This is a genomic window from Streptomyces sp. NPDC029139, from assembly GCF_055564335.1.
The window spans coordinates 634,781-675,186 of record NZ_JBVHWN010000002.1; the positions used below are offsets into that span (position 1 = coordinate 634,781).

40 protein-coding genes, 1 tRNA gene and 3 pseudogenes are annotated in these 40,406 nt (G+C 69.2%); 23 read left to right on the forward strand and 21 right to left on the reverse strand.

Annotated elements, in window-relative coordinates:
* Positions 1 to 292 precede the first annotated feature (292 nt).
* Positions 293 to 880, reverse strand: a complete 588-nt coding sequence (locus ACZ4VW_RS07015; RefSeq protein ID WP_467959238.1) for a hypothetical protein — start codon at positions 878 to 880, stop codon at positions 293 to 295.
* A gap of 418 nt (positions 881 to 1,298) precedes the next feature.
* Here ACZ4VW_RS07015 and ACZ4VW_RS07020 point away from each other — a divergent pair, with 418 nt between their 5' ends.
* Both ACZ4VW_RS07020 and ACZ4VW_RS07025 read left to right on the forward strand, forming a co-directional pair.
* Positions 1,299 to 1,937, forward strand: coding sequence for a DUF485 domain-containing protein (locus ACZ4VW_RS07020; protein WP_467959240.1), 639 nt, complete (start codon positions 1,299 to 1,301; stop codon positions 1,935 to 1,937).
* Positions 1,934 to 3,553 (forward strand): sodium/solute symporter, encoded by a 1,620-nt coding sequence (locus ACZ4VW_RS07025; RefSeq protein WP_467959242.1) that lies wholly within the window; start codon positions 1,934 to 1,936, stop codon positions 3,551 to 3,553. The genes ACZ4VW_RS07020 and ACZ4VW_RS07025 overlap by 4 nt, the downstream gene beginning before the upstream one ends.
* Positions 3,554 to 3,647: 94 nt before the next feature.
* On the opposite strand, the gene ACZ4VW_RS07030 is transcribed toward ACZ4VW_RS07025, so the two are convergent.
* The gene (locus ACZ4VW_RS07030; protein WP_467959244.1) at positions 3,648 to 3,920 is read right to left on the reverse strand and encodes a hypothetical protein; all 273 of its coding nucleotides are present in this window, start codon (positions 3,918 to 3,920) and stop codon (positions 3,648 to 3,650) included.
* 339 nt (positions 3,921 to 4,259) lie between these two features.
* Positions 4,260 to 4,682: a hypothetical protein gene (locus ACZ4VW_RS07035; protein ID WP_467959246.1), complete on the reverse strand. Its 423-nt coding sequence runs from the start codon at positions 4,680 to 4,682 to the stop codon at positions 4,260 to 4,262.
* Positions 4,683 to 5,371: 689 nt separating this feature from the next.
* On the opposite strand from ACZ4VW_RS07035, the gene ACZ4VW_RS07040 reads away from it, so the two are divergent.
* The 3 genes from ACZ4VW_RS07040 (at position 5,372) to ACZ4VW_RS07050 (ending at position 8,033) form a co-directional block, all read left to right on the forward strand.
* Positions 5,372 to 5,965 (forward strand): DUF6221 family protein, encoded by a 594-nt coding sequence (locus tag ACZ4VW_RS07040; protein WP_467959248.1) that lies wholly within the window; start codon positions 5,372 to 5,374, stop codon positions 5,963 to 5,965.
* A 244-nt stretch (positions 5,966 to 6,209) separates the two neighbouring features.
* Positions 6,210 to 6,506, forward strand: a complete 297-nt coding sequence (locus ACZ4VW_RS07045; RefSeq protein WP_467959250.1) for a hypothetical protein — start codon at positions 6,210 to 6,212, stop codon at positions 6,504 to 6,506.
* 969 nt (positions 6,507 to 7,475) lie between these two features.
* Positions 7,476 to 8,033, forward strand: coding sequence for a hypothetical protein (locus ACZ4VW_RS07050; protein ID WP_467959252.1), 558 nt, complete (start codon positions 7,476 to 7,478; stop codon positions 8,031 to 8,033).
* Positions 8,034 to 8,091: 58 nt separating this feature from the next.
* Here ACZ4VW_RS07050 and ACZ4VW_RS07055 read toward each other — a convergent pair.
* The 6 genes and pseudogenes from ACZ4VW_RS07055 to ACZ4VW_RS07080 all read right to left on the reverse strand — a co-directional run.
* Positions 8,092 to 8,244 (reverse strand): annotated as a pseudogene (locus tag ACZ4VW_RS07055) (GntR family transcriptional regulator); the annotation flags it as partial.
* 218 nt (positions 8,245 to 8,462) lie between these two features.
* A complete protein-coding gene (locus tag ACZ4VW_RS07060; protein WP_467959254.1) occupies positions 8,463 to 9,665 on the reverse strand; it encodes a hypothetical protein in 1,203 nt (400 codons plus the stop codon).
* 756 nt (positions 9,666 to 10,421) lie between these two features.
* Positions 10,422 to 11,432, reverse strand: a complete 1,011-nt coding sequence (locus tag ACZ4VW_RS07065) for a hypothetical protein (RefSeq protein ID WP_467959256.1) — start codon at positions 11,430 to 11,432, stop codon at positions 10,422 to 10,424.
* A 111-nt stretch (positions 11,433 to 11,543) separates the two neighbouring features.
* A complete protein-coding gene (locus tag ACZ4VW_RS07070) occupies positions 11,544 to 11,939 on the reverse strand; it encodes a hypothetical protein (RefSeq protein ID WP_467959258.1) in 396 nt (131 codons plus the stop codon).
* Between the two features lie 523 nt (positions 11,940 to 12,462).
* Entirely contained in the window at positions 12,463 to 13,275 is an 813-nt protein-coding gene (locus tag ACZ4VW_RS07075) for a protein phosphatase 2C domain-containing protein (RefSeq protein ID WP_467959260.1), read from the reverse strand.
* 1 nt (position 13,276) lies between these two features.
* Positions 13,277 to 14,113: a sigma-70 family RNA polymerase sigma factor gene (locus ACZ4VW_RS07080; RefSeq protein ID WP_467959262.1), complete on the reverse strand. Its 837-nt coding sequence runs from the start codon at positions 14,111 to 14,113 to the stop codon at positions 13,277 to 13,279.
* 166 nt (positions 14,114 to 14,279) lie between these two features.
* Here ACZ4VW_RS07080 and ACZ4VW_RS07085 point away from each other — a divergent pair, with 166 nt between their 5' ends.
* The 12 genes from ACZ4VW_RS07085 to ACZ4VW_RS07140 all read left to right on the forward strand — a co-directional run bounded on the left by ACZ4VW_RS07085 (position 14,280) and on the right by ACZ4VW_RS07140 (position 21,268).
* Entirely contained in the window at positions 14,280 to 14,612 is a 333-nt protein-coding gene (locus ACZ4VW_RS07085; RefSeq protein WP_389169722.1) for an SCO3933 family regulatory protein, read from the forward strand.
* 2 nt (positions 14,613 to 14,614) lie between these two features.
* Positions 14,615 to 15,964, forward strand: a complete 1,350-nt coding sequence (locus tag ACZ4VW_RS07090; protein ID WP_467959264.1) for an FtsK/SpoIIIE domain-containing protein — start codon at positions 14,615 to 14,617, stop codon at positions 15,962 to 15,964.
* An 84-nt stretch (positions 15,965 to 16,048) separates the two neighbouring features.
* Positions 16,049 to 16,228: a hypothetical protein gene (locus tag ACZ4VW_RS07095; protein WP_467959266.1), complete on the forward strand. Its 180-nt coding sequence runs from the start codon at positions 16,049 to 16,051 to the stop codon at positions 16,226 to 16,228.
* 22 nt (positions 16,229 to 16,250) lie between these two features.
* Complete coding sequence (locus tag ACZ4VW_RS07100) at positions 16,251 to 16,928, forward strand: DUF2637 domain-containing protein (protein WP_467959268.1); 678 nt, start codon at positions 16,251 to 16,253, stop codon at positions 16,926 to 16,928.
* A 19-nt stretch (positions 16,929 to 16,947) separates the two neighbouring features.
* Positions 16,948 to 17,133, forward strand: a complete 186-nt coding sequence (locus tag ACZ4VW_RS07105) for a mobile element transfer protein (RefSeq protein ID WP_467959270.1) — start codon at positions 16,948 to 16,950, stop codon at positions 17,131 to 17,133.
* Between the two features lie 14 nt (positions 17,134 to 17,147).
* Positions 17,148 to 17,453 carry a SpdD protein gene (locus ACZ4VW_RS07110; RefSeq protein WP_467959272.1) on the forward strand — a complete coding sequence of 102 codons (306 nt, stop codon included), beginning with the start codon at positions 17,148 to 17,150 and terminating at the stop codon, positions 17,451 to 17,453.
* Position 17,454: 1 nt separating this feature from the next.
* Positions 17,455 to 17,694, forward strand: coding sequence for a hypothetical protein (locus ACZ4VW_RS07115; RefSeq protein ID WP_467959273.1), 240 nt, complete (start codon positions 17,455 to 17,457; stop codon positions 17,692 to 17,694).
* Positions 17,695 to 17,699: 5 nt separating this feature from the next.
* Positions 17,700 to 18,248: a GGDEF domain-containing protein gene (locus ACZ4VW_RS07120; RefSeq protein ID WP_467959275.1), complete on the forward strand. Its 549-nt coding sequence runs from the start codon at positions 17,700 to 17,702 to the stop codon at positions 18,246 to 18,248.
* Between the two features lie 91 nt (positions 18,249 to 18,339).
* Positions 18,340 to 18,522, forward strand: a complete 183-nt coding sequence (locus ACZ4VW_RS07125) for a hypothetical protein (protein WP_467959277.1) — start codon at positions 18,340 to 18,342, stop codon at positions 18,520 to 18,522.
* A gap of 6 nt (positions 18,523 to 18,528) precedes the next feature.
* Positions 18,529 to 19,932, forward strand: coding sequence for a replication initiator protein RepSA (gene repSA, locus ACZ4VW_RS07130; RefSeq protein ID WP_467959279.1), 1,404 nt, complete (start codon positions 18,529 to 18,531; stop codon positions 19,930 to 19,932).
* The gene (locus tag ACZ4VW_RS07135) at positions 19,929 to 20,117 is read left to right on the forward strand and encodes a helix-turn-helix domain-containing protein (RefSeq protein WP_391932842.1); all 189 of its coding nucleotides are present in this window, start codon (positions 19,929 to 19,931) and stop codon (positions 20,115 to 20,117) included. The genes repSA and ACZ4VW_RS07135 overlap by 4 nt, the downstream gene beginning before the upstream one ends.
* On the forward strand, positions 20,117 to 21,268 hold the full coding sequence (locus ACZ4VW_RS07140; RefSeq protein ID WP_467959284.1) for a site-specific integrase: 1,152 nt from the start codon (positions 20,117 to 20,119) through the stop codon (positions 21,266 to 21,268). The genes ACZ4VW_RS07135 and ACZ4VW_RS07140 overlap by 1 nt, the downstream gene beginning before the upstream one ends.
* 72 nt (positions 21,269 to 21,340) lie before the next feature.
* Here the strand turns inward: ACZ4VW_RS07140 and ACZ4VW_RS07145 are convergent.
* Positions 21,341 to 21,415, reverse strand: a tRNA-Val gene (locus ACZ4VW_RS07145).
* A gap of 182 nt (positions 21,416 to 21,597) precedes the next feature.
* Between ACZ4VW_RS07145 and ACZ4VW_RS07150 the strand changes: the two genes are divergently transcribed.
* From ACZ4VW_RS07150 to ACZ4VW_RS07160, 3 genes are all read left to right on the forward strand, one after another.
* Positions 21,598 to 22,353, forward strand: a complete 756-nt coding sequence (locus ACZ4VW_RS07150; protein ID WP_467959286.1) for a DUF4097 family beta strand repeat-containing protein — start codon at positions 21,598 to 21,600, stop codon at positions 22,351 to 22,353.
* A 200-nt stretch (positions 22,354 to 22,553) separates the two neighbouring features.
* The gene (locus tag ACZ4VW_RS07155; protein WP_467959288.1) at positions 22,554 to 23,855 is read left to right on the forward strand and encodes a hypothetical protein; all 1,302 of its coding nucleotides are present in this window, start codon (positions 22,554 to 22,556) and stop codon (positions 23,853 to 23,855) included.
* A 9-nt stretch (positions 23,856 to 23,864) separates the two neighbouring features.
* Entirely contained in the window at positions 23,865 to 24,083 is a 219-nt protein-coding gene (locus ACZ4VW_RS07160; RefSeq protein ID WP_467959290.1) for an FmdB family zinc ribbon protein, read from the forward strand.
* A gap of 115 nt (positions 24,084 to 24,198) precedes the next feature.
* Here ACZ4VW_RS07160 and ACZ4VW_RS07165 read toward each other — a convergent pair whose 3' ends face one another.
* Both ACZ4VW_RS07165 and ACZ4VW_RS07170 read right to left on the reverse strand, forming a co-directional pair.
* Positions 24,199 to 24,846: a response regulator transcription factor gene (locus tag ACZ4VW_RS07165; RefSeq protein ID WP_467959292.1), complete on the reverse strand. Its 648-nt coding sequence runs from the start codon at positions 24,844 to 24,846 to the stop codon at positions 24,199 to 24,201.
* Positions 24,837 to 26,042: a sensor histidine kinase gene (locus ACZ4VW_RS07170; RefSeq protein WP_467959294.1), complete on the reverse strand. Its 1,206-nt coding sequence runs from the start codon at positions 26,040 to 26,042 to the stop codon at positions 24,837 to 24,839. The genes ACZ4VW_RS07165 and ACZ4VW_RS07170 overlap by 10 nt, the downstream gene beginning before the upstream one ends.
* A gap of 111 nt (positions 26,043 to 26,153) precedes the next feature.
* Here ACZ4VW_RS07170 and ACZ4VW_RS07175 point away from each other — a divergent pair.
* Positions 26,154 to 26,806: pseudogene (locus tag ACZ4VW_RS07175) on the forward strand (DedA family protein).
* A gap of 226 nt (positions 26,807 to 27,032) precedes the next feature.
* Here ACZ4VW_RS07175 and ACZ4VW_RS07180 read toward each other — a convergent pair.
* The 3 genes and pseudogenes from ACZ4VW_RS07180 to ACZ4VW_RS07190 all read right to left on the reverse strand — a co-directional run.
* Positions 27,033 to 27,815: pseudogene (locus ACZ4VW_RS07180) on the reverse strand (HAD family hydrolase); the annotation flags it as partial.
* Positions 27,816 to 27,835: 20 nt separating this feature from the next.
* Positions 27,836 to 30,424, reverse strand: a complete 2,589-nt coding sequence (locus ACZ4VW_RS07185) for a phosphoribosyltransferase (protein ID WP_467959296.1) — start codon at positions 30,422 to 30,424, stop codon at positions 27,836 to 27,838.
* An 18-nt stretch (positions 30,425 to 30,442) separates the two neighbouring features.
* Entirely contained in the window at positions 30,443 to 31,618 is a 1,176-nt protein-coding gene (locus ACZ4VW_RS07190) for an HpcH/HpaI aldolase/citrate lyase family protein (protein ID WP_467959298.1), read from the reverse strand.
* 177 nt (positions 31,619 to 31,795) lie between these two features.
* Between ACZ4VW_RS07190 and ACZ4VW_RS07195 the strand changes: the two genes are divergently transcribed.
* Positions 31,796 to 32,710, forward strand: coding sequence for a TerD family protein (locus tag ACZ4VW_RS07195; RefSeq protein ID WP_467959300.1), 915 nt, complete (start codon positions 31,796 to 31,798; stop codon positions 32,708 to 32,710).
* An 81-nt stretch (positions 32,711 to 32,791) separates the two neighbouring features.
* Here ACZ4VW_RS07195 and ACZ4VW_RS07200 read toward each other — a convergent pair whose 3' ends face one another.
* The 6 genes from ACZ4VW_RS07200 to ACZ4VW_RS07225 all read right to left on the reverse strand — a co-directional run bounded on the left by ACZ4VW_RS07200 (position 32,792) and on the right by ACZ4VW_RS07225 (position 37,205).
* Positions 32,792 to 33,529, reverse strand: a complete 738-nt coding sequence (locus ACZ4VW_RS07200; protein ID WP_467959302.1) for a TerD family protein — start codon at positions 33,527 to 33,529, stop codon at positions 32,792 to 32,794.
* Positions 33,530 to 33,625: 96 nt separating this feature from the next.
* Positions 33,626 to 34,771, reverse strand: a complete 1,146-nt coding sequence (locus tag ACZ4VW_RS07205; protein ID WP_467959303.1) for a DUF475 domain-containing protein — start codon at positions 34,769 to 34,771, stop codon at positions 33,626 to 33,628.
* Between the two features lie 29 nt (positions 34,772 to 34,800).
* Positions 34,801 to 35,376, reverse strand: coding sequence for a TerD family protein (locus tag ACZ4VW_RS07210; protein WP_467959304.1), 576 nt, complete (start codon positions 35,374 to 35,376; stop codon positions 34,801 to 34,803).
* Positions 35,377 to 35,509: 133 nt separating this feature from the next.
* Entirely contained in the window at positions 35,510 to 36,085 is a 576-nt protein-coding gene (locus ACZ4VW_RS07215) for a TerD family protein (protein WP_467959306.1), read from the reverse strand.
* A 113-nt stretch (positions 36,086 to 36,198) separates the two neighbouring features.
* Entirely contained in the window at positions 36,199 to 36,657 is a 459-nt protein-coding gene (locus ACZ4VW_RS07220) for a peroxiredoxin (RefSeq protein ID WP_467959308.1), read from the reverse strand.
* Positions 36,658 to 36,782: 125 nt separating this feature from the next.
* Complete coding sequence (locus ACZ4VW_RS07225; protein WP_355108585.1) at positions 36,783 to 37,205, reverse strand: DUF3052 domain-containing protein; 423 nt, start codon at positions 37,203 to 37,205, stop codon at positions 36,783 to 36,785.
* 410 nt (positions 37,206 to 37,615) lie between these two features.
* Between ACZ4VW_RS07225 and aceE the strand changes: the two genes are divergently transcribed.
* Positions 37,616 to 40,348 (forward strand): pyruvate dehydrogenase (acetyl-transferring), homodimeric type, encoded by a 2,733-nt coding sequence (gene aceE, locus ACZ4VW_RS07230; protein ID WP_467959310.1) that lies wholly within the window; start codon positions 37,616 to 37,618, stop codon positions 40,346 to 40,348.
* The last annotated feature ends 58 nt before the right edge of the window (positions 40,349 to 40,406 follow it).

Consider the following 40,406-nt stretch of genomic DNA (forward strand, 5'->3'; position numbering starts at 1 on the left):
GTTCCTGATGTGACGTCACGGGCCGAGCGTATCGGCACGCCGCACCGACGCGGGCCCGCGGACGACGGCTGCTCCGCACGTGGGCCGACCATCCGCCGGGCAGCAGTTCCGCGACCGGCCGTCCCCGTCGTCGTCGCCGGCCCGCTGGATCGGCGGAGCAGCCGCTGTCGACTCCCGGCCCGTCATGAGCCACCGTGAACGGACGATGGGCCGCACGCGCCGCGCGGGCGCGGCGGGTTCCTTGGTGAGGTGGAGACAAGCGGTCCCGGTGGGGTCCGGGCCTGCCCGCTCGTCACCATCCGATCTGCGGCTCGCCCAGGACCTCACTGCCGATGTGTGCTGCGAGTTTCCGGGCCCGGGCCAGGTCACCGAACTTGCCCACGTGCACGAAGACGGTGTGATGTTCGGTCCAGTCGCCCCACTGGGCGTCTTCGGCGTGGAACACGATCTGGACTCCGTCGTAGTTCGCCGACGCGTAGTGATCCGATTCCGGCTCATCCGGCCACATGCCAGGCCAGGCGATGGCGGCCATTCCCTGGCCGAGAGCCTTCACGAAGCGCTCCTCCACGTCCCCTCTCGGGACGTCCACCAAGATGTACAGGGGGAGGTGCTGCTCCAGTGTCGCGTCGTCCGTCGCCGCAACGTCGAGGTCGAACCACACGGACTCCCCCGCCGAATCAGTGCGCCTCTCCGCACAGTCGAAGTTCGCCTCAGGCAGGATCGACGCCATCTGCCGAAGCTCTGCGACCGTCCCTAGTTCGGCGAAGAGCCCTACCTCGTTGTCCTGGTCCGCCAGGAGCATGCGCAAGCGCATGGCCTGCGTGTACGCCGTTGCCGCGTCGACGGTCCGGAGAACGGGATATGCCGTGGAATCACCCATGGCCGCACCGTCACATGTGCCCACAAGCCTCCGCCACCGTATTACCGCGCTGCCCGACTGCTTGCGCCCGTGAGCGTCCTGCCCGTCCAGAGCGCCGGCCGGGCGGCGCTGTCACGGGTCGTGTCGTAGACGCTCGTCACCTCATTCACCGGCCTCGGAAGCCCATGCATGTATGGGCTCTCTTCGGTGCCGCTGTCAGGCGGTCGGTCCGGTGCGCGGGGTTCGAGACTCACCTGTGACCTGCGGAAAGATCCCCGACGGGGTTACCGCGGGTTCTGTCGCCGCACACACAGGATCGTCACCGAACCGACATACCGAACGGTCGGAAACCCTCTTACGCGGGAGGCATACCCATGAGTAACGTACGCGGACCACCAGCGCCATCCGCCCGTCCCCGGGGCGGCAAGGAGCATGATCGATGTCGTACCACCGGCCTTTCCCCGGCCCACCGCCCGTACCGCAGAACCGGAATGCCGGGCGGCACCGCCAAGAGGCGGCGTCGCAGTCCTGGGAGGGTGGATCGCCGTCCTGGGACACCGATCCACAGGCAGCCCGCGACTCGTCCCCGCGAGCGTGGGACTCCTCGCCGCAGGGCTGGGACTCCGCGCAGCAGGGCTGGGACTCCTCGCCGCAGGGCTGGGACTCCGCGCAGCAGCCCTGGGACGCGTCCCCGCAGCCGCCCGCCGCCAATGACGATCGTGACGATCTGCACCGGCTCGGATCGGCCTACCGCAGGCTCCGCCGCGTCGCCACCTTCACCGCGCTCGGCTACTTCGTCATCTTCCTTTTCCTGTCCGGCTACGCCCCCTCGATGATGACCAGCAACGTCACCGGTGGTCTCACCACCGGTCTGGTGCTGGGCCTCCTCCAGCTGCCCGTGGCGCTGGCCGCGATCGCGCTGTACGAGCGGATCGCACGCAAGCGCGTCGACCCGCTCGCCGCGGCGATCCGCGAACGCGCCGAGCGGGCGGCCGCGGCGGCCGCGCCCCGTACGGAACGCCAGAGCCGCTCCGGACGTCCCACGTGGCAGCAGCCCACCGGAGGTGCGCGCGCATGACCAGCTTCAGCTCCGGGGCCCAGACCATGTCGCTGATGGCGTTCATCGCGGTCATCACCGTCACGCTGCTGCTGTGCGTGATGACCGGCCCCGACCGTGACGACCTGGGCGAGTTCTACACCGGCTACCGCTCGCTCTCCCCCGTGCAGAGCGGCCTCGCGATCGCCGGCGACTACGTCTCCGCCGGCACCGTGCTCGGCACCATCGGCATCATCGCGCTCGTCGGCTACGACGGCGTCACGCTCGCCCTGAGCACCGTGCTGTCACTGGTCCTGATGATGTTCCTGCTCGCCGAACCGCTGCGTAACGCCGGCCGGTTCACGATCGGCGACGTCTTCACCCGGCGTCTCCCCGGCCCCGCCGTGCGGATCACCACGGCCGCGGTCACCCTGACCGCACTGCTGCCGCTGGTGATCTTCCAGCTCGCGGGCGCCGGCGATCTCCTCTCCGTCGTCCTCGGCTTCGACGCCGACGGCTTCAAGACCGGCGCGATCGTGTTCCTGGGCCTGCTGATGATCGCGTACGCGGCGATCGGCGGCATGAAGGGCACCGCCTTCATCCAGATCGTCAAGACCGTCGTCCTGCTCGGCGCGTCCCTCGCGATCGCCGCGCTCATCCTCAACCGCTTCGACTTCAGCCTGCCCTCCCTGCTGGACGCCGCCAAGCGCGGCAGCGGGGCGGGAGACGCCTATCTCGCCTCCGGCCTGCAGTTCGGCGGCAACGAACTCGACATGATCAGCACTCAGTTGACCGTCGTGCTCGGCGCCGCGGTGCTGCCGCAGATCACCATGCGCATGTTCACCGCGCGCAGCGCGGCAGCGGTGCGGCGCTCGATGTCCTGGGCCGTGTCGACCGTCGTCGTGACCTGTCTGCTGATCGCCGTCATCGGCTTCGGCGCGGCGGCGATCGTCGGCCACAAGGGGATCGTCGCCGGCGACCCGCAGGGCAAGACTGCGTTCCTCATGGTCAGCCAGGCCGTCATGGGCACGGACCAGACGACCGTCGAGACACTGCTGTTCACGGCCGTGGCGACAGCCATCTTCCTCACCCTGCTGGCCTCGGTCGCCGGGATCACCCTCGCCTGCGCCAACACCCTGGCGCACGACCTCATCACGCACGGGCTGCGCCGCAAGGCGCGACTGAAGGGCTCCGCGGAGATGGCCATCGCCCGGACCGCCGCGGCGGTCGTCGGGCTCGTGGCGATCGCGATCGCCGCCGGCGCACGGCATCTGAACCTTCAGGCACTGCTCACCCTGTCGTTCTGCATCGGCGCGTCCGCGGTCGCACCGGCCCTCATCTACAGCCTCTTCTGGCGCCGCTACTCCCGTACGGGACTGCTCTGCACCCTCATCGTGGGCAGCGCCTCCGCGTTCATCCTCATGACCGGCAGCAACCTGGTGTCCGGATCGCCTCAGGCGATCTTCCCGGACAAGGACTTCAACTGGTTCCCGTTCACCACGTCGGGCATCCTCTCGGCCCCCCTGGGCTTCCTCGCGGGCTGGCTCGGCACGGTGCTCCGCGAAGGCGACCCGACCGACCAGCGCATGCGGTACGAAGCGGTGGAGGAGACGATCCTGGCCGGCACACCCGCGGCGAACAGCGCCTCCGCGTCCTGACGCGCACGCCTCGACGAAAGGGCGCCCGACCCGATGTTCCAGGCCGGGCGCCCTTTCGGCTGTCCGGAGGTGTTCAGGGCCTCCCCTTCGGTGCCTAGTCGGCGGCGTCCCACGCCGCCCGCACCCAGGCCAGCTGCACGTCGCTCATCAAGGGGTCGAACCCTTCCGGGAACATCAGCATCTGCGGCTGCGGCCACATGTTCTCGGGCCCGTGCTCGGCGCAGTGCAGGGCGATCAGATGCGCCCCTTCCCCGCAGGACCCGTACAGGTAGGGGCGGTCATGCGCCTGGCAGAAGTACCCGAACGTCCAGCAGTCATCTTCTTCGGCCCGCTCGTAGAAGCTGGGATCGCGAACGATCGTGGTCACCGGCTCCTGCCGGTTGAGCCGGGGGATGGGCCGGGGATCGCACCACAGCAGTCGGGGAGGTATCACGCGCCCATCCTGCCCCAGGCCGACCTGCTCGCATGGTTCGCCCGATGACCCCAACGGAAGCACCCGGCAGGCCCTTCCGAGCCTCTTCGGTCCACGAAAAGGCCATAGTCCATCAGTGAGTCAGCCGGCATGCCGACGCCGAAACGGGCATGTCATGCGCTGAACAGATCCGGATAAGGGCAGGGCTCCAAGGGGTCGCTGGGGCGGTCGGCCCACTTCCACCAGACGTGCTGTCCGGAACAGGCCCAGACCACACGGCAGGTGCGTCTGTCGTCATCGTCCCGTCGACACAGAACGAACGCGCCGGACTTCAGCGGCTTGTCGCGCAGGGGGCAGGTGGGAACTGTTTCGTCTGGCATCACGCGTGCCCGGTGCCGAACGCGCACCAGACGTCACCCCCTCCTCGAGCTTCACCCTCACCTGATGATTGTCGTCGACGTACGCGATGACCTCGCCCTGGATGCGAGCCCCAAGAGCCGGCAGCTCCATCCCGCGAGGCATCGTAATGATCTCGGCCAGTGCCATGGCCTCCGGGAAGCCGTCGAGGAGGACGAAGACCCCGAAACGCTGGCGCCCGCAGACTTCCCCGGTGACTCGGGAGCCGACGGGCAGAGCCTCAACGGTTGCCGCCCAGCTCCGCCGAATTGCATGCGGTGCTGGCACGTCGGTGCCCGTGGGCCACACGTACTCGTCCATGTGCCGATCCTTGCAGCGAGAGAAGCCCGTGACCACTGCCTTGAAAGCCTGGCGCCCTGGGCGACCTCATCTTTACTGGTCACCCGCCACACGGGACACCGAGGCTCACTACGGACATCGGCGCTGTTGGGCACCGTGCTTCCCCGCGGCTGACCGCTCGATCTGGCACGACAGTGGCACGAGCCCTCTTCGTCCCGAAGCAACTTGGGTGGGGACTCCGCCTTGGACCGGTGTGTCTCTCAGCTGCGCCGATGGTCCGCAGACGTTCGCCCTCGTCCGCCGCTGTTCGTCGGCGTTGTCACACAGTTAGACACTCACCGCTAAACGGCCAAACGCGTACAGGGGCCGTTGTCAGTGCCGGCCTTTAGAGTCTCAAGCGCGCGGTCGGCTTCCGGGGGTTCCAGCTCTGAAGCGAATGGTTGCATCCCCGGCCTGTCTGGGGGCGGCCCGGAGAATCGTCCGGGACCTAACCGACGGTCGGGCTTCGTCGATGGCCAGCAGATGACCTGCCAGAGCCGACCGCGCACCATCCCCTCGCGTGGGCATCATCTGACCCGTAGCTCTAGCGCGATCGGTCAGCGGGGGTCATACCGGCCGCTGGGCGGTCCCGGAGGGAGGCTACCGTGCGGGGGCGGTTACTAGGGTTGCGGTACCTGGCTGCTGTACCGCACGATCCAAACGGGGTGACCATGGAACGGCATGTGCTGGAATCGCTGTTGTCCGGTGATGACGAGGCGTCCGTGATAGCTCTGGCCACCCTCCGCAGCGGCGCCACCTACTGGGTGGGAGACCGGGCACAACCCGCAGGCCAGCATGCCGGAGTCTTCAAGCACCGACTTCAGCGCATGCGGATGCACGGACTCGAACCTCGCGGGCTGGAACACGCAGTGCAGCTCGTCCGCGAACATGGCCGGCCCGTGCGCACAGGGATGATCGATTCTGCCGATCGGACATGGACGACCCTGCTCTTCCTCACCGAGGACGGCAGCGCACTAGTGGCCTGCGCCGGCTGGCAGCTGCCGCTGGTTGTCAGGATGCTGAAGTTCATTCACTCCCAGTACGAGGCGGACAACCACGCCTATGTCGAGGTGAGCTACCGCTTCGGCGGCGATGCCCTGCTCGACAGTCACCTGCCGATGCTCGACCTTGTCGACATGCTGGCGAGGGACTACGCGGCTATGGATCCCACGGACCCACGCTTCGCCGGCCTCACGTACGCCCTTCGCGTACTCGCACAGTCCTATGCTGAGCACCCCGACTACCGTGAGCAGTGGCGTCCATAGAGTTTTATCAAGGAGACCCTTGTAGACGTGGAGTCTGCAGCTCGGCAAAGGGTCGGAGTACAGGGCGCTTGAGCACCTGTTCGGAAGATCTCGTATGCGGACGCGTGCTGAGCTGCGGAGGCGCTGACCTGCGGCGCAGCGGTGCTCTGACTCGTGTTCCCCGTGGTTCCCCATCGTCCCCGCCCAATCGGGCACGCAAGGGGCACGGCTACCGGTCGACCGGGCGGGCGATACAGTGCGCGCCGTGGACATACCCACTTGGTTGGTCTGGATCGTTCTCGGTTCGGCCGTCTTCCAGGCACTCGCCCTCGTCCCTGTCATCCGCAGACTGCGCGGACCCGACTCCGCGGTGCGCTCCAAGGCGCGTCTCGACCTGCTGGAGACCATCGGCAGCGTGCTGCTACTCAGCGGCCTGCTGCTGAGTCTCGTGGTGGCGGAATCCTGGTTCTGGCTCACCCTCGCCGGCTTCGCGCTCATGACCGCCGTCTACGCCGTGAAGGGCATTCACCTGCTCCGTGACCGCCGCCGCCCCACGGCCTGATCCGGAAAACAGCCCTAGCCCACCACTCACCCCAACTCCCATCCCGTCTGCCGTCGGCCCCCACGTATGTGGAGCGGGCGTGGTGCTGGGCGTTGAGGTGGAGCGCGCCACTGTACGAACGACCTGGACGCCCGGTGCCGTGTCTGCTCGGCTTGTCCTGGATCGATGGCGGACGGGATGGGGGCTCCCCGCCCAAGCCCCCCACTGGCCGGCACCCGCGTGCGGCGCCCCCGCCATCCCGGAGTCGGAGCGCCCCCGCCGGAGGCATGTCGGTGGCGGAGAGGAACCGCGGGCCGTTGGGGCTCGGCTCATGCCCCTGGGCCTATCCCGTCTTGCAGGGGCGGGCGTCGGCGCAGCGCGCGCGGAGCGGGCCGGAGGCAGGAGCGTCGCGCGGAGCGCAGCCGGGTGCTTGATGAGGTAGAGAAACCTGCAACAGCTCGCCTTGGAGCGGGGCCATCGCACAAGATCGATGTCGCGCAGCGGATGGGGCACTCGTCATGTGTGGGCCGCGCTGATCTATCGGCACCTGGTGAACGGTCGTGACTAGGCGATCGCCGACCACGTCGACGAGCTGATCAGGAAGGTCCGGCCGGCCGAGCCCGACGGGGAATGTGGCACGTAAGTGGCACGACCCCTCTCCCCCGTCGTCCTGGCAGAGGAACGAACAAGGCCCAGGCTCCCGGTTCAGAACCGGTGACCTGGGCCTTTGTCTATCTACTCACTGGTGGGCGCGGACGGTTTCGAACCGCCGACATCTGCTTTGTAAGTTCGCTCGGGTGGGCCCGGCGGTCCTCTCTGCTCGGTACTGCCGTGCCGTTGGTGGCCGTTGGGCACCGTCCGCGTCCAGGCTCGTTGATGTCAGCTGTAGATGTCAGGCTTCTCCCCGACGAAAACCCTGCTGCCGTACAACTCGCTGCTGAACAGACCAATCAGCTGCGCTTGTCGCGCTGAGTTTGGTGAGATCTGACCGTGAGCGAAGCGCTGATAACTGCTGCCTTTACTGCTGCTGCTGCCTTCTCCGCAGCAGGGCTCGCCTCCTGGCTCGCGTTGCGGGGCGTGCGCCACCAGACCAGGACTCAACGCGAGCTGGCTGCAGCCGACCGCGTGGACCGCCGGGAGACCGAGGCTCGCGCGGTCAGGCGGGACGCCTATACGCAGTTCATAGCTGCCGCCATCCGATGTGCTGGCTTGATCCGCGAGGCGAAGGAGGCCCACATCGATGATGAGGAGTATCGAGAGCGCTACTCGGCCGTTCAGCGTGCTCTGTCCGACCTGATCCTCGCTCAGGCCATCGTGAGTGTGGAAGGCCCCGACGAGGTCTCCGCCGCAGCCGCTCATGCACGTCGAAGCCTTGATCGAGAGCTAGAAGCCACGCATGCCCACCGCTCAGGTAGTGGGCCTGCCCAAAGCGTCGTTGATGCTGGGCGCGTGAGGCTTCGGGCGGTGGGCAGTATGTCGAATGCTGCCCGAAGAGCCTTGAACGGCGAAACCGAGCCACCAGCAGCAGCACCCTGCGTGGCCCATTGAGGCGCGCCCGACGTCGTTAAGCCGGGTTATCGGTCTCACCGTCCAGACGGGTCCCCACTAAGACGCCGGCTCCGGCGTGGGGCCCGCCCTCGGGAAGGACCACGAGGGTCCCTCCCGTGAGGTCGTACGGCTCCCAGCTCGTAGACAGTTGTACGGGTCGTCCGTCGGCGAGGAACTCATACACAGCCCGGACGCACAGGTCCCCTTCTGCATACGGCTCCGGAGGCCCCTTGAGTCTCGGGCAACGCAGCAGGTAGAAGCTTTGTCAGACGCGGATCTGGTGAACTGAGTCCACGGGTAGTCCACAGCTTCACCGAGCACCGCCCTTAGAGCTTCATACGGTTCCCCGCATCTGGCACGCCGGACGCTAGGCTCCGCACGGCTTGTGCGCTCAAGAGACGGGCCTGGGATGACGATTGCCGACGATGCTCATGGAGAGGCGTTTGACCGACGTTTTCTCCTCTTATATTTCGCCAACTCCGCTTCATAGGCTACGACCACATCGAGGTTATTTTCAATCCATACGCTTGGTTTGGTTATCTTGCCGTGGTCGAACCAAAGTGGAACTCGCTGTTCGCGAACCCTATCTGCCGGAAATCTCCCGTTCGTTGAAATTCCTGTCATGAATGAGTAGCGACGGTCACTTAGAACAACCAGATCGAATTTAGTTCGGAGGCTCAGTATCCGCTGTACGCGCTCTGCGATATTCCCCCACTCGTCACTGCTGCGCTTGTGGGCTGGAGCGTTCATAGCGACCAAGAGGGTGACCTTGGTTCCGTAGTGAGATGCGGCATCTAGTGCGACGTTGCTGCCATGGCTGTGCGCAAAGACTTTGTCCAATCTGGTCTGACGGTGGCCGCGGCACCACGTTGCCAGGTCCTCGCCAGCAGCCATTCGATCACTGCTTGTATAATTGCCCGTCCAGTGGAAGTGGTCCCAGGCCGTGTACAAATTGCTCCCCACCGGATGTAGTCCCGGTTTAGATGCCTGGACGGGTGGGTTGTGTCTCAGGTACTGAAACAATTCTCCATTGGGACGCCACCACTTACTCTTTGGCTTCAATCGGGCGAAAGTACCGTGAATTGTTATCGAATACTGTTCGCGCTCCGACGATGGCGAACCTTCTTCGCCTGAAAGCACCTCTTTTTCTTCAGCCGAACGCAGTGCTTCGTGCTCCGGGTTGACGTGCCGCAGCGCATCTGCCGCCAGGGCGCTCAGGGTCGAATCAGTTGACGCGCACCCCTCCGCCAGGGCATTCACGATTTCATTGCATACTTGGAATTCTTCTATCCAGGCCAACTGTGCAGCTGCAGTGGCTCGGATAATGAGATGATGAGAGTTCAATCCGACCTGCAAAAGGACGTATGCGGCCGCTCCGCTTCTTTCTTTTGAGCAGATTCTCCACAACTCAATTAGCACCTTCTGGCGCCCAATGGGCACTCTTCTCTGCAGGGTTCGTGCAGCCAATTTTGCTGCCATCATGGACCATTGCGGAAAACTGGCTGGAGAGCGTTCCACGAGGTCGGGGCGTCGAATCCCTAGGAATTTAGATGTGCTTTGCCTGGTGCTCCACATGGTGGAGAGCGGTATCAGACGTGGACCGCGAGTGAGAATGTCGATTACGTCGCTCATCTCGCGACCACGGGCGAATTCTAGGATCTCTCTAGGCGTCAGGGGAACCGGGATCGGGTCAATCTCGGGGATCTGTAGCTCACGGGCCTCGTCTCCGTGGGATCTGAGGACTCCTGAGTGTCCACTCAGCTGGAGTCCTAGTCCGATCATCTGTGCAGCTTGTGCCCACAAGGCATTTTCTGATTGGCTCTCAAAAGCCGCCTGTCCTGTCCTGGGCCTCCGAATCAGAAAACGTGGCATGGTGCGCTCCCGGGTGACGGATAAACTGGCCCAGTTTGATCGTAAGGCTGCGCTGTTGCGTGTGCCACTGCGCCAAACAGCCCGGCCGCTGCCATCAGTGGGTCAGCTCTCGATGAAGCTTGAACATTCGTGGAGCGAGCCGCTTCACCCCCCACGCCAGTGCGTCCGCTGGCGCATGCCTCCCGTCCGGCGTTGCTGACGTCAGCCGTGGGTGCGATCGCAGCTGTCGATCGTGGATGGGTCTTCACGCTTCCTCACCGAAGCCGGCAGCGCACTGCTGGCCTTTGCTGGCTTACGGCAGACGCCGAGCAAGCACCGCTTTAGGAGAGCGGGAGGAAACGCGTGCACCTGACCTGGGCCGATGCTCGCAGGTCTGATCCACGGCCCAGGCCCGCCAACGCCCTCGTTCCCCGTGACTCCCCGCTGAATCTGGCACGGATGTGGCACGGCTTGGGATCGCCGACGACGTGCGCGCGGCCGGACATGAGGCCGTATAGCCAGCCGACTTCATGAGGGCTAACCTGCCACTCGCGCAATGGCCCTGACCAGGACGTCGTCGTCTGCGGAGCCGCGCCACTGAACGACTTCCATACGAGGGCGGGAGTCGCCGCTCGATGCGTTGAAGTCTCTTACCTCTTGCGATAGTGGAGCATTCGTCACCACCAGTACGCCCATGTCAAGTTGCGGCAGGCGCTCCGCCACCCTCTTGACATCCACCATGGTCAGTCTCTTGTTTCGGCGATGCAACACCTCGACAGCAAAGCTCCCGCCTGCCTCAGTTTCCCCGTAAGCGTCAAAACCCGAGTCGCCGTCATTCCTTTTCACGTAGGAGCTGTTAATTCCCAGGGAGCGAATTACCTGCTCTTCGTATTCGCGATATTGGAGTGCCGGGTTAACAGCAAGAGCAAGGGCCTCCACGATTCTCTTCGCAGCGGTGACATAGGACCGCGCGCCGCTGACTGTGGGGATAACGTCGCCTTCATGGATGACCCTGTTCCGGAGCTCAGATAGATCCTTCACGGAGCGTGACAGTTCGGCAGAGAGGATCTCCTCCGGAGACAGGGCTCGTGGCTGAGGACGGAAGAGGCCGCGTTCGACAGTGGCTTTGCGGATTGCGGTGTCCACCTCACGCCAGGCGCCCAAGACGGCAGCCGTCGGCTCCGTCTCGGCGAGTTCCAGCAGGTCAGAGAAAGTGTCGGCCGTGCCGGGACCGATCCTGTAGTGCCCCCTCACGGCGGGGGAATCTGTAGGTGTGGCGGGCAAATCGGGGGAATCCTGGTCCGTGAGAGCTCGCTTCTCTCGCTCGGCGCTGGCAACTTCCCCTTCGATGCTGTTTGCAATCTCGTCGGTCTCTTCAGCAATGGCGGCGGCCTGTGTATCAAATGCCACCGTACCGAGTGGGGTTTCCAGCGATTCGACCCGATTGAAGAGCCCGGCGAGTTGCCTTCGCAGCGTGATCCCGAGAGTCAGGACCACCCCAGGCCATATGAGTGCTCTGATGTAATCAAGAGCCATTTGCCACGACATGGGGGAATGCTCCCACAGCGGATGTGCGCGTGACTGTGGAACCTGCAGATTGCCCATAGTTGGCATCGGTCGCCTGTGGCAACCGGCCCAAGGCCAGCCCAGTCCAGGTACTCAGCCGGTCATGCCCCAAGCGGACTTCTCTGCTGTGTGGTCTTGCCAGAGCTGGACGAGTTGATCAGCCTGCGCCTTCGTGATGACACCCGCCTCCACCGCTAGCGCAGATGCCTCGCGTACGGGCACTCGCTGGATCTCCAGCATCGTCTCAGCCATCTTGTCGGCGTTCCTCGGTGTCCCTTCGTGGCCGTACTTGAGATCACGCGGGAGAAACGTCTCAACCCGGCCGTCGCTGCTCTCGAACGCAGCTCGGGTTAGCTCGACCTTCACTCGCTTGCTTCCCAAGCTCACTACCAAGCCATGGGAACCCTGCAAGTGGAACGGCCGGTCGGTCGTGGAGTAGACAGTCACTGGATCTCCAGAGCCAAGCTGCCTGCCGTCGCGGTCGTACATCGCGGCCCCTCCTGAAGACACATACTGATCAAGCAGTCAGGCTAGCGGCGGCACCACTACGCGCACCCACCACTTACCCCAACTCCCATCCCGTCTGCCGTCGACCCACACACCGTGGAGCGGGCGCGGTGCCGGGCGTCCAGGTGGAGCGCGCCACTGTACGAACGACCTGGACGCCCGGTGCCGTGTCTGCTCGGCTTGTCCTGGGTCGATGGCGGACGGGATGGGAGTTCCCCGCCTCAGCCTCCACCGGCCGGCACCCGCGTGCGGCGCCCCCGCCATCCCGGAGCCGGAGCGCCCCCGCCGGAGGCATGTCGGTGACGGAGAGGAACCGCGGCGCCGGTTGGGGCTCGCCCTCATGCCCTTGGGCCTATCCCACTCGCAGGGGCGGGCGTCGGCGCAGCGCGCGCGGAGCGGGCCGAAGGCAGGAGCGTCGCGCGGAGCGGAGCCGGGAAGCCCGCCCGGCGGAGCGGAACGCGGAGCCGGGTGCTTGATGAGGTAGAGAAACCTGTAACAGCTCGCCTTAGAAGCGGGCGAAGATCACCGTTGCATCGTCGTGCGTCTTGGAGCGGGGCCATCGCTCAAGGTCGATGTCGCTGCGCTCGGCGTCGCGGACCTGGCCGATGAGGTTGGCTGTGCCGTGGTGCTCCAACACGTCGAGACACGTGGGCCATGTGCCAAGGGCGAAGGTGTCCACGAATCGGGCGGCGCCGTCGGTGAGGAGGGCTGCCCGCGCCAACTGCCCTATGGGCATCCGGCCTGTGAGGGCTTCGTCGGCCGCCTCGGGCTCCGCAGCAGCCACCCAATACCCGCCCGGCCGGTTCCGTATCGCCCTCTCGGCCTCCACCAACGCGGTGTGCGCCGCCAGCTCCCCCCTTACCCCTCGCCCCGCCGTACGCAGGGCGGCCCGCTCCTCGCTCGCCACCTGTGCCAAGCGCTGATCCGTGACGACCTCGGGGTCTCGACCGTCATCGAGGACGAGAACGGCGTCCCCCAGCACCAGCCACTCCACGTCTTGCCCGCGGCTTCGGAGCGCGGCCACCGTCGCTGACGGGGAGAACGGACTTCCCACATCACAGGTCGCCTGGTGCAGCTTCGCCGTGCCCTCGATGGCTTTGGCGAGACAGCGGGCCAAGTCCCGGCCGCTCTCGACGGCTTCGCGGTGCAGCATGGCTCCGAGCCTCTGGGCGAACCAGGCCACGCCGTGGACGCACCCGGTGGGCAGTCCGTTCGGGGTGCCGGCGCCGTCCAGCACCACTGCGCACTCGGGGCTGGCGATCGCGAAGTCCTCGTTGCGCCCGCCGGGGCGGGGAAGGCTGGTGAGGGAGACGTGCACGTCAGATCACCTCGTGCGACAGCACCTCGCTGGCCGCACGGCTGGCCGTGATCGCCTTGGTTCCCTGCTCGTAGTCGCACTCGATGACCATCGAGAACTCGGCCGTTCCGGTTCGGCCGTAGAGGTCGGCGAGATTCTCTGCCAGGAAGTGCGCCACCCCGAGTGAGCCGACCGCGTGGACGCCGGCGATCAGCAGGAAGGTGCCCTGGCCGTCGGGCCTCGGGAGCCTGCCGAGGTAGGCAACATCCGAGAGGGCGGGGTCGTCCGGGTCGTCGCTTGGTGAGGTGTACGTCTTGCCGCTGTCCCGCTCGATGAGGGCCCACCGGCCGTCCAGCAGCATCTCGTACGAGAGGCGTGGGTCGGCCTGGAGTGCTGCCGCCGTCACGGGGGAGGTCTTGGGGCCGCAGACGACGATGAGGTCGTCACGGTCGAGGTCGACCTCGCCCGACGTCGGGATATACCCCAGGTCGCCCTCCAGCTGGAGGTGATGCGCGAGAGCCAACAGCTTCTGGCCCGTCGAGCTGTCCTCGAGGGCCACGTAGTCCCGCTCTCCCGGCCGCATCGGTACGAGCACCTGCGCATGCTGGGTCCCGAGAAACGCGCGCTCCGGCGGCGGGCCGGCGTCTCGGAGCTGGGCAACGCGCGCTCTGCTCACACCCATGAGCTTTGCCACGTCGGCCATCGAGTGTCCGTGGTCACGGAGCCACGCAATGCTCTCCTTGCGCATGCGTGAGGTCTCGACAACGGCTGCTTGCAGCTCCGTCATCAGCTCCACCGCAGCCTTCGCGCGGAGCGCGTGATCTTGCATGGCGGCGACGCGCCGCACTTCTTCAATCACGGCGAACACCTCGCGGAACCGGACGGGGATCTGACTTCATACCCAACATGCTAAGGGGGGCTTGACACCTCGCACCAGTCGCGTGCATCTTGGGTGGTAACCCCCCCTTAACGGAGTGGGGGAACGACGCTCGGGCTGTTAAGCCCCCCTTACCGGGAGAGTGGACATGCCGTCCTTCAAGATCGATCTTTCGACTGCTGTGGTGTTCGTTGCGACCGCTCCGACGCCCAAGCTGGTCAGCAAGCAGACCGGTGAGCGCGCGATGGACCGGGAGACCGGTGCGGGTCTTTCGACTGTGGGTCTGCTGATCTCGGATGAGGGTGAGGGCAACCTCTACCAGGTGACCGTCCCGGAGACCGGCCTCCCCGACAACCTGACGCCAGGGACCCCGGTCTCGGTGATCGGGCTCAAGGCCCGGGACTGGGAGAACACGTTCAACGGTCAGACCCGGCACGGCATCTCGTTCCGGGCCGTCGCGGTCACGCCGATGGGGGCCTGATCATGACGGACCTGTCGCCCTTATGGGAGGTCGGCCTCCCGCTCGCCGGAACGGCCGGCGGTCTCGGCTACGCGAAGGTGCGGGCGCCGCGGGTGTTCTGGTCGCTGGTCGGACTGCCCGTGACGCAGGTGCGGTTGGCTATGACGTACCGCTCGACGATGGACGTGTGCGGGCTGACCGTTCAGCCCTCCCGCTTCCGCGCCTTCCTCGTCCGCAGCGTGTCCCGTCGCAGCGACGTCCAGCCCGTTCCGCCGAAGATCCGCCGGGTGCGGGGCACCTCGACCGGGATACGAGTCACACTCCGCCTCCCCGCTGGTCTGGAACCCGCCGACGTGATGGCCGCCTCCGAACGGCTCCGGCACGCCTGGGGCGTCCACTCGGTCAACGTGATCGAGACCAAGCCCGGGTTTGTCGAGCTGCGGATGACCGGCTACGACGTCCTGCGGCGGGTGAAGATGCCGCGCCGGTCGCGCTCCGGGCCGATGGCGGTCCCGGTGGCCCTGCGGGAGGACGGAACCGCGTTCGTCCGGGACTACCTGAAGGTCCCGCACGCGCTGACGCTCGGCGCGAACCAGTCGGGCAAGTCCATGTATCAGCGCAACCTCATCGCCGGGCTCGCCCGCCTGGACGTGGCCCTGGTGGGGATCGACTGCAAGCGCGGTGTCGAGCAGCGCGGCTACGCGCCCCGCTTGTCGGCGCTGGCCGTGACGCCAGAGGAAGCCTGCGGGCTTCTGGACGCGCTGGTGGAGGAGATGGAAGGCCGCTTCGACCTGCTGAGCGAACACGGCGCGGCTGATGTGTGGGCGCTGCCGGAGAAGGTGCGGCCGGTGCCGGTCGTGGTCCTGGTGGACGAGGTCGCGGAGCTGTTCCTCGTGGCGGGGAAGAAGGACGAGGAACGGCGGGACCGGATGGTCATGCAGATGATCCGCCTGGGGCAGATGGCCCGCGCGGCCGGCATCTTCCTGGAGGTCTGCGGACAGCGGTTCGGCTCCGACCTCGGCAAGGGCGCCACCACCCTTCGCGCGCAGCTCACCGGCCGCGTGGTTCATCGGGTCAACGACAAGCAGACCGCCGACATGGGATTGGGCGACATCGCCCCGGACGCGGTGGTCGCGGTGACGACGATTCCGCCCGACCGGCCCGGTGTCGCGGTGGCCGGCGACTCCTCCGGCGGCTGGTCCCGCATCCGCACCCCCGAGCTCACCGCGGCCAGGGCCGCTGAGATCTGCGCCGAGTACGCGCATCTGACCCCGGCCCTTCGGCGCCTGGCCGCCTACCGGCCGGTGCAGCTCATCGCGGGCAAGCCCGTCCCGCCGATGCCGCTGTTCAAGCCGCTCCCGGCAACCGACTGACCTCCCCTTCCCGCAGGTTGGCGTGACCGTCTCGCGCCAGGTCCCTACCCGCCCCATGTCTGAAACCGGAAAGGAGCACGCCCCATGCAACGCGCCAATCAGGTGGCCATCCGCAAGGTCCAGCGAGCAATGGCTGCTCGTGACTTCACGACGGCGCTCAGCATCGCTCGCGCCGCCTACCGCGCAGCACCGGATGACGCCGCACGTGCGGAGCTTCTGCTCTTCCTCGGCCCCCGTGCCGCCAGCACGCCCGATGACCAATGACCGCCCAAAGGAGGTGACGAGCATGGCGCGCTCTATCCGCCTCGACGCCGTTCTCGTCCAGGCCGTCATCGCCGGTGCCCTGTCCTTCGCCCACCTGCACGACCTGGCCGCAGCCGCAGGGCAGGACGGCTGGAAAGCGTGGGCCTACCCGGTCAGCGTCGACCTGCTGATGGTCGCCGCCTGGCGCCGAATGCGTAACGACGCGTCCAACCGTGACGCCTGGCTCTGGTTCGCCATCGCCCTCACCGCATCGCTCGGCGCCAACGTCGCCACCGCCGGAATGCTCGACATGAACCATGTCCCGGCCTGGCTGCGGATCCTCGTCGCCGGATGGCCCGCACTCGCCTTCCTCGGCGGCACACTCCTCGCCCACACACCGGCGCCGAAGCAGGAACCGGTGCCCATGGAACAGGCCGACCACGAACCAGTGCCGGATCTGACCGTGGAGCGCGCCCCGGAACCGGCTCCCGAACTCCCGCCGGCCGATCCCGACCCCGCTCCCGCTCCCGAGGAAGCCCAGCCGGAACCTGCTCCCTCGGCGCCTGCCGTCGCTGTGCCGCCCGCGCTGCTTGATCACGCCCGGAAGATCGCGGACGCCCATCACGCCCAGACCGGCGCCCCGATCGATGCCGAGACCCTGCGCAGCCGTCTCGGTGTCCCGCCCGCGCTGGCGGACTCGATCGCCCTGCAACTCGCCTGAGCTGAAAGGAGAGAGACCCGTGCGTCCGAACCGCTTCTACAACGTCGCCCGCTTCGGCCCGGTCCGCGTCGGCACCCATCACGACGGCCGTGGCCGTACCAGGCACACCGCCGTGTGCTCCGGACCCGGCTGCGACTTCTCCGCCGACTACTTCACCCGCGCCGCCGCCGAACTCGCCGCCCGCACACACCGCTGCAAAGCCTGAGAGGAGCAAGCCCCGTGTTCACACCGAAATACCCGACCCCCGACACCTACACCCCGACCCATCACACGGTGCCCGAGCACACTCCCGCCCCGGTGCCGGTCACGCCGACCCCCGCCCCGGTGCCGGTCGCCGCCTCCCGCACGGCGGTTCAGCTGACGCCGGGCAGTGCGCTCGCCCTGGTGGCCGGCGGTGGGGCGGTGGTCCTGGTCGTCGGCGCCGTTCTGGTCTCGATGCTCCTGGCCGTCGCCATCACCGCCGCCTCGGTCGCCGTGTGCGCCGTCGTCCTCAAGTCCCTGCTCCACCAGGAAAGGAAGCACTGACATGGGCCTCTTCAGCCGCAAGACCAACGACACTCCCGCCAACCCGCAGATGGCGGAGTTGGGACGCGAGTTCGCCATCGCCAAGCGCCACGGCGACCGCAAGACCATGCGCCGCATCGGCCGCGAGTACACCAACAACGCCATCAGCGACGCCGACGCCGCCTCCTTCCAGCAGGGCCAGGCCGCCTACGACTCCATCCCGCCCATCCAGCCCGTCCGCAACCGACGCCGGGGCCGGTGACCCGGATGGACACCTACACGATCGCCGCCGCCGGGTTACCGGCCCTCGGCTGGGCCCTGCACGGCAGCATGCTCCTCCGCCGCCTGGCCACCGCCCGCCGAGACCCGCTGACCGGCCTGCACACCCGCGCCGGATGGACCGCCCGCGCCGAACACCTCATCGCCCGTCACGAGTGCGCGCTCGTGGTCCTGGTCGACCTGGACGACTTCAAGGCCATCAACGACACCCACGGCCACGCCGCCGGGGACGCCGTTCTCACCGCGACCGCCAGTCGCCTGGCGGCCTGGTGCGGACGTCACGGCATCGCAGCCCGCCTCGGCGGAGACGAGTTCGCCGCCATCGTCACCGACCCCGACCACACCGCCGGCCTTCCCGCCCTCCGCGTCGCGCTGGACCAGCCGGTCACCCACGAAGGCCACACGCTACGGGTCTCGGCCTCGGTCGGGCACTGCCTCCGCGAACACCTGCCGGTCCCCGCCCTCACCGACGCTTTGTCCGCCGCTGACATGGCGATGTACGCGGCCAAGGGCCACGGCAGGCGCAACCCACACTGAGCGGCCCCCGGAGCGGCCTCGGTCGCCAAACTTCCGCCGCCCCGGGCGCCTGAACACCCTCCAGATCCAACGGACCCGAAAGGGAAAGCCCATGATGCCCCAGCCCTCGACCACGCGCGTCTGCTCCCACTGCGACGGCTTCCCCGTCGTCCACATCACCACCGGAAGCGTCACCCCGGACGGCCGGCGCCGCACCCTCCCGGCCACCTGCCCGGCCTGCAAGGGCACCGGCACCCGCACCACCCCCGCCTTGCTCGTCCGCGCCGGGAAGTGACCGCCAGTGTCTGACACCGCCACCGCGGCGGGCCTGGACCCGGACACCCTGAGCGATCTGCTCCGGGTGGCCGGGTCCCCCGGCTTCGACCGCCTCACCGACCAGATCCGCCGCACCGGAGGATGCGCAGCACCCATCCGCCTCGCCGGAGGCACCAAGACCCTCGACCCGGCCACCAAGACCGTGCTCCACGCCTACACCACCGACAACGAGCCGGGGGGCGTCCTGCGGGTCGCCTGCGGCAACCGCCGTGCCTCCCGCTGCCCCGCCTGCGCCTGGACCTACGCCGGGGACACCTACCACCTGATCCGCGCCGGACTCGTCGGCAACCCCGACAAGGGCACCCCCGAGACCATCCGCGACCACCCCCGCGTCTTCGCCACCCTCACCGCCCCGTCCTTCGGCCCCGTCCACAACCGCCCCGGCACCCGCCCGTGCCGCTGCGGCACCCGCCACCAGGAGGACGCGCCCGAACTCGGCACCCCGCTCGACCCCGACCGCTACGACTACGCGGCCGCGGTGCTGTGGAACAACCACGCCTCCGAGCTGTGGCGGTACTTCACCATCTACCTCCGCCGCGAAATCGCAGCCCGCGCCGGCCTCACCCAGAAAGCCGCCCGCGAACAGTCCCGCGTCTCCTTCGGCAAAGTTGCCGAGTACCAAAAGCGCGGCGCCGTCCACTTCCACGCCGTCATCCGCTTCGACGGCCCCGAAGGCCCCCACACACCGCCCCCGGCCTGGGCCACCCTCGACCTCCTGACCGACGCCATCCGGGCCGCCGCCGCCCGCGTCCAAGTCGTCGTCCCCGCCAACGAGGACTACGGCTTCGTGAAGGACTGGGTGCTGCGGTGGGGTGATCAGCTCGACGTCCAGCCCATCGGCGCCTTCGGCCAGGGCGAGGACCTGACCGAACAGGCCGTCGCCGCCTACGTCGCCAAATACGCCACCAAAGCAGCCGAGACCACCGGCAGCGTTGACCACCGGGTCGGCAACAAGGAAGCGCTCATCCTCCTCGACGTGCCCGACCATCCTCGCCGCCTGATGGAAGCGTGCATGGACCTTGATGCGGCCTACCCAGACCGACGACTCCGCGCCTGGGCCCACATGCTCGGCTTCCGCGGCCACTTCTCCACCAAATCCCGCCGCTACTCCACCACCCTCGGTGCCTTACGCCAGGTCCGCGCCGACTACCGCGCCCACCAGCAACGCGCATCCCTCGGCCTGCCCGACCCCGACGACAACCCCGAGGCAACCGTCCTCGTCGTCGCCCACTGGACCTACGCCGGCCACGGAGCCACACCCGGCGAGTCCTGGCTCGCCGCCAACATCCGCCGCGACATCCAGCACAACCGCGAACAAGCCCGCGAGATCCGCGCCGAACTGTCCCAACTGGAAGGGGAGCTGGTATGACCACCGTCACCGCTGAACTGCTGACCGTGCCCGAGGTCATGGCGCGGCTCAAGCTCGGCCGCTCGACCGTCTACGACCTCATCCGGTCCCGTCGCCTGGTCTCCATCACCATCGGCCGATCGCGCCGCGTCCCCGCCGACGCCGTCCGGGACTTCATCGACAACCAAATCGAGGAGACCGCCTGATGGCCACCCAGCGCAAGCGCAACCCCAACGGCGCCGGCACCATCACCCAGCGCAAGGACGGCCGCTACCAGGCCGCCGTCTACGTCCTCCAGCCAGACGGCACCCGCGCCCGCAAGTTCGCCTACGGCAAGACCTGGGCAGAGTGCGACGCCAAACGCCGCGCGCTCCTCGACAAGGTCGACAACGGCATTGCCGTACCGACCCGTTCGATGAAGCTTTCCGAGTGGCTCCCCTACTGGCTCGACAACATCGTCAAGCCGCGCCGGAAGAGGACCACCGCGGCCAAGTACGAGGTGCACGTCCGGCTCTATCTCGTCCCGATGATCGGACCCAAGCGGCTGGAATCCCTCAGCGTCGCCGACGTCCGTCGCTTCCTCGTCCAGCTGGAGAAGAAGACCAGCGCCGCCACGGCCAAGGAGTCGCACCGCGTCTTGCGCACCGCTCTCACCGCCGCCTGCCGTGAGGAGCTGGTGTCCCGGAACGTCGCGACGCTCGTCGAGCCGCCGGCCGTTGCCGCCCGGGAGCTCTCGCCCTGGTCGCTGGACGAGACGCTCGACTTCCTCGCCGCCGCCCGGAAGGACCCGCTGTACGCCGCGTTCGTGCTCGCCATTGCGCTCGGGTTCCGCCGCGGAGAGGTCGTCGGGCTTCGCTGGGAGAACGTCGACCTCGACAAGCGGGAGATCCGGGTCAGGACGCAGCGTCAGCGGGTCGCTGGGGAGGTGTACGAGGACGATCCCAAGGGGCGCCGGCGCAAGCAGACGCTTCCGCTGCCCGCGATCTGTATCGCTCCCCTGCGGTGGCAGCGTCTCAAGCAGGCCGCGATGCGCGAGCGCGCCGGAGACACGTGGACGGACACCGGGTACGTCTTCACCACCCGGACCGGTCAGCCGATCGAGCCGCGCAACCTCTACCGCTCGTTCACCCGTGTGGCCAAGGACGCCGGTCTCCGCGTCATCCGGCTGCACGATGCGCGGCACGGGACGGCGACCCTGCTCACCGCCGCCGGCGTCGCTCCCCGGGTCGTGATGGAGATCCTCGGGCACAGTCAGATCGCTGTCACGATGAACGTCTACACGCACGTCGTCCAGGACACGCAGCGCGAGGCCGTGAGCCACATGGACCGGCTGCTCAGGAGCCGTGCCCGGGCGTGACCAACCGTCCCCGTTGATGTCAGAAGTAGATGTCAAAGGCCCCCAGCCATGATCGGCTGGGGGCCTTTGCACTGGTGGGCGCGGACGGTTTCGAACCGCCGACATCTGCTTTGTAAGAGCAGCGCTCTACCCCTGAGCTACGCACCCGTGGAATGAGGCAACAGCGTACATGGCCCACGGGTGGGTCCCGCAAACCGATGGGGTTCGGGGGGTAGCCCCACCCCCGGAGGGTGGGTCGCCGGATCGATCCGGGGTGGGTGGGGTCCCTACCGTGGAGGGACAGTCAGCGCCTTACCTGGGGGTTCTTCGTCATGGTCGCTCGTCGTCGCATGCGCACGCTTCTCGCCGTCGGCGGAGCCGTCGTCGTCGCCCTCGGGGTCGGTGGGTGCGGGAGCGCCGATGTGGAGGGGGCGCCCGTGGAGAAGAGGACCTTCGCCTTCTCCGGGGACGCGCTCACCGTCGACTCCGACAACTCCGTGCTGGAGATCGTGCCCGCCGACGTCGAGGATGTGCGCGTCAGCCGGCAGGTCGACGGGTGGGTGTTCATGGGTGAGGGGCCCGAGGCCACCTGGCGGCTGGAGGGTGGGCGGCTCACGTTGCGGGTGGAGTGTGATGCCGTCGCCAGTGACTGCGACTCCGTCCACCGGATCCAGGTGCCCCGGGGCGTCGCCGTCACCGTCGAGGACGACAACGGGAAGGTGACCGCCGACGGGTTCGACACCGCCCTGAAGATCACCACCGACAACGGCGAGGTCGTCGTGCGCAACGCCTCCGGGGCGCTCGATCTGAGCAGCGGCAACGGCGAGGTCGTCGTCGAGGGCGGCACCACCTCGCGGCAGGTCGCCGCCCGCTCCGGCAACGGCGACGTACGGCTCACCCTCGGCGCCGTGCCCGAGCGGGTGCGGGCCGAGAGCGACAACGGGGAGATCGACATCGTCCTGCCCGCGGGCTCGACCGCGTACGACGTCGACGGGCGCAGCGACAACGGCGACGTACGGATCGACGTGCCGCGGCAGAAGGGCAGCGCGCATGCCGTGACCGCTCGCAGCGACAACGGGGAAGTCGTGGTCCGCAGCGCGAACTGACGGGCCCGTGTGTTCGTCCTTACCTGGTGGGAGAATGAACCGACCGGGCAGGGCGGGCGGACACAGCACGGGAGAGGGACGTGGCGGCGACTCACGCGAGGGGCAGTTCCACGAGCGCCGCGACAGAGGCGGGACCGCGATCCGGGCCGGGGCGCGGCACGAAGGCACGAGCGGGGGCCGGGACCGGGCGGGTCGCGCTCATGATTCCGCTGCTCGCCGTCGCCCTCCTTCCCGCCGCCTTCGCCGGCGGCGGCACCCGCCGCTGGTTCGGTGGGCGGGGCGAGAGTCAGCGGGCCGAGGCGCAGGCCGCCAAGGACGCCGCGGCCGCCGCGTTCTACGAACTCGACACCGCCCAGCGCGATCTGCGCATCTCCATCGAGACGATCACGGCCGTCGACAGCTCCCCCGGCGCCCGGCGGGCCGTCGACGGGTTCGCGGCCCTCGGGCAGCGGATCGACGAGGTCAGTCACGCCTACATCACCGCCGTCGACGCCCATGACCTCGACCGGGACGAGCTCGACGCCGCCACCGCCGACCGCGCCCGCGCCGAGCTCACGCGCGCCAAGGACGAGCTGGTACGGGTCAAGGGGGAGCTGGACCGGTTCGAGCAGGGGCTCGGACCGCTGCTCGACCAGGCCGAGACGCAGCTGGCCCGGCTCGCACCCGCCGTCGAGCGGGCGCGACAGGCGCTCCGGAACGCGAGCACTGCTCTCGATACGGTGCGGCAGCAGTCCGGTCTCAAAGCGGACGATCTCGCCGCCCGCCTCGCCGCCCTCGGCCCCGAGCTCACCCGCCTCAACGAAGGCGCCGGCCGCCACGGCGTCCCCGAGACCCTCCAGCGCGCCGACCGGGTCCTGCGCGACGCCGAGGCCGTCCGCGCCGAGGCCGAGCGCCTCCCCGAGCGGGCCGCCGAGATCACCAAGCGCCTGGTGTCCCTCCGTACCCGCGCCGAGGCGCTCACCACCCGGGCCGCCGCGGTCGAGCCCGTCCTGTCCGAGCTCCGACGCCGTTTCTCCGCCGCCTGCTGGCAGGACCTCCAGCACGTCCCCGAGCAGGCCGGCGACAACGTCCGCCAGGCCGAGGAGAAGCTCAGGGAAGCGGCCAAGGCCCGCGACGAGCAGCGCTGGCCGGACGCCACCAGCCTGCTCGCCACCGCCCGCGCCCTGCTCAACGCCACCGACGAGGCCGTCTCCGCCGCCGGCGACCGGCTCCGCCGCCTCGAGGCCGTCGCCAAGGACCCGCGGCAGGAGATCGACCGCACCCGTTTCACGATCCGCGACGCCCAGCGCCTCGCCATGGCCGGGCGCAACACCCCCGACCCCCGCCACGCCCGCCCCCTCGACGACGCCGTGGTACGGCTCGACCGGGCGATCGCCACGCTGGACGGCCGGCACCCCGACTACTGGCACTTCCTCGTCGAACTGCGAGCCGTCCGCGCCTCCGTCGCCCGCGTCGTCGAGCAGATCCGCGAGGAGCGTGGTGCCGGACACCGGTCCGGCTAGCCTGTCCGTATGCCTCGTTACGAATTCCGCTGCCGCACCTGCGGCGACACCTTCGAACTCAGCCGCCCCATGGCCGAGTCCTCCGCCCCGGCCGCCTGCCCCGCCGGGCACGACGACACCGTCAAGCTGCTCTCTGCCGTCGCCGTGGGCGGGACGGCGGCCCCCACGGCCGGTGGCGGCGGCGGAGGGGGCGGAGGCGGTTGCTGCGGCGGCGGTTGCTGCGGCTGATCGGCCGCCGGCGTCGCCTGCCGGCAGCCGACGTGACCGGCAGCGACCCACGTGGTCGATCAGCCGCCGACATGGCCGGTCCGCCGCCGACGTGGCCGGCTGCCGCCGAAGCCGGTCAGCTCCCGAGGTAGCGCAGGATCGCGAGGACCCGTCTGCTGTAGCCCTCGCCCCGGCCCGTCAGCTCCAGCTTGTCGAAGATCGCGTTGATGTGTTTCTCCACCGCGCTCTGGGACACGTGCAGCTGCCCGGCGATCGCCGCGTTCGTGTGCCCCTGCGCCATCGCCGCGAGCACGTCCCCCTCACGCGGCGTCAGGCGCGAGAGCGGGTCGGTGTGGGTGGTACGGACGAGGAGCCGGCGGACGACCTCCGGGTCGAACGCCGTCCGTCCCTCCCCCACCCGTTCCAGCGCGTCCAGGAACTCGTCGACCTGCGCCACCCGGTCCTTGAGCAGGTATCCCACCGCCCCCGACTCGCCGGTCAGGAGCTCGGTCGCGTACCGCCGCTCCACGTACTGCGAGAGCACGAGGACCCCCACCCCGGGCCACTCCCGGCGGATCTCCAGGGCCGCCCGCAGCCCCTCGTCCGTGTGCGTCGGCGGCATGCGGACGTCCGCGACGACCACGTCCGGCGGGTCCGCCGCCACCGCCGCGAGGAGTTCGACCGCGTTGCCGACGGCCGCCGTCACCTCGTGGCCCTCCTCGCTCAGGAGCCGTACGAGCCCTTCCCGTAGCAGGGTCGAGTCCTCCGCCAGGATCACCCGCACGGCAGTACCGCCCGCACGACCGTGGGGCCGCCCGCCGGGCTGTGCACGGCGAACCGTCCGTCCAGGGCCGCCGCCCGGCTCGCGAGCCCGCTCAACCCGCTCCCCGACGCGTCCGCGCCACCCGCTCCGTCGTCCGTCACCAGCACGCTCAACTCTCCTTCTTCCACCGTCACATCGACGTCGATCCGGGTCGCACCCGCGTGCTTGACCACGTTGGTCACCGCCTCCGAGACGACGAAGTACGCCACCGCCTCCACCGTCCTCGGAAGCGGCCGTTCCACCGCGTACGCCAGCCCCACGGGCAGCGGGCTGCGCTCGGCGACGCTCTCCAGGGCGGCGCGCAGGCCCGCCTCGTCGAGCACGGTCGGGTAGACGCGCCAGGCCACCTCGCGCAGTTCGGTGAGCGCGCGCCGGCTCTCCTCGTGGGCCTGGAGCAGCAGTTCGTCCGCGCGCTCCGGGTCACTGGCGCGCAGTCGCCGGGCCCGGCCGAGCAGCATGCCCAGGGCGACGAGCCGCTGCTGTACGCCGTCGTGGAGGTCGCGCTCGATGCGGCGGCGCTCGTCGTGCACGACGTCCATGACCTCGGCCCGGCTGCTGGCGAGCTGGGCGATCCGGGCCTCCAGCGCGTGGGCGTGGCTGGGCGCGAGGAGGTGGCGGGCCAGTCGCTCCTCCAGAGAGCGGACGCCCAAAGCCCCTTGGACGGAGAGGAACAGCAGGAAGAACCCGCCGAGGCTGCTGAGGGCGACGAGCCAGGGGTGGTCGATGTCGGTGATCAGCCAGCCGTAGAAGACGAAGGTGCCGAGGCCGAGTCCGTACGCGGCGCAGCCGAGGACGACCGCGCCGAGCAGACCGAGGGGCCAGCGGACCGCGAGGTAGCGCAGGGCCTCGCCGTCCTCCTGCGCCCCGGGGAGCCGGATGCCGAGCGAGCGGTCGAGGCGCCTGCGCTCCAGCCGGACGAGCACGCGGCCGGCGGCGGTCACCGGCCGCAGCACGGCTCGCCTGCCGCGCGGCCAGGCGAGCACCGGCAGCAGCGCGAGGCCGCCGACGACGGTGCCGAGGAATTCCAGCACGGCTGTCCCGGCCCCCAGCGCCAGCCCGGCGGCCGTACGAAGCCACCGCACGGCGTGCCGGACGAGCGCCGCCCTGGAGAGCGGCGAGGCGGAGTCCCGGACGGGCCGCCGGGCGAGGTTGCTCATGATCCGGCACGCTAGTCGGCGCACCGCACGGCCCGCACTGCGGAAAACCGCACCGTGACCGTGCGGCCGCCATCAGTCCCCTCCGGCGCCGCGCTTCCTAGCGTGGACGCCATGGAACGCTGGATCAACAGCCTCATGGACACACTCGGCGCCCCCGGTGCGGGCCTCGCCGTCGCCCTCGAGAACCTCTTCCCGCCGATCCCCAGCGAGGTCGTCCTGCCGCTCGCCGGCTTCGCCGCCGCGACCGGGCGGCTCGATCTGCTCGCCGTGCTGATCTGGACCACCGTCGGCTCGGTGGTCGGCGCGCTCGCCCTGTACGAGGTGGGGGCGCTGTTCGGCCGTGAACGCACCGTCGCCCTCGCCGCCCGTCTGCCCCTGCTGAAGGTCGCGGACATCGAGCGGACGGAGGCGTGGTTCGCCCGGCACGGCACCAAGGCGGTCTTCTTCGGACGGATGGTGCCGACTTCCGCAGTCTGATCTCCGTGCCCGCGGGCGTCGAACGGATGCCGCTGCCCACGTTCATCGTGCTCACGACGCTGGGCAGCGCGCTGTGGAACACCGCCTTCCTGCTCGCCGGTCACGCGCTCGGCGACAACTGGGAGGAAGTCACCGGCTATGTGTCGGTCTACTCGAAGGCGGTGCTCGTCGTGGCCGCGGTCGCGGTGCTGTGCTTCGTCGGGACGCGGCTGCTCAGGCCGGGTCGGGGAGGGCGTCGGGGTGTGCGTCCGGGAGCGCGCCGGGGGGCTGGGAGGGAAAACCGTTGAGCTGCGCGGGCACGGACGCGCGGTCGTCGCCCACGGAAACGCCGGCCCCAGACACGGACACGCCGCCTTCGCCCACGGACACGTCGGCCGCAGGTACGGACAGGCCGTCCCTGTGCACAGACACGCCGCCTTCGCCCACGGACACGCCGGCCTCAGATACGGACAGGCCGTCCCCGCGCATGGACGGGCCGCCTTCGGCCACGGCCGCGCGGTGGTCCGCCACCGCCGCCCGGAAGCGGCGCAGGATCTCCTCGCCGGCCGCCACTCCGCGCTCGGCGAGCACGTCGAGGTGCGGGGCGGTCCACGCCGTGTCGGCCAGTTCGCCGTGGCCGGGCCGCCAGGCGCGGTCGGCGGCGAGCAGCAGGTCGGCGTCGAGGAGGGAGTCCCCGGCGGCGAGGGTGAGGCCGGCGCCGCAGCGGCGGGCGACCTCGCGCATCGCCGCGCTCTTGGTGAGCGGCTTCGGTACGGCGTACACCTTGCGGCCCTGCAGGGAGACCGTCCAGCCGCGGTCGTCGGCCCAGTCGCCGAACCGCTTCAGCCACTCCTCCGGCAGCCGCTCGCGTTCCACGACGAGGTAGGCGAAGAGGTCCTCGGCGACCCGGTGCTTGCGCACCCAGGACAGGTCCGTGGTGGCGGTGAAGTACGCGCGGATCTCCGCGAGCGGCGCGCACTCCTCGGCCAGTCGGCGCACGACGGCCTCGTGCCAGTCCTGGTCGGTGACGCCGTCGACCAGCAGGTGCCCGCCGTTGGCGCAGATCGCGTACTTCGGTGCGGGCCCGGGGAGCTGGATGCGCTGGTACTGCTTGCGGGTGCGGGTCGTGGTCGGTACGAAGACGGCTTCGCCGGCCAGCCGCTCCAGGAGCAGGGCCGCGTCCTCGGTCATGTACGACAGCGGCTTGGACTCGTGCACCTCGATGCTGAGCAGTCGGGGCGCCTGCGCGTCCGGCATCCCGAGCGCGAGGGCGGCGGAGGAGTAGATCAGCGTACGGTCGAGGTCGCTCGCGACCATCACGGAGCTGTTCACCGAGGTCACTGGGAGACCACCGCCTTCCCGTCGGCGCCGGTGGCGCCTCTCGTGTACTGGGGGTGGATCAGTCCCACGCAGGTGTACGGAAGTCCGTCGACCTCCTCGACGGGAACACCGCGCTGCTCGGCGAGCAGGCGTACGTGCGCGAGGTCGGCGCCGGCGCCGCGCTGGGCGAGGATCTTCCAGGGGACGCGGCGCAGCAGGACCCGGGTGGTCTCGCCCACGCCGGGCTTGACCAGGTTGACGTCGTGGATGCCGTACTCCTCGCTGATGCGCTCGACGGCCGCCCAGCCCTCCCAGGTGGGGGTGCGGTCGGCGGCGAGCAGCTCCTTGGCGGCGGTGTCGACGTCCTCGGCGACCTCGTCGAAGCGGGCGGCGACGGCGTCGAGGAAGTCGTTGGAGACATCGGCGCCGGCCAGCTCGCGGTAGAACTTCCCGCCGTGGAAGTCGTCCGGGCCGACGAGGTCGGCGCGCAGCACCGTACGCGATATCAGCCCGGAGACGGTGGAGTTGAGGCAGGCGGAGGGGATGAGGAAGTCCTCGCGGGTGCCGTAGGTGCGCACGCAGGAGCCGGGGTCGGCCAGGACCGCGATCTCCGGGTCGAAGCCGGTGATGCCCTCGGAGCGCTCGAAGTCCTCGATCGCGTCGGCGAGTTCGCGGGTGATGGCACCCTTGCCGGTCCAGCCGTCGACGAAGACGACGTCGGCCGGGTCGTGGTGGGCGGCGAGCCAGCGCAGCGCGTTGGCGTCGATGCCGCGGCCACGGACGATGGAGACGGCGTAGTGGGGCAGGTCGAGTCCGTGACGGGCCTGGGCCCAGCGGCGCATGAGGACGCCGACGGGGGTGCCGGCCCGGGCGAGGGAGACGAGGACGGGTGTGCCGCTCCCCCGGCCGGACTTCTCGGCGAGCACGGTCTCGGTGACGATGCCGACGGCGCGCGCGATGCGCGCGGCGGAGGTCTCCAGGGCGGCGTGGAAGAGCTCCTGGTACCGGTCGCTGGGCTGGTACTCGACCGGCAGCGACTCGGCGTAGTGGGCGCCGCCGCTCTGGATCGCCTCCTCGCGCTCCTCGGTCGGTGCCTCCAGCTCGACGTCCGAGAGGTCCTGGAGCAGCCAGCCGACCTCCTCGGGCGCGTACGAGGAGAAGGCGGGGCCGCGGAGGGGCTCGGGCAGCATGGAGCTCCTTTCGGGAGCTTCGGTGGCGGGAGCGGGTACGTACGCGGGGACGGCCGACCGGACCTCCGGACGGGCTTCCGGGCGGGCGTACGACGGGACGTACGACGGGACGACGGCGAGGACCACGTGCGGGATGTGGGCCGCGAGCTGGGCCGGCAGGCCGTCGGGGGCGTGCAGCTGGGGGGTGTCCGCGACGGAGTCGACGACGGCGACGACCGCGTCGAAGCCGCCACCGGCGACGTTGTAGGCGTACCGCTCGCCGGGCCCGTCGGCGGGCGCGTCGTGGGCGGGGAAGACGATCCGGGTGCGTATGGCGTAGCCGGGGTCGTCGACGGCGAGGACGGGCGAGCGGGTGGTGGTGGAGTACGCGACGTCGATGCCGCGCTTCTCGAGGGCGACGCCGAGCGCGAGCGGCGCGTACATCAGCTCCTCGAAGCCGAGGACGAGCACACGACCGGGGTCCCCGGCAGGGAGCGCCCCGGCGAGCTGCTCCGCCAGCGCCGGAAGGGCCTCCTCCAGGCGGGAGCGGTGCTCCGGTACGAAGCCGTGGCGGCCGCCGTCCGGCACGCCCTGCGGCCAGTCCAGGTCGACGCGCACGACCGACGCGCCGCGGGGCGCCCGGGGCGCGGGCACGGCGGCCGACGCGACCGCAAGGGCCTCCCCGGGCGACCCCGGGGAGCCGGCCGACCCGGGCGACCCGGCCGACGCCGCTGCCGACGCCTCGTACCGTGCCACCAGCTCCTGGCCCTTCTCCAGGACGCCGTCCGGCAGGCCCACCGTCCCCGCCGCGAGCGACAGCAGGTCCACCCGCGCCCCGATCTCGTCCGCGAAGGCGGTGAGCCGGTCCCGGTCGGCGGCGGCGCGCATGTCGACCAGGGCGACGATCACGTACCGGTCGCGCGGGTAGCGCTCGTGCAGGTCGCGGATCGTGTTGAGGACCGTGTTGCCGGTGGAGAACTCGTCGTCGACGAGCACCAGCGGGCCCTCGCCGGCCAACAGCTTCGGGTCCTCCGGCAGCAGCAGGTGGGAGGTGGCGTGCGAGTGGGACTCCTCGAAGCCGCCGGCCGGGGCGACGCCCGCCACCGGCCGCCGGGTGGAGTGCAGGTAGGGGGCGAGGCCGACACCGTCCGCGACGCTGTGGCCGAGGCCGGTCGCCGTCTCCGCGTATCCGAGGACGACGGCCCGCGCCGCGTCCTGGTCACCGAGCAGCTCCCGTACCCGCACACCCAGGTCGTATCCGGCGCCGTGGACCACCGAGGGGCGCTGCGGCACGTGCTTGCCGAGCACGTTGGAGACCAGCAGATGCGCGCGCTTCGGATTGCGGCGCAGTGCGAGGCCCAACAGGCCCGGGAGCTCCTCGCCGCCGATCAGTTCGACGCCCAGCCGCTCCGCGACCCACGTTCCCGACCACACCACGTCGTCCTTCACCTTCCGTCAGCCGGCCAGTCCGGCGGTGAGCAGATCGACGAAGCCGACGTCCTCCTTGGCGACGCCGAAGACCTCGGCACGCAGGAGGGTCCGTTCGGCCCACGCGCGATGCGGCTTCACCTCGTTCATCTTGTTCGTGTACGCGGAGCGCAGCACCCCGCCGCCGCCCCGCTCGGGCCGCAGGATGTCCTGGGCGTCGCTGTACTCCTCGTGGCTGACCACGGAGAGCGCGTGCACCGGCACCACATGGGTGGGGTGGATGCAGGTCTTGCCGAGCAGGCCGTTGGCCCGGTCGAGTTCGATCTCGCGGAGCAGCCCGTCGAGGTCGTGCTCGATGAGCGCGGTGCGCAGGTCCTCCGCGCGGCCCTCCAGGAAGGGGCTGCGGCGCAGCTGGGGCTTGAACATGCGCTCGCCGAGCCGGAAGTACTCCCAGACGGGCCCGGTGATGGTGAAGCCGGTGCCGTCGGAGCGGCCGAGGACGTTGACGACGTCGGCGATGACGTGGGCGACGAGCTGGACGTCGTAGGCCGTCATGTCGGGCGAGCGGCGGAGTCCGTACGCGGAGCAGAAGTCGGTGACGCCGAGCCGCAGGGCGAGGACCCGGTCGCGGTACTTGTCCACGGTCGCGGCGATGCCGGCGAGGGTCTCGGCGCGGGTCTCCAGGTGCAGCAGCTCCGGAGACTCGAGAACGGGCATGGCGAAGAGCCGCCGGCCGCTCTCCTGCTCGGCGACGGTGAGGGCTTCGAGGAACGCCTGTCCGCGCGTCTCGGTGAACTTCGGCAGCACGAAGCCGGACAGCAGGCGGACGCTGTCGCCGAGCCGCGCGGCCAGATCGGTGATCTGGTGGGGCTCGCGGACCCGGATGAAGAGCAGGGGTACGTCATCGGGCGTCTGCTCGCCGTCCGTCGCCAGGGCGGCGAACTGGTGGACGAGGTTGTCCTCGGCGGCCTCCACATCGGCGTCGGCGATGGAGTCCTCCAGGCATAGCACCATGGAGACGACCCCGCGTGCGGCCTGTTTGCGCACGTCGTCGGCGAGCCGCGGCCGGGTGGCCGGGCTGTAGAGGGTGGCCCCCAGGGCCACGGCGAGCGTGCTCGCGGGCGAGTCGGCGGTGAACTCGGCCGGCTCCTGGTGGAACAGCCCGGTCCGCGAAGCGGACGGGATGTGCCCGAAATGACGCATGTAACTCCCCCGACTGCCTCTATGGGCCCTGACGACACGTGGCCGGTAATAGTACGTAGGTGCGGGTGTCCTTAGTTCCCTTCGCGCATGAAATCCAGGTAACTCGTCCGCATCGGCGCATCTCTCCCCGATCGCCACGGCCCCCCGCGTTGTCCGCGGGTCGGCCGGGGAGGCAGGATGACGGTCATGACGCACGCGATGCTGAAGGGCTCCAACGTCCCTCTCGACACCGCGGCCGTACGGGCCGTGCTCCGCTGGACCCCGGGCCCCGGGGTCCCCGACGTGGATGCCTCGGCGCTGCTGCTCGGGGCCGACGGCCGCGTGCGCTCCGACGAGGACTTCGTCTTCTACAACCAGCCGCGCCACCCCTCCGGGCTGGTGCGCCGGCTGCCCAAGAAGCGGGTGGCGGAGGGGCTGACCGACACGGTCGAGGCCGATCTCGGCGGGCTGGACCCGTCGGTCGACCAGGTGGTGATCGCGGCCTCCTCGGACGGCGACACCTTCCGGTCGGTCACGGATCTGCGGATCCTGCTGTACGACGCGGGCGCGGCGGACGGTGAGCCGCTGGCCCTGTTCGACGTGACGGCGGAGACGGGCGAGGAGACCGCGATCATCTGCGGCGAGCTGTACCGGCGCGGCGAGGGATGGAAGTTCCGCGCGGTGGGGCAGGGCTACCCGACGGGTCTCGTCGGGCTCGCCACCGACTTCGGGATCTCGGTGGACGAGGGCACGGAGACGGGGCCGGACGCCGGATCGGAGACCGGCACGGACGCGAGCGAGGCCCCGGCCGGCGCCGCCCCGGACCCGGGGCTCGACGCGACGGTCGTCCACCCGCCCGTGTCCGCTCCCGTGCCGCCCCAGCCGACCGCTCCCCCGGCGCCCGTGCCCGGCTACGGCTACCCGCAGACGGCGCCGCCCGCCTACGGCTATCCCCAACCCGTCTCGACCGCGCAGCCGGCCTACGGCTATCCCCAGCCCGCCTCGACCGCGCAGCCCGCGTACGGCTATCCCCAGCCCGCGGCGGCCGCGGCGCCCGCCCCGGACCCGAACTTCCGGATGCCGCCGATGGGGCCGCAGTTCATCCGTCCGTGACGCCGCCTGGGGGGCGCTGAGCGGTCCCGGCCGTGAGGCGGCCCGGGACAGGCCCGGCGCTCCCACCCGTAACGCCACGGGTCAGGCCTTGGTCTTGTAGCCGCGCCCCCATTGCAGGCCCCAGCCGTACAGCCGGTCCAGCTCCCCCTGGAAGCCGTACACGAACTTCACCTCGCGGCGGACGATCAGCTCTTCCTTGACCTTCTCGACGGTGAAGACCGCGCAGGAGCGGGCCTGCGGGGCCCGCTCGTCCAGTTCGATCTCGATCCGCGGCCCGTTGCTGGGGTAGAGCGTCACCTTGGCGTGGGTGCGGTCGAAGGCCGGTGTCTGGTCGTAGATGTAGACGAAGAACAGCAGGCGCTTGATGGCGTCCCGGTGGTCGAGGTTGACGAAGATCGTCTCGCCGGAGGATCCGCCGAACCGGTCGTCACCGCTCAGGTTCACGTACGGCGGGGCGTTCAGGGACCCGAAGAAGTTGCCGAGCGGCTGCACCACGCCCTTGCTGCCGTCCGTCAGCTCGTACATGCAGCCCAGGTCCAGGTCGACGTTGACGACCCCCTGGGTGTGCGCCTGGACGACCTCGGGCTTGAAGAGCTTCGAGGGGTTGCGCAGCAGTCGTCCGCTCTGGCGGGAGCGGCCCTCGATGTCGGAGGTCCGCATCCGCCAGGAGAGGTTGACGCGGAGGTTGCCGGTGGCCGCCCCCTGTTTGGTGAGCGAGACCGCCGGGCGCCGTCTGGTGAGGTCGATGGAGTTGCTCGCGGCGTTGCCCGAGTCGAACTGCGCCACCCTGCCCGGAAAGAGGCCGTCCCAGAAGGCCATGCGTCCCCACCCCCCACTCGAAGCCATGACATACGCGGCGGGGCGGCCGGGTGCACCGGCCGCCCCGCAGTGAAGCGTTCCTCATTGCCGGGGGTGTCACACCCCGGACGACACCTCGGTCTTGCCCGAGGAGTCAGCTTTTCCCTCGGTCGCCGCGAGGGCCTTGTTCCGCCGGACGGAGGACCAGAAGGACCAGGCGATCAGAGCGACGCCGATGAGGCCGGTGACGACCTCGGGGATCTGGTACCGGATGGAGATCATGAGAATGATGGCGAGCGCGCCGATGGCGTAGTGGGCGCCGTGCTCCAGGTACACGTAGTCGTCGAGGGTGCCCTGGCGGACCAGGTAGACCGTCAGCGAACGGACGTACATGGCACCGACGCCGAGGCCGAGCGCCATCAGGACGATGTCGTTGGTGATGGCGAAGGCGCCGATGACGCCGTCGAAGGAGAACGACGCGTCGAGGACCTCGAGGTAGAGGAACATGAAGAAGGCGGCCTTGCCGGCGAGCACCACGGCCGAGACGGGCTTGCCGCTGCGCTTGGCCTCCTCCTCGGCCTCGTGCTCGCGCTCCTCTTCCTCCTCCAGCTTGTTCTCGAAGTAGCCCGAAAGACCGCCGACGACGAGGTACGTGATGAGACCGAAGACGCCGGAGAGCAGGACGGTGGACGCCTTGTCGACGTGCGTACCGCCGTGCTGGTGGGCCTGGGTCGCGAAGGTCATGGCGCTGATCGCCAGGACGATCAGGGCGATGCAGACCGAGAGCATGTCGATCTTGCCGAGCTTGGCCAGCGGGCGCTCCAGCCAGCCGAGCCACTTGATGTCACGGTCCTCGAAGATGAAGTCGAGGAAGATCATGAGCAGGAACATGCCGCCGAAGGCCGCGATCGACGGGTGTGCGTCGGTCACGAGCTGCTCGTAGCGCTCGGCGTCGTTGAGCGCGAGATCGACGGCCTCGATCGGACCGATCTTGGCGCTGATCGCGACGATCACGACGGGGAAGACCAGCCGCATGCCGAAGACGGCGATCAGAATGCCGATCGTGAGGAAGATCTTCTGCCAGAAGGCGTTCATCTTCTTCAGGATTCCGGCGTTGACCACCGCATTGTCGAAGGACAGCGAGATCTCGAGGATGCACAGGATCGCGACGATCCCGAACGCTTCCCACCCCCCGTAGAGCACCGCTGCGACCAGCCCGAGCGCCGTAATGGCGAACGACCAGCCGAAGGTTTTCAGAACCACTGTCTACCCCATCGTGTAATTACGCGGCTTTACGAAACGTTGACCCCGAAGTCTAGAGCGATGCCCCGGAGGCCGGACGCGTACCCCTGGCCCACCGCCCGGAACTTCCATTCACCCCCGTACCGGTACAGCTCGCCGAAGATCATCGCGGTCTCGGTGGAGGCGTCCTCGGAGAGGTCGTAGCGGGCCAGCTCCTGGCCGTCCGCCTGGTTCGCCACGCGGATGAAGGCGTTGCTGACCTGGCCGAAGGTCTGGCCCCGGTTGTCGGCCTCATGGATCGAGACCGGGAAAATGATCTTGTCGCAGTGGGCCGGAACCTTGGTGAGGTCCACGATGAGCGACTCGTCGTCGCCGTCACCCTCGCCGGTGAGGTTGTCCCCGGTGTGTTCGACCGAGCCCTCGGGGCTCTTGAGGTTGTTGTAGAAGACGAAGTACTCGTCGCCGAGCACCCGCCCCGACTCGCACAGCAGGGCGCTGGCGTCGAGGTCGAAGGGCGCTCCGGTGGTGGAGCGCGCGTCCCAGCCGAGGCCGACCAGCACCTGGGTGAGGTTGGGTGCAGCCTTGGAGAGGGAGACGTTGCCTCCCTTGGCGAGCGTGACGCCCATGCGTGGTTCCTCCCCGGTGAGAACTGCTCTCTGCACTGCTGATGAGCCGTGGCGCTGCTGAGCCGTACGGCTGATGAGGCACGTCCGGCGCCGCACGGAGCGTGCGGCGCCGGACGGATCAGGCTTGCGTGACTCAGACGTTGACGCCGAAGTCGGCCGCGATCCCGCGCAGGCCGGAGGCGTAGCCCTGGCCGACGGCGCGGAACTTCCACTCGTCGCCGTTGCGGTAGAGCTCGCCGAAGACCATGGCGGTCTCGGTGGAGGCGTCCTCGGAGAGGTCGTACCGGGCGATCTCGGTGCCGCCGGCCTGGTTCACGACACGGATGAACGCGTTGCGGACCTGGCCGAAGGACTGCTGGCGGTTCTCGGCGTCGTAGATCGACACCGGGAAGACGATCTTGGCGACATCGGCGGGCACCGTGGCCAGGTTGACCTTGACCTGCTCGTCGTCACCCTCACCCTCGCCGGTGAGGTTGTCACCGGTGTGCTCGACCGAGCCGTCGGCGCTCTTCAGGTTGTTGAAGAACACGAAGTCCTGGTCGTTGCGGACCTTGCCCTCCGCGCTGACCAGAATGGCGCTGGCGTCGAGGTCGAAGTCCGTCCCGGTGGTGGTGCGGATGTCCCAGCCCAGACCGACAGTGACGGCGGTCAGGCCAGGGGCCTCCTTGGTCAGCGAGACGTTGCCGCCCTTGCTGAGGCTGACTCCCACGAGTCCCTCCATGTGGTTTCCAGGGGCAGCGCCCCCGTCGTGCGTTGGCATCGGATCAACGAGTGGATCCTAGTGACGGGTTCCCGGCCTGGACAGACGATTCGCCCCGATGGTCAGAGAGTGTCGAGCGCCTTGACGTACTGGCCGAGGTCGCGGGCGTCCGGAAGGGCGTTCACGACGCTCCAGCGGACGACGCCGTCCTTGTCGATGATGAAGGTGCCGCGCACGGCGCAGCCCTTGTCCTCGTCGAAGACGCCGTAGGCGCGCGAGGCCTCCCCGTGCTTCCAGAAGTCGGAGAGCAGCGGGTAGTCCAGGCCCTCCTGCTCGGCGAAGACGCGCAGGGTGTGGATGGAGTCGTTGGAGACGGCGAGGAGCTGGGTGTCGTCGTTGACGAACTTCGGCAGGTTGTCGCGCAGCTCGCACAGCTCGCCGGTGCAGACGCCGGTGAAGGCGAAGGGGTAGAAGAGCAGCACGACGTTCTTCTCCCCCTTGAAGTCGGAGAGCCTCACGGTGCGGCCGTGGTTGTCCTTGAGCTCGAACTCCGGGGCCTTGGTGCCGACCTCGATCGCCATGGCGTGCGCTTCCCTTCCACTGGACTGGGTCACCGACAGAGTCGTTGGACCGAACAGGTGAAGGGCCAGCCTACGCACAGAGCCCCCGCCGGCTGTGCCGGCGGGGGCTCCTGCTGCTTGGGGGATCAGCGCTTGGGGGCGACGAGCCGGGTGCCCGACCAGTCCTTCGCCACGCTGATGCTCTTGGTCTGGGAGAAGCCGGCGGTCTGCGCGGCATCGCTGATGTCGCTCGGCTCGACGTAACCGTCTCGGCCCGTCTTGGGCGTCAGCAGCCAAACGTTGCCGCCGTCCTCCAGGAGGCCGATGGCATCGACCAGGGAGTCCGTCAGATCTCCGTCCTCGTCGCGGAACCAGAGCACGACGGCGTCGGCGACGTCGTCGTAGTCCTCGTCAGCGAGGTCCGACCCGATGATGGACTCGATGCCTTCGCGGAGATCGAAATCGACGTCGTCGTCGTAACCGATCTCCTGGACCACCTGTCCGGGCTCGAACCCCAGCCTCGCTGCCGGGTTGGTCCGCTCCTCCGCGTGGTCCGCGGTCGCGCTCACGGCTTGCCTCCTGATCATGTATCGGAAAATGCTTCGGCCACGCGCGTACGCGCAGCGCTGGCCGTAGTCCACACGGGCTGGGCGGATCGCGCAAGTACCCGGCCGCCGAGACCGCCGAAACGGTGACGTTTGGGGCCGTCTCGCCGCATCTCCCGGGCCGCCTCCGCTTCGCTGCGTGACATAAGGCACACGCTTCGTACCGCTTTGGGTCCTTCCGTGGTTTCAGTCTGCCGAACGTGCGGACGAAACGCATGCGCGGGTTGGGCGTAAGGTTGCGATTTGACCCAACCGGGCACCCAGTGGGGGTTACCCCTCGGTAGAGATGACGTTTGACACCGACGGGGTACACGATGGACGTCCCGGCCACCCGTGGGCTCCATCGAAGCTCCACCGAACAGCGAAGGAACAGCGTGGCTTCCGGATCCGATCGCAACCCGATCATCATTGGCGGCCTTCCCAGCCAGGTCCCGGACTTCGATCCGGAGGAGACCCAGGAATGGCTCGACTCCCTCGACGCCGCCGTCGACGAGCGGGGCCGTGAGCGGGCCCGCTACCTGATGCTCCGCCTGATCGAGCGCGCCCGCGAGAAGCGTGTGGCCGTGCCCGAGATGCGCAGCACGGACTACGTCAACACCATCGCCACCAAGGACGAGCCGTTCTTCCCCGGCAACGAGGAGATCGAGCGCAAGGTCCTCAACGCGACCCGCTGGAACGCCGCCGTGATGGTCTCGCGCGCGCAGCGCCCGGGTATCGGGGTCGGTGGCCACATCGCCACGTTCGCCTCCTCCGCCTCGCTGTACGACGTCGGCTTCAACCACTTCTTCCGCGGCAAGGACGAGGGCGACGGCGGCGACCAGATCTTCTTCCAGGGCCACGCCTCCCCCGGCATCTACGCCCGCGCCTACCTCCTCGACCGGCTGAGCGAGACCCAGCTCGACGCCTTCCGCCAGGAGAAGTCGAAGTTCCCGAACGGGCTGTCCTCGTACCCCCATCCACGCCTGATGCCGGACTTCTGGGAGTTCCCGACCGTCTCGATGGGCCTCGGCCCGCTCGGCGCGATCTACCAGGCCCGGATGAACCGCTACATGGAGGCGCGCGGCATCGCCGACACCTCCAAGTCCCACGTCTGGGCGTTCCTCGGCGACGGCGAGATGGACGAGCCGGAGTCGCTCGGCCAGCTGTCCATCGCCGCCCGTGAGGGCCTGGACAACCTGACCTTCGTCGTCAACTGCAACCTGCAGCGCCTCGACGGCCCGGTGCGCGGCAACGGCAAGATCATCCAGGAGCTGGAGTCGCAGTTCCGCGGCGCCGGCTGGAACGTCATCAAGCTGATCTGGGACCGTTCCTGGGACCCGCTGCTCGCCCAGGACCGTGACGGCATCCTGGTCAACAAGCTGAACACCACGCCCGACGGCCAGTTCCAGACGTACGCCACGGAGACCGGCGCGTACATCCGCGACCACTTCTTCGGCGACGACCAGCGGCTGCGCTCGATGGTCGAGGGCATGTCGGACCACCAGATCCTGCACCTGGGCCGCGGTGGCCACGACCACAGGAAGATCTTCGCGGCCTTCGCGGCGGCCAAGGCCCACAAGGGTCAGCCGACCGTGGTGCTCGCGCAGACCGTCAAGGGCTGGACGCTGGGCCCCAACTTCGAGGGCCGCAACGCGACCCACCAGATGAAGAAGCTGACGGTCGACGACCTCAAGCGCTTCCGCGACCGGCTGCACATCCCGATCACGGACGCGCAGCTGGAGGGCGGCCTGCCGCCGTACTACCACCCGGGACGGGACTCCGAGGAGATCCAGTACATGCACGACCGCCGCAGGGCGCTCGGCGGGTACGTCCCGACGCGTGTGGTGCGCGCGAAGCCGCTGGCCCTGCCCGAGGACAAGACCTACGCCGCGGTGAAGAAGGGCTCCGGCCAGCAGTCGATCGCCACCACGATGGCGTTCGTCCGGCTGCTCAAGGACCTGATGCGGGACAAGGAGATCGGCAAGCGGTTCGTGCTGATCGCGCCGGACGAGTACCGGACGTTCGGCATGGACTCCTTCTTCCCGAGCGCCAAGATCTACAACCCGCTGGGCCAGCAGTACGAGGCCGTGGACCGCGAGCTGCTGCTCGCGTACAAGGAGTCCCCGACCGGCCAGATGCTGCACGACGGCATCTCGGAGGCCGGCTGCACGGCCTCGCTGATCGCGGCCGGTTCGGCCTACGCCACGCACGGCGAGCCGCTGATCCCGGTCTACGTCTTCTACTCGATGTTCGGTTTCCAGCGGACCGGCGACCAGTTCTGGCAGATGGCGGACCAGCTCGCGCGCGGCTTCGTGCTCGGTGCCACCGCGGGCCGGACGACGCTGACGGGTGAGGGCCTCCAGCACGCGGACGGCCACTCGCACCTGCTCGCCTCGACGAACCCGGGCTGTGTCGCCTACGACCCCGCCTTCGGCTTCGAGATCGCGCACATCGTGCAGGACGGCCTGCGGCGCATGTACGGCCCGGACGCCGAGGACGTCTTCTACTACCTCACCGTCTACAACGAGCCGATCCAGCACCCGACCGAGCCCGAGAACGTGGACGCCGAGGGCATCCTCAAGGGCATCTACCGCTTCAAGGCGGGCGAGGCCGGCGCGATCCCCGCGCAGATCATGGCCTCTGGTGTCGCCGTGCCGTGGGCGGTCGAGGCGCAGCGGCTCCTCGCCGAGGAGTGGAACGTGCGCGCCGACGTCTGGTCGGCGACGTCCTGGAACGAGCTGCGCCGCGAGGCCGTCGAGGTCGACCGGCACAACCTGCTCCACCCGGACGAGGAGCAGCGCGTCCCGTACGTGACCCGCAAGTTGTCCTCCGCGCAGGGCCCGTTCGTCGCCGTCTCCGACTGGATGCGCTCCGTTCCGGACCAGATCTCCCGCTGGGTGCCGGGCACGTACACCTCGCTCGGCGCGGACGGCTTCGGCTTCGCGGACACCCGGGGCGCGGCCCGTCGGTACTTCCACATCGACGCCCAGTCGATCGTCCTGGCCGTCCTCACCGAGCTCGCCCGCGAGGGCAAGGTCGACCGGTCGGTCCTGAAGCAGGCCGTGGACCGCTACCAGCTGCTGGACGTGGCGGCCGCGGACCCCGGCGCCGCCGGCGGCGACGCCTAGGGCGCGTCGCCGACGCATATCGCCTGGTGAGGGGCGGCGGGACCAGCGGTCCCGCCGC

Bases quoted from the DNA above. Each gene is read 5' to 3' on its own strand.
- ACZ4VW_RS07095 (WP_467959266.1), top strand. From the start codon at position 16,049: ATGCAACGCGCCAATCAGGTGGCCATCCGCAAGGTCCAGCGAGCAATG.
- ACZ4VW_RS07035 (WP_467959246.1), bottom strand. From the start codon at position 4,682: ATGGACGAGTACGTGTGGCCCACGGGCACCGACGTGCCAGCACCGCAT.
- ACZ4VW_RS07170 (WP_467959294.1), bottom strand. From the start codon at position 26,042: ATGAGCAACCTCGCCCGGCGGCCCGTCCGGGACTCCGCCTCGCCGCTC.
- ACZ4VW_RS07065 (WP_467959256.1), bottom strand. From the start codon at position 11,432: ATGTCGTGGCAAATGGCTCTTGATTACATCAGAGCACTCATATGGCCT.
- ACZ4VW_RS07025 (WP_467959242.1), top strand. From the start codon at position 1,934: ATGACCAGCTTCAGCTCCGGGGCCCAGACCATGTCGCTGATGGCGTTC.
- ACZ4VW_RS07140 (WP_467959284.1), top strand. From the start codon at position 20,117: ATGGCCACCCAGCGCAAGCGCAACCCCAACGGCGCCGGCACCATCACC.
- ACZ4VW_RS07220 (WP_467959308.1), bottom strand. From the start codon at position 36,657: ATGGCGATCGAGGTCGGCACCAAGGCCCCGGAGTTCGAGCTCAAGGAC.
- ACZ4VW_RS07150 (WP_467959286.1), top strand. From the start codon at position 21,598: ATGCGCACGCTTCTCGCCGTCGGCGGAGCCGTCGTCGTCGCCCTCGGG.
- ACZ4VW_RS07190 (WP_467959298.1), bottom strand. From the start codon at position 31,618: ATGCGTCATTTCGGGCACATCCCGTCCGCTTCGCGGACCGGGCTGTTC.
- ACZ4VW_RS07210 (WP_467959304.1), bottom strand. From the start codon at position 35,376: ATGGGCGTCACGCTCGCCAAGGGAGGCAACGTCTCCCTCTCCAAGGCT.
- ACZ4VW_RS07195 (WP_467959300.1), top strand. From the start codon at position 31,796: ATGACGGTCATGACGCACGCGATGCTGAAGGGCTCCAACGTCCCTCTC.
- ACZ4VW_RS07200 (WP_467959302.1), bottom strand. From the start codon at position 33,529: ATGGCCTTCTGGGACGGCCTCTTTCCGGGCAGGGTGGCGCAGTTCGAC.
- ACZ4VW_RS07125 (WP_467959277.1), top strand. From the start codon at position 18,340: ATGATGCCCCAGCCCTCGACCACGCGCGTCTGCTCCCACTGCGACGGC.
- ACZ4VW_RS07115 (WP_467959273.1), top strand. From the start codon at position 17,455: ATGGGCCTCTTCAGCCGCAAGACCAACGACACTCCCGCCAACCCGCAG.
- ACZ4VW_RS07160 (WP_467959290.1), top strand. From the start codon at position 23,865: ATGCCTCGTTACGAATTCCGCTGCCGCACCTGCGGCGACACCTTCGAA.
- ACZ4VW_RS07155 (WP_467959288.1), top strand. From the start codon at position 22,554: ATGATTCCGCTGCTCGCCGTCGCCCTCCTTCCCGCCGCCTTCGCCGGC.
- ACZ4VW_RS07070 (WP_467959258.1), bottom strand. From the start codon at position 11,939: ATGTACGACCGCGACGGCAGGCAGCTTGGCTCTGGAGATCCAGTGACT.
- ACZ4VW_RS07015 (WP_467959238.1), bottom strand. From the start codon at position 880: ATGGGTGATTCCACGGCATATCCCGTTCTCCGGACCGTCGACGCGGCA.
- ACZ4VW_RS07020 (WP_467959240.1), top strand. From the start codon at position 1,299: ATGTCGTACCACCGGCCTTTCCCCGGCCCACCGCCCGTACCGCAGAAC.
- ACZ4VW_RS07090 (WP_467959264.1), top strand. From the start codon at position 14,615: ATGACGGACCTGTCGCCCTTATGGGAGGTCGGCCTCCCGCTCGCCGGA.
- ACZ4VW_RS07085 (WP_389169722.1), top strand. From the start codon at position 14,280: ATGCCGTCCTTCAAGATCGATCTTTCGACTGCTGTGGTGTTCGTTGCG.
- ACZ4VW_RS07100 (WP_467959268.1), top strand. From the start codon at position 16,251: ATGGCGCGCTCTATCCGCCTCGACGCCGTTCTCGTCCAGGCCGTCATC.
- ACZ4VW_RS07135 (WP_391932842.1), top strand. From the start codon at position 19,929: ATGACCACCGTCACCGCTGAACTGCTGACCGTGCCCGAGGTCATGGCG.
- ACZ4VW_RS07060 (WP_467959254.1), bottom strand. From the start codon at position 9,665: ATGAGCGACGTAATCGACATTCTCACTCGCGGTCCACGTCTGATACCG.
- ACZ4VW_RS07040 (WP_467959248.1), top strand. From the start codon at position 5,372: ATGGAACGGCATGTGCTGGAATCGCTGTTGTCCGGTGATGACGAGGCG.
- ACZ4VW_RS07120 (WP_467959275.1), top strand. From the start codon at position 17,700: ATGGACACCTACACGATCGCCGCCGCCGGGTTACCGGCCCTCGGCTGG.